General features: G+C 71.2%; 59 protein-coding genes (2 of these 59 running past the window's edge). 25 read left to right on the top strand and 34 right to left on the bottom strand.

The annotated features are described in order from the left end of the window. Positions 1-514: the 5' portion of a hydrogen peroxide-inducible genes activator gene (locus ACFYXK_RS18455; protein ID WP_389412030.1), read on the bottom strand. The gene continues 434 nt to the left of window position 1, outside the view; the window shows 514 of its 948 coding nt (coding positions 1-514); it begins with the start codon at positions 512-514; its stop codon lies off the left edge, out of view. A 136-nt stretch (positions 515-650) separates the two neighbouring features. Here ACFYXK_RS18455 and ACFYXK_RS18450 point away from each other — a divergent pair, with 136 nt between their 5' ends. Then, positions 651-1,205, top strand: coding sequence for a peroxiredoxin (locus ACFYXK_RS18450; protein ID WP_389412029.1), 555 nt, complete (start codon positions 651-653; stop codon positions 1,203-1,205). A 3-nt stretch (positions 1,206-1,208) separates the two neighbouring features. Continuing rightward, the gene (locus ACFYXK_RS18445; protein WP_389412028.1) at positions 1,209-1,748 is read left to right on the top strand and encodes an alkyl hydroperoxide reductase; all 540 of its coding nucleotides are present in this window, start codon (positions 1,209-1,211) and stop codon (positions 1,746-1,748) included. A 62-nt stretch (positions 1,749-1,810) separates the two neighbouring features. Here ACFYXK_RS18445 and ACFYXK_RS18440 read toward each other — a convergent pair whose 3' ends face one another. The 5 genes from ACFYXK_RS18440 to ACFYXK_RS18420 form a co-directional block, all read right to left on the bottom strand. Then, a complete protein-coding gene (locus ACFYXK_RS18440; protein ID WP_389412027.1) occupies positions 1,811-2,491 on the bottom strand; it encodes a hypothetical protein in 681 nt (226 codons plus the stop codon). Next, entirely contained in the window at positions 2,475-3,884 is a 1,410-nt protein-coding gene (locus ACFYXK_RS18435; protein WP_389412026.1) for an AI-2E family transporter, read from the bottom strand. Before ACFYXK_RS18435 ends, ACFYXK_RS18440 begins: the two co-directional genes overlap by 17 nt. 108 nt (positions 3,885-3,992) lie before the next feature. Continuing rightward, a complete protein-coding gene (locus tag ACFYXK_RS18430; RefSeq protein WP_383505779.1) occupies positions 3,993-4,709 on the bottom strand; it encodes a transglycosylase SLT domain-containing protein in 717 nt (238 codons plus the stop codon). A gap of 406 nt (positions 4,710-5,115) precedes the next feature. Next, positions 5,116-6,432 carry a PhoH family protein gene (locus ACFYXK_RS18425; protein ID WP_383505102.1) on the bottom strand — a complete coding sequence of 439 codons (1,317 nt, stop codon included), beginning with the start codon at positions 6,430-6,432 and terminating at the stop codon, positions 5,116-5,118. A 384-nt stretch (positions 6,433-6,816) separates the two neighbouring features. Next, entirely contained in the window at positions 6,817-7,578 is a 762-nt protein-coding gene (locus ACFYXK_RS18420) for an isoprenyl transferase (protein WP_030159549.1), read from the bottom strand. A 129-nt stretch (positions 7,579-7,707) separates the two neighbouring features. Here ACFYXK_RS18420 and mgrA point away from each other — a divergent pair, with 129 nt between their 5' ends. Continuing rightward, positions 7,708-8,745 (top strand): L-glyceraldehyde 3-phosphate reductase, encoded by a 1,038-nt coding sequence (mgrA, locus tag ACFYXK_RS18415; RefSeq protein WP_389412025.1) that lies wholly within the window; start codon positions 7,708-7,710, stop codon positions 8,743-8,745. A gap of 131 nt (positions 8,746-8,876) precedes the next feature. Here the strand turns inward: mgrA and ACFYXK_RS18410 are convergent, their stop codons facing one another. Beyond that, positions 8,877-9,647 carry a prepilin peptidase gene (locus tag ACFYXK_RS18410; protein ID WP_389412024.1) on the bottom strand — a complete coding sequence of 257 codons (771 nt, stop codon included), beginning with the start codon at positions 9,645-9,647 and terminating at the stop codon, positions 8,877-8,879. Between the two features lie 70 nt (positions 9,648-9,717). Here ACFYXK_RS18410 and ACFYXK_RS18405 point away from each other — a divergent pair, with 70 nt between their 5' ends. The 3 genes from ACFYXK_RS18405 (at position 9,718) to ACFYXK_RS18395 (ending at position 12,353) form a co-directional block, all read left to right on the top strand. Next, complete coding sequence (locus tag ACFYXK_RS18405; RefSeq protein WP_389412023.1) at positions 9,718-10,119, top strand: DUF192 domain-containing protein; 402 nt, start codon at positions 9,718-9,720, stop codon at positions 10,117-10,119. A gap of 36 nt (positions 10,120-10,155) precedes the next feature. After that, positions 10,156-10,773, top strand: coding sequence for an SMI1/KNR4 family protein (locus ACFYXK_RS18400; RefSeq protein ID WP_389412022.1), 618 nt, complete (start codon positions 10,156-10,158; stop codon positions 10,771-10,773). A 296-nt stretch (positions 10,774-11,069) separates the two neighbouring features. Further along, positions 11,070-12,353 carry an ABC transporter substrate-binding protein gene (locus tag ACFYXK_RS18395; RefSeq protein ID WP_389412021.1) on the top strand — a complete coding sequence of 428 codons (1,284 nt, stop codon included), beginning with the start codon at positions 11,070-11,072 and terminating at the stop codon, positions 12,351-12,353. Between the two features lie 174 nt (positions 12,354-12,527). On the opposite strand, the gene ACFYXK_RS18390 is transcribed toward ACFYXK_RS18395, so the two are convergent. Further along, entirely contained in the window at positions 12,528-13,148 is a 621-nt protein-coding gene (locus ACFYXK_RS18390; protein WP_389412020.1) for a hypothetical protein, read from the bottom strand. Positions 13,149-13,290: 142 nt separating this feature from the next. Here ACFYXK_RS18390 and ACFYXK_RS18385 point away from each other — a divergent pair, with 142 nt between their 5' ends. After that, complete coding sequence (locus ACFYXK_RS18385) at positions 13,291-14,457, top strand: serine hydrolase domain-containing protein (RefSeq protein ID WP_389412019.1); 1,167 nt, start codon at positions 13,291-13,293, stop codon at positions 14,455-14,457. Here the strand turns inward: ACFYXK_RS18385 and ACFYXK_RS18380 are convergent. The 3 genes from ACFYXK_RS18380 to ACFYXK_RS18370 form a co-directional block, all read right to left on the bottom strand. Next, positions 14,448-14,771 carry a nuclear transport factor 2 family protein gene (locus tag ACFYXK_RS18380; RefSeq protein WP_389412018.1) on the bottom strand — a complete coding sequence of 108 codons (324 nt, stop codon included), beginning with the start codon at positions 14,769-14,771 and terminating at the stop codon, positions 14,448-14,450. The genes ACFYXK_RS18385 and ACFYXK_RS18380 overlap by 10 nt on opposite strands. Before the next feature lie 100 nt (positions 14,772-14,871). Then, positions 14,872-15,771 carry a polysaccharide deacetylase family protein gene (locus ACFYXK_RS18375; protein WP_389412118.1) on the bottom strand — a complete coding sequence of 300 codons (900 nt, stop codon included), beginning with the start codon at positions 15,769-15,771 and terminating at the stop codon, positions 14,872-14,874. A 287-nt stretch (positions 15,772-16,058) separates the two neighbouring features. Then, complete coding sequence (locus ACFYXK_RS18370) at positions 16,059-17,642, bottom strand: MDR family MFS transporter (RefSeq protein WP_389412017.1); 1,584 nt, start codon at positions 17,640-17,642, stop codon at positions 16,059-16,061. Positions 17,643-17,761: 119 nt separating this feature from the next. On the opposite strand from ACFYXK_RS18370, the gene ACFYXK_RS18365 reads away from it, so the two are divergent. Together ACFYXK_RS18365 and ACFYXK_RS18360 are read left to right on the top strand one after the other, a co-directional pair. Next, entirely contained in the window at positions 17,762-18,340 is a 579-nt protein-coding gene (locus ACFYXK_RS18365) for a TetR/AcrR family transcriptional regulator (protein ID WP_389412016.1), read from the top strand. 185 nt (positions 18,341-18,525) lie between these two features. Beyond that, positions 18,526-19,539 (top strand): ferritin-like protein, encoded by a 1,014-nt coding sequence (locus ACFYXK_RS18360; protein ID WP_389412015.1) that lies wholly within the window; start codon positions 18,526-18,528, stop codon positions 19,537-19,539. On the opposite strand, the gene ACFYXK_RS18355 is transcribed toward ACFYXK_RS18360, so the two are convergent. Together ACFYXK_RS18355 and ACFYXK_RS18350 are read right to left on the bottom strand one after the other, a co-directional pair. Next, on the bottom strand, positions 19,512-20,369 hold the full coding sequence (locus tag ACFYXK_RS18355) for an alpha/beta fold hydrolase (protein WP_389412014.1): 858 nt from the start codon (positions 20,367-20,369) through the stop codon (positions 19,512-19,514). The two genes, ACFYXK_RS18360 and ACFYXK_RS18355, sit on opposite strands and share 28 nt — an antisense overlap. Positions 20,370-20,458: 89 nt before the next feature. Continuing rightward, positions 20,459-20,884, bottom strand: a complete 426-nt coding sequence (locus tag ACFYXK_RS18350) for a nuclear transport factor 2 family protein (RefSeq protein ID WP_383505141.1) — start codon at positions 20,882-20,884, stop codon at positions 20,459-20,461. 108 nt (positions 20,885-20,992) lie between these two features. Here ACFYXK_RS18350 and ACFYXK_RS18345 point away from each other — a divergent pair, with 108 nt between their 5' ends. Then, entirely contained in the window at positions 20,993-21,544 is a 552-nt protein-coding gene (locus ACFYXK_RS18345) for a TetR/AcrR family transcriptional regulator (RefSeq protein ID WP_389412013.1), read from the top strand. Positions 21,545-21,588: 44 nt separating this feature from the next. After that, positions 21,589-22,035 (top strand): hypothetical protein, encoded by a 447-nt coding sequence (locus ACFYXK_RS18340; protein ID WP_389412012.1) that lies wholly within the window; start codon positions 21,589-21,591, stop codon positions 22,033-22,035. Here ACFYXK_RS18340 and ACFYXK_RS18335 read toward each other — a convergent pair. The 14 genes from ACFYXK_RS18335 to ACFYXK_RS18270 form a co-directional block, all read right to left on the bottom strand. Further along, the gene (locus ACFYXK_RS18335) at positions 22,032-22,679 is read right to left on the bottom strand and encodes an OmpA family protein (RefSeq protein ID WP_383505785.1); all 648 of its coding nucleotides are present in this window, start codon (positions 22,677-22,679) and stop codon (positions 22,032-22,034) included. The two genes, ACFYXK_RS18340 and ACFYXK_RS18335, sit on opposite strands and share 4 nt — an antisense overlap. 5 nt (positions 22,680-22,684) lie before the next feature. Then, the gene (locus tag ACFYXK_RS18330) at positions 22,685-23,266 is read right to left on the bottom strand and encodes a hypothetical protein (RefSeq protein WP_389412011.1); all 582 of its coding nucleotides are present in this window, start codon (positions 23,264-23,266) and stop codon (positions 22,685-22,687) included. Between the two features lie 30 nt (positions 23,267-23,296). Continuing rightward, positions 23,297-23,932 (bottom strand): pilus assembly protein TadG-related protein, encoded by a 636-nt coding sequence (locus ACFYXK_RS18325; RefSeq protein WP_389412010.1) that lies wholly within the window; start codon positions 23,930-23,932, stop codon positions 23,297-23,299. Then, positions 23,929-24,129, bottom strand: coding sequence for a hypothetical protein (locus tag ACFYXK_RS18320; RefSeq protein ID WP_266996757.1), 201 nt, complete (start codon positions 24,127-24,129; stop codon positions 23,929-23,931). The genes ACFYXK_RS18325 and ACFYXK_RS18320 overlap by 4 nt, the downstream gene beginning before the upstream one ends. A 110-nt stretch (positions 24,130-24,239) precedes the next feature. Beyond that, positions 24,240-24,923, bottom strand: a complete 684-nt coding sequence (locus tag ACFYXK_RS18315) for a response regulator (RefSeq protein WP_383505159.1) — start codon at positions 24,921-24,923, stop codon at positions 24,240-24,242. Continuing rightward, positions 24,923-26,170, bottom strand: a complete 1,248-nt coding sequence (locus ACFYXK_RS18310; protein ID WP_389412009.1) for a sensor histidine kinase — start codon at positions 26,168-26,170, stop codon at positions 24,923-24,925. Before ACFYXK_RS18310 ends, ACFYXK_RS18315 begins: the two co-directional genes overlap by 1 nt. A 3-nt stretch (positions 26,171-26,173) precedes the next feature. Continuing rightward, complete coding sequence (locus ACFYXK_RS18305; RefSeq protein ID WP_053786263.1) at positions 26,174-27,067, bottom strand: DUF5936 domain-containing protein; 894 nt, start codon at positions 27,065-27,067, stop codon at positions 26,174-26,176. A gap of 13 nt (positions 27,068-27,080) precedes the next feature. Then, a complete protein-coding gene (locus ACFYXK_RS18300) occupies positions 27,081-28,019 on the bottom strand; it encodes a type II secretion system F family protein (RefSeq protein ID WP_389412008.1) in 939 nt (312 codons plus the stop codon). After that, positions 28,016-29,362, bottom strand: a complete 1,347-nt coding sequence (locus ACFYXK_RS18295) for a CpaF family protein (RefSeq protein WP_266996753.1) — start codon at positions 29,360-29,362, stop codon at positions 28,016-28,018. Before ACFYXK_RS18295 ends, ACFYXK_RS18300 begins: the two co-directional genes overlap by 4 nt. Beyond that, complete coding sequence (locus tag ACFYXK_RS18290; RefSeq protein WP_389412007.1) at positions 29,359-29,721, bottom strand: TadE/TadG family type IV pilus assembly protein; 363 nt, start codon at positions 29,719-29,721, stop codon at positions 29,359-29,361. The genes ACFYXK_RS18295 and ACFYXK_RS18290 overlap by 4 nt, the downstream gene beginning before the upstream one ends. 1 nt (position 29,722) lies before the next feature. Beyond that, complete coding sequence (locus ACFYXK_RS18285) at positions 29,723-30,052, bottom strand: TadE/TadG family type IV pilus assembly protein (RefSeq protein WP_389412006.1); 330 nt, start codon at positions 30,050-30,052, stop codon at positions 29,723-29,725. 60 nt (positions 30,053-30,112) lie between these two features. Then, positions 30,113-31,426 carry a CpaE family protein gene (locus ACFYXK_RS18280; RefSeq protein ID WP_389412005.1) on the bottom strand — a complete coding sequence of 438 codons (1,314 nt, stop codon included), beginning with the start codon at positions 31,424-31,426 and terminating at the stop codon, positions 30,113-30,115. A gap of 7 nt (positions 31,427-31,433) precedes the next feature. Then, positions 31,434-32,135, bottom strand: a complete 702-nt coding sequence (cpaB, locus tag ACFYXK_RS18275) for a Flp pilus assembly protein CpaB (RefSeq protein ID WP_383505183.1) — start codon at positions 32,133-32,135, stop codon at positions 31,434-31,436. Positions 32,136-32,175: 40 nt separating this feature from the next. Next, a complete protein-coding gene (locus ACFYXK_RS18270; RefSeq protein ID WP_389412004.1) occupies positions 32,176-33,159 on the bottom strand; it encodes a hypothetical protein in 984 nt (327 codons plus the stop codon). A 382-nt stretch (positions 33,160-33,541) separates the two neighbouring features. Between ACFYXK_RS18270 and ACFYXK_RS18265 the strand changes: the two genes are divergently transcribed. Together ACFYXK_RS18265 and ACFYXK_RS18260 are read left to right on the top strand one after the other, a co-directional pair. After that, the gene (locus ACFYXK_RS18265; RefSeq protein ID WP_389412003.1) at positions 33,542-35,236 is read left to right on the top strand and encodes a chitinase; all 1,695 of its coding nucleotides are present in this window, start codon (positions 33,542-33,544) and stop codon (positions 35,234-35,236) included. 126 nt (positions 35,237-35,362) lie between these two features. Next, positions 35,363-36,703 carry a M14 family metallopeptidase gene (locus ACFYXK_RS18260; protein ID WP_389412002.1) on the top strand — a complete coding sequence of 447 codons (1,341 nt, stop codon included), beginning with the start codon at positions 35,363-35,365 and terminating at the stop codon, positions 36,701-36,703. Positions 36,704-36,758: 55 nt separating this feature from the next. Here ACFYXK_RS18260 and ACFYXK_RS18255 read toward each other — a convergent pair whose 3' ends face one another. Beyond that, positions 36,759-38,363 (bottom strand): tetratricopeptide repeat protein, encoded by a 1,605-nt coding sequence (locus ACFYXK_RS18255; protein ID WP_389412001.1) that lies wholly within the window; start codon positions 38,361-38,363, stop codon positions 36,759-36,761. 173 nt (positions 38,364-38,536) lie between these two features. Here ACFYXK_RS18255 and ACFYXK_RS18250 point away from each other — a divergent pair, with 173 nt between their 5' ends. Next, positions 38,537-38,716: a hypothetical protein gene (locus tag ACFYXK_RS18250; RefSeq protein WP_389412000.1), complete on the top strand. Its 180-nt coding sequence runs from the start codon at positions 38,537-38,539 to the stop codon at positions 38,714-38,716. 9 nt (positions 38,717-38,725) lie between these two features. Here the strand turns inward: ACFYXK_RS18250 and ACFYXK_RS18245 are convergent, their stop codons facing one another. After that, positions 38,726-39,136 (bottom strand): RidA family protein, encoded by a 411-nt coding sequence (locus ACFYXK_RS18245; RefSeq protein WP_389411999.1) that lies wholly within the window; start codon positions 39,134-39,136, stop codon positions 38,726-38,728. Further along, on the bottom strand, positions 39,133-39,915 hold the full coding sequence (locus tag ACFYXK_RS18240) for an IclR family transcriptional regulator (RefSeq protein WP_389411998.1): 783 nt from the start codon (positions 39,913-39,915) through the stop codon (positions 39,133-39,135). Before ACFYXK_RS18240 ends, ACFYXK_RS18245 begins: the two co-directional genes overlap by 4 nt. 139 nt (positions 39,916-40,054) lie before the next feature. On the opposite strand from ACFYXK_RS18240, the gene ACFYXK_RS18235 reads away from it, so the two are divergent. The 4 genes from ACFYXK_RS18235 to ACFYXK_RS18220 all read left to right on the top strand — a co-directional run bounded on the left by ACFYXK_RS18235 (position 40,055) and on the right by ACFYXK_RS18220 (position 44,285). Further along, positions 40,055-41,332 (top strand): alanine racemase, encoded by a 1,278-nt coding sequence (locus tag ACFYXK_RS18235; RefSeq protein ID WP_389411997.1) that lies wholly within the window; start codon positions 40,055-40,057, stop codon positions 41,330-41,332. 13 nt (positions 41,333-41,345) lie between these two features. Then, positions 41,346-42,917, top strand: a complete 1,572-nt coding sequence (locus ACFYXK_RS18230; RefSeq protein WP_389411996.1) for an amidohydrolase family protein — start codon at positions 41,346-41,348, stop codon at positions 42,915-42,917. Positions 42,918-42,998: 81 nt separating this feature from the next. Next, positions 42,999-44,012: a YdcF family protein gene (locus ACFYXK_RS18225; RefSeq protein ID WP_389411995.1), complete on the top strand. Its 1,014-nt coding sequence runs from the start codon at positions 42,999-43,001 to the stop codon at positions 44,010-44,012. Between the two features lie 87 nt (positions 44,013-44,099). Then, positions 44,100-44,285, top strand: a complete 186-nt coding sequence (locus ACFYXK_RS18220; protein ID WP_030290913.1) for a hypothetical protein — start codon at positions 44,100-44,102, stop codon at positions 44,283-44,285. A gap of 82 nt (positions 44,286-44,367) precedes the next feature. Here ACFYXK_RS18220 and ACFYXK_RS18215 read toward each other — a convergent pair whose 3' ends face one another. Continuing rightward, entirely contained in the window at positions 44,368-44,934 is a 567-nt protein-coding gene (locus ACFYXK_RS18215) for a hypothetical protein (RefSeq protein WP_389411994.1), read from the bottom strand. 132 nt (positions 44,935-45,066) lie between these two features. Between ACFYXK_RS18215 and ACFYXK_RS18210 the strand changes: the two genes are divergently transcribed. Further along, positions 45,067-45,531 (top strand): nitroreductase/quinone reductase family protein, encoded by a 465-nt coding sequence (locus ACFYXK_RS18210; RefSeq protein WP_389411993.1) that lies wholly within the window; start codon positions 45,067-45,069, stop codon positions 45,529-45,531. A gap of 68 nt (positions 45,532-45,599) precedes the next feature. Here ACFYXK_RS18210 and ACFYXK_RS18205 read toward each other — a convergent pair whose 3' ends face one another. Then, entirely contained in the window at positions 45,600-46,076 is a 477-nt protein-coding gene (locus tag ACFYXK_RS18205) for a macro domain-containing protein (protein ID WP_389411992.1), read from the bottom strand. A 316-nt stretch (positions 46,077-46,392) separates the two neighbouring features. Here ACFYXK_RS18205 and ACFYXK_RS18200 point away from each other — a divergent pair, with 316 nt between their 5' ends. After that, positions 46,393-47,604, top strand: coding sequence for a pyridoxal phosphate-dependent aminotransferase (locus ACFYXK_RS18200; RefSeq protein WP_266626059.1), 1,212 nt, complete (start codon positions 46,393-46,395; stop codon positions 47,602-47,604). 89 nt (positions 47,605-47,693) lie between these two features. After that, positions 47,694-48,107, top strand: a complete 414-nt coding sequence (locus ACFYXK_RS18195; protein ID WP_383505227.1) for a hypothetical protein — start codon at positions 47,694-47,696, stop codon at positions 48,105-48,107. Between the two features lie 140 nt (positions 48,108-48,247). Here ACFYXK_RS18195 and ACFYXK_RS18190 read toward each other — a convergent pair whose 3' ends face one another. Beyond that, the gene (locus ACFYXK_RS18190; RefSeq protein ID WP_389411991.1) at positions 48,248-48,667 is read right to left on the bottom strand and encodes a hypothetical protein; all 420 of its coding nucleotides are present in this window, start codon (positions 48,665-48,667) and stop codon (positions 48,248-48,250) included. A 143-nt stretch (positions 48,668-48,810) separates the two neighbouring features. Between ACFYXK_RS18190 and ACFYXK_RS18185 the strand changes: the two genes are divergently transcribed. Genes ACFYXK_RS18185 through ACFYXK_RS18170 form a run of 4 tightly spaced genes read left to right on the top strand, consistent with a single transcriptional unit; the run spans position 48,811 to position 53,327 of the window. After that, positions 48,811-49,890: a hypothetical protein gene (locus ACFYXK_RS18185; RefSeq protein ID WP_389411990.1), complete on the top strand. Its 1,080-nt coding sequence runs from the start codon at positions 48,811-48,813 to the stop codon at positions 49,888-49,890. A 14-nt stretch (positions 49,891-49,904) separates the two neighbouring features. Beyond that, positions 49,905-51,092: a toxic anion resistance protein gene (locus tag ACFYXK_RS18180; protein ID WP_389411989.1), complete on the top strand. Its 1,188-nt coding sequence runs from the start codon at positions 49,905-49,907 to the stop codon at positions 51,090-51,092. Next, complete coding sequence (locus tag ACFYXK_RS18175) at positions 51,089-52,699, top strand: extracellular solute-binding protein (protein ID WP_389411988.1); 1,611 nt, start codon at positions 51,089-51,091, stop codon at positions 52,697-52,699. Before ACFYXK_RS18180 ends, ACFYXK_RS18175 begins: the two co-directional genes overlap by 4 nt. Next, positions 52,686-53,327 (top strand): hypothetical protein, encoded by a 642-nt coding sequence (locus ACFYXK_RS18170; protein WP_389411987.1) that lies wholly within the window; start codon positions 52,686-52,688, stop codon positions 53,325-53,327. Before ACFYXK_RS18175 ends, ACFYXK_RS18170 begins: the two co-directional genes overlap by 14 nt. A 121-nt stretch (positions 53,328-53,448) precedes the next feature. Here the strand turns inward: ACFYXK_RS18170 and ACFYXK_RS18165 are convergent, their stop codons facing one another. Beyond that, a protein-coding gene (locus ACFYXK_RS18165; protein ID WP_389411986.1) for a phosphoenolpyruvate carboxykinase (GTP) crosses the window boundary here: on the bottom strand, positions 53,449-55,150 show its 3' portion. It continues 125 nt past the right edge of the window; only the last 1,702 of its 1,827 coding nucleotides appear in the window; its start codon lies beyond the right edge, outside the window; its stop codon occupies positions 53,449-53,451.

Genomic DNA, 55,150 nt, shown 5'->3' with positions numbered 1-55,150 from the left:
CGAAGACGGGCAGTTCGGTCACTCCGGGGACGCCGAGCGGGACCGCGAGCAGCAGCAGGTCGAGCCGTCCGCCGGCCAGCCCGTCCAGCAGCGAGGAGGTCTGCTCCTCGTGCACCTGGAGGTCCATCCGCGGGTAGCGCCGGTGGAACAGCCCGAGCACGGTCGGCAGCAGGTACGGGGCCACCGTGGGGATCACCCCGAGCCGCAGGATCCCGGTGAAGGGGGCCCGCACCGCCTCGGCCTCCTCCAGCAGCCCGCCCATGGCGTCGAGGACCGCTCGGGCCCGGGTCGCGATCCGCTCGCCCGCCGGGGAGAGCAGCACCTTGCGGGTGGTGCGCTCCAGCAGCTGCACGCCGAGGGCCTCCTCCAGTGCGGAGACGGCGCCGGAGAGCGCCGGCTGGCTCATTCCGATGGCCGCGGCGGCGTCGCGGAAGTGCAGGTGCTCGGCGACGGCAGCGAAGGCGCGCAGCTGCGCGAGCGTCGCCTGCTTCGCTCCCCTATTACCGACAGCCACTGATAGGCACCTCCGATCACCCGACTCTAGTCTAGCTATTTCCGTAATCAATCCTGCTGTGCCAGCATGTGAGATCCGTCCAACCCCCTCGGAAAACCCCCAAAAGGGCCCTTTTCCATTTCCGCAAGGAGAGCACGTGCTCACTGTCGGTGACAAGTTCCCCACCTACGATCTGACCGCTTGCGTCTCGCTCGAGGCCGGCAGCGAGTTCGCCCAGATCGACCACAAGACCTATGAGGGCAAGTGGCGCGTGGTGTTCTTCTGGCCGAAGGACTTCACCTTCGTCTGCCCGACCGAGATCGCCGCCTTCGGCAAGCTGAACGACGAGTTCGCCGACCGCGACGCCCAGGTCCTCGGCGTCTCCGGTGACTCCGAGTTCGTCCACCACGCCTGGCGCAAGGACCACGCCGACCTGCGTGACCTGCCCTTCCCGATGCTGGCCGACTCCAAGCACGAGCTCATGCAGGCCTGTGGCGTGCAGGGCGAGGACGGCTTCGCGCAGCGCGCCGTGTTCATCGTCGACCAGAACAACGAGATCCAGTTCACGATGGTGACCGCCGGTTCCGTGGGCCGTAACCCCAAGGAGGTCCTGCGGGTCCTGGACGCCCTGCAGACCGACGAGCTGTGCCCCTGCAACTGGAACAAGGGCGAGGGCACCCTGGACGCGGGCGCCCTGCTGGCCGGTGAGTGACGGATGTCCCTCGACTCCCTCAAGTCCGCCATACCGGACTTCGCCAAGGACCTGAAGCTGAACCTCGGTTCGGTCATCGGCAACCAGGACACCCTCTCGCAGCAGCAGCTGTGGGGCACGGTCCTGTCCTGCGCGATCGCCGCCCGCTCCCCGCGCGTCCTGCGTGAGCTGGAGCCGGAGGCGAAGGCGGCCCTGTCGCCGGAGGCGTACACCGCCGCCAAGTCCGCGGCCGCCGTCATGGCGATGAACAACGTCTTCTACCGCACGCGGCACCTGCTCTCCGACCCGGAGTACGGCACGCTGCGCGCGGGTCTGCGGATGAACGTCATCGGCAACCCGGGTGTGGAGAAGGTCGACTTCGAGCTGTGGTCGCTCGCCGTCTCCGCGATCAACGGCTGCGGCCAGTGCCTGGACTCGCACGAGCAGGTCCTGCGCAAGGCCGGCGTCGACCGCGAGACGATCCAGGAGGCCTTCAAGATCGCCTCGGTGATCCAGGCCGTCGGGGTCACCCTCGACGCCGAGGCCGCCCTCGCCGCCGAGTAGTACCCCTCGTACGAGGTCCAGGGCCCCCGCAGCCGTTTCCCCGGCCGCGGGGGCCCCGTCGTCTACGTGCGCAGGGCCGTCATCAGGTTCCGCATGTCCTCGACCATCGCCGCCTTGACGGCGTCCTCGTCCGGGTCCGCCGTGTCCGGCCTCCCGTACCACTGGACGGTGATGCTGAAGACGGCTCCCCCGTCGAGCACTTCGAGCCGTGAACCCCCGACCCGGCTGATGAGCAGCGCCCGCTCGCCGAGCCCGGGGACCTGCTCCACCTCGCCGCCCGAACTCGCCATGGCTCCCCTGCCCCCGAGGCCGGTGGGGCCCGCGCCGAACTCCGCGCGCGGATCGGCCTTCTTGTGCAGCTGGACCAGTACCTCGGCCTCGTACGACAGGTGGTCGTTGGTGTACGGCCCGTTGTGCGCGCAGTACGCCCAGTCGAGCGCGGGGTGCTCCTCGTGGCGCGCGTACCCCCCGGAGAGCTGCACGGTGGACGCGGACACCGCGGTCAGCGGCACCTTGCACAGGTCCTCGGTATGCCGGTAGGCGATGCGCGGCGCATCGGCGAAACGATCCTGCGCCACCAGGACGCCGGCCCAGACGGCCGAGGCCGCCACGGCCCCGCCGAGGCCCCATAACCAGGCCGTACGAGGCCCCCGTACGCGCTCGCGCGGGGCGTCGGGCTCCTGCGCCGGCGCGGCCTGCGGGCCGGCGTCCCACTCCCCCTCGAGCTCAGGCTCGCTGATCACGCCCGGCCTCCCGTGCGGCCTGCTCGAACGCCGTCGAGCCGTGCGGGCCGGGGCCGATCGCCGCGGCGCCGTGCAGGAGCTGGTCGCGGGAGTAGGCCCGCAGGTAGACGACCACCGTGTTGGTGACGGCGACCAGCGGAACGGCGACGACCGCTCCGCCGATGCCCGCGACCATGCCGCCCGCGGCCACCGACAGCACCACCGCGAGCGGGTGCACCCGTACCGCCCGGCCCAGGATGAAGGGCTGGAGCACGTGGCCCTCGATCTGCTGCACGGCCAGCACCACGGCCAGCACCATCAGTGCGGTCCACGGCCCCTGGGTCACCAGGGCGACGACCACCGCGAGGGCGCCCGAGACCACCGCGCCGACGAGCGGGATGAAGGCGAACAGGAAGATGAAGACGGCCAGCGGCACCGCCATCGGCACCTTGAGGAAGTAGATGCCGAGGCCGATGAAGATGGCGTCGATGAGCGCGACCAGCACCGTGCCGCGGACGTACGCCGTCAGCGTGCGCCAGGCGCGCGGACCGGCGCCCGCGACACCGGGGCGGGCGGCGGCCGGGACCAGGCCCTGCACCCAGGTCCAGATGCGCTTGCCGTCGTAGAGCAGGAACAGCGTCGAGAACATCGCGAGCAGGATGCCCGTGAGCACCTCGACGAGGACGGTCACGCCCTGGAGGCCGGCGGAGGTGATCTGCTCGGTGTTGGTGCCGATGGTCTCGCTGAGGTTCTTCGCGATGTCGTTGATCTGCTTCTCGGTCACGTGGAACGGACTGTCCAGTGCCCAGAGTTTGAGCTCGTTGATGCCGTCGCGGACGCGGGCGGAGAGGTCGTCGAGGTTCTCCATGACCTGCCAGACCACGAACCAGCCGACCAGTCCGATGACCACGAACCCGAGGATCGCGGTGACGGCGGTGGCGAGCCCGCGCGGCAGGCCCAGGCGGCGCAGCCGGACCACGAAGGGCTGGAGCAGCGCGGTGACGAGCAGGGCGGCGGCGAAGGCGAGGACGACCAGGCGGACTTCGCTGATCACCTTCATCACGACCCAGAGCATCCCGGCGAGCAGCAGCAGCCGCCAGCTGACCTCGGCGGCGACGCGCATGCCCCACGGGACGACGCTCACCGGGTCGGGACGCCCGTGCAGGGCGGCCGGGTGCGGATGGCCGGGCTGCTCGGCGGCGGTGACGGGCGCATGAGTGGGCGCCGGCGCTGCCGGAACCCCCGCACCGGCCCCCGCACCCGCGCCCGCAAGGGCGGCGCCCGGAGCGGCGACCGGGACCGGAGCGGCACCGATGCTCTCCGCCTCCACCTCGGCACGCCGCTCCTGGAGCCGCGCCTCCATGCGGCTCAGCCTGTTCCCGAGCCGGCCGAGCCAGCCTGCCCTCTTCGCCATGTCTTTCCCTTCCCCCGCCCGTGGACACACCTCGAAAGACCGTACACGCGAGGAGCCCCGCACCGTAGGACGGTGCGGGGCTCCCGGAGGTTGAGCGGGTGGCCGGTACTAGTACCAGCCGTTGGCCTGGTGGAAGCTCCAGGCGCTGCAGGCGCTGCCGTAGCGCCCGTTCATGTAGTTCAGGCCCCACTGGATCTGGGTGGCCGGGTTGGTGCGCCAGTCGTCGGCGACCGAGGACATCTTCGAGCCCGGGAGCGCCTGGACCAGACCGTACGCGCCCGAAGACGAGTTCACGGCCTTGTAGTTCCAGGTGGACTCCTCGTTGATGATGTTCGAGAAGCACTGGAACTGACCGGCCGGGACGATCTGCCGGGCGATCTCCTTGACCTGGGCGACCGTGTAGGAGCTCTGGACGGCGAAGTCTCCGGCGCTGCGGGTCGCGGAGCGGCTGGCGACCTGCTCCTTCTCCTCGCGGTCCTTCTTCGCCTTCTCGTCGGCAGCCTTCTGCGCCTCGGCCTTCTTGGACTTGGCGTCCTCGGCGGCCTGGATGCGGGCGGCTTCCTCGGCGACGCGCTTGGCGTCGGTGTCGGCGCCCTGGGCGATGGCGTCGGCCTGCTGCGTCAGGGACGCGTTCTGGACCTGCGCCTGGTCGCCGACCGGGATGTCGGCGAGGAGGGTCGCCCCGGACGCGGTGGTCTCGAGATCGTTCGAGGCGGGGTCGCCAGCGGCAACGCCCACGACTGCGCCGACGGTGGTGACTGCGGTGGCCGAAGCCACTGCGAACCCCCGGACCGAGATCCGGCTCACACGGTGTCCTTCCAGCAGCGTCCGCAGTGACCGGGCGGGCGCAATAGTGCCCCTCGACACTGGCCTCCGTGGTACTGCGATCACTGGAGGCGCGGGCCCGTGGGCAACTCCCTTGCAGGGGCTGCCGCGTGGTGCTCGGGCGGCATACGGCGAACGACTGTGGAGTTGTGGTGCTGCTTGCACCTCACGTTGGGACAACGGGAGGTACAGGTGTGCCGTATGCGGGGCCTGACGGAAAACAGACTCTGCCGGACCCCGACACCGCAAGGCAATTCTCCGTTGCGTGGGAAAGGTCACACCTGGCATGTTGCCGTTGGTTTCGCCAAAGACCTGTGCAGCACGACGCCGCCCGGCTAGGCTCTCGTGCCTTTGCCGGGCGGCGCCAACTCGCTTTCCCGCTATGGGGGTTTTACCCCCTTCGCCCCTACAGGGACTCGAGCATCTCGGTGACCAGTGCGGCGATCGGGGAGCGCTCGGAGCGGGTGAGCGTGACGTGCGCGAAGAGGGGATGCCCCTTCAGCTTCTCAACGACCGCCACCACCCCGTCGTACCGGCCGACCCGCAGGTTGTCCCGCTGGGCGACGTCGTGGGTGAGAACAACCCGCGAATTTGCGCCGATTCGGGACAGAACGGTCAGCAGGACATTCCGCTCCAGCGACTGCGCCTCGTCCACGATCACGAACGCGTCGTGCAGCGAGCGCCCGCGGATGTGCGTGAGCGGCAGGACCTCCAGCATCCCCCGGTTCAGCACCTCCTCGATGACCTCGCGCCCGGCCACGGCCGAGAGGGTGTCGAAGACCGCCTGCGCCCAGGGGCTCATCTTCTCGGACGCGTCCCCGGGCAGGTAGCCGAGGTCCTGGCCGCCCACCGCGTACAGCGGCCGGAAGACCATCACCTTCTGGTGCTGCCTGCGCTCCAGCACCGCCTCCAGGCCCGCGCACAGCGCCAGCGCCGACTTTCCGGTGCCGGCCCGGCCGCCCATGGAGATGATCCCGATCTCCGGGTCGAGCAGCAGGTCCAGGGCGATGCGCTGCTCGGCGCTGCGGCCGTGCAGCCCGAAGGCCTCGCGGTCGCCCCGTACGAGCCGTACGTTGCCGTCCGGGGTGACCCGGCCCAGGGCCTTGCCGCGCTCGGACTGGAGGACCAGCCCGGTGTGCACGGGCAGTTCGGCGGCCTCCGGTACGTACAGCCGCTCCTCGGAGTAGAGCAGGTCGACCTGCTCCCCGGACAGCGCGAGCTCGCTCATGCCGGTCCAGCCGGCGTCGGTGATCGCGAGCTCCGCCCGGTACTCCTCGGCGAGCAGCCCCACGGAGGAGGCTTTGATGCGCAGCGGGAGATCCTTCGAGACGACCGTGACGTCGTAGCCCTCGGCCTGGAGATTGCGGGCGACCGCGAGGATCCGCGAGTCGTTGTCCCCCAACCGGAAGCCGGCCGGCAGGACACCGGGGTCGGAGTGGTTGAGCTCGACACGCAGGGTGCCGCCCAGATCGCCCAGCGGGATGGGGGCGTCGAGGCGACCGTAGCGAACCCGGAAGTCGTCGAGCAGGCGCAGGGCCTGACGGGCGAAGTAGCCGAGTTCGGGATGGTGCCTCTTTGCCTCCAGCTCGGTGATCACCACGATCGGGAGCACGACCTCGTGCTCGTCGAAGCGGGTGATCGCGTTGGGGTCTGCCAGCAGGACGCTGGTGTCGAGGACGTAGGTCCGCCTGTCGGGCAGGCGGCGCTTTGTGCTGGTCACCACGGAAGGACGTACCCCCTCGGAAGAGGTCGGGCCATGAAGACCGGACCGGTCATCGGCACCCATGCCGGGGCCGATTTCCGGCCCTCCCATTCGTCCGTGCGAACCGCACGTGCGTCCTGGTGCAAAGGGCCTCCCGGGCGGACGACCCCATGCCGTCCGCTGAGACTCGACACCCGTGGATCGGGCATCGACCTGAAAGGGATATTCCCCGATCAGGCCCGGCCATGCCATGGCATATGACGGACGCTCGGTGAATCCCTGGTGAAGGCCTTGCAGGGAGGACTGCCGGGACCGGGGGGACACCCGGGAGTACGGCGACGGCGCGCCGCCGGAGGTCCGGGGCGCGCCGCGAGAAGTGCCGAAAAGTGCCGTTCCGAGGGGTCGTCAGGCCCCGTAGCGCCGGTGGCGGGCCGCGTAGTCGCGCAGCGCCCGCAGGAAGTCGACCTTGCGGAAGGCCGGCCAGAACACCTCGCAGAAGTAGTACTCGGAATGCGCGCTCTGCCACAGCATGAATCCGGACAGCCGCTGCTCTCCGCTGGTGCGGATCACCAGGTCCGGGTCGGGCTGGCCGCGCGTGTAGAGGTGCTCGGCGATGTGGTCGATGTCGAGGATCTCGGCGAGCTCCTCGAAGGAGGTGCCCTTCTCCGCGTGCTCGAGCAGCAGCGAGCGGACCGCGTCGGCGATCTCCTGGCGGCCGCCGTAGCCGACGGCGACGTTGACGAGTATTCCGTCGACGTCGTGGGTGGCCTGCTCGGCCTCCTTCAGCACCGACTGCGTCTGCGCGGGCAGGATGTCGAGGTTGCCGACGTGGTGGACGCGCCAGCGGCCGTCCGCGGCGAGGCCCCGCACGGTGTTCTCGATGATGTTGAGCAGCGGGCGGAGCTCGACCTCCGGCCGGTCCAGGTTGTCCGTGGACAGCATCCACAGGGTGACGACCTCGACGTCGGTCTCGGTGCACCAGCCCAGCATCTCGGAGATCTTGTCGGCCCCCGCCTGGTGGCCCTGCTCCGTCGTGCCTCCGGACGCCTTCGCCCAGCGCCTGTTCCCGTCCAGGATCACGCCGATGTGCTTGGGCGACGCGTCATGGTCGAGGCGGCCTTCCACCCGGCGTGCGTAGAGCCTGTACACCAGGTCGCGCAGCTTCACGATCTTCCAGCCCCTCCGTGCAATGCCCCCGTGCGAAATGCGGTCCTTCCCCCGAGGCCGCCACATTACTGCGCGGCGGGATCGGGTACCCAACTCGGTCTGTCACAAGTCCGTGATAGGGAGGACAACGTGACTGATAACAATCCCTATCGGGCAGAGCCCTCGCGCTACGACTCCATGGAGTACCGGCGCACCGGCCACAGCGGCCTCAAGCTCCCCGCCATCTCCCTCGGCCTCTGGCACAACTTCGGCGACGACAAGTCCCTCGAGTCCCAGCGGGCGATCCTGCGCCGGGCCTTCGACCTCGGCGTCACCCACTTCGACCTGGCCAACAACTACGGCCCGCCCCCCGGCTCGGCCGAGCTCAACTTCGGCAAGATCTTCGCGCAGGACTTCGCCTCCTACCGCGACCAGCTGATCCTGTCCACCAAGGCCGGCTACTTCATGCACGAGGGCCCCTACGGCGAGTGGGGCAGCCGCAAGTACCTGCTCAGCTCGCTCGACGCCTCGCTGAAGCGGATGGGCGTGGACTACGTCGACATCTTCTACTCGCACCGCTTCGACCCCGAGACCCCGCTGGAGGAGACCATGGGCGCGCTCGCGTCCGCGGTGCAGCAGGGCAAGGCGCTGTACGTGGGCGTGTCCTCGTACACGGCCGAGCAGACGGCCGAGGCTGCGCGGATCCTGCGCGAGATGGGCATCCGCCCCCTCATCCACCAGCCCTCGTACTCCATGATCAACCGCTGGACGGAGGAGGACGGCCTGCTGGACACGCTGGAGGAGGCCGGCATGGGCTGCATCTCCTTCGCGCCGCTCGCGCAGGGGCTGCTGACCGGCAAGTACCTGAAGGGCATCCCGGAGGACTCCCGGGCGGCCGCGGGCAAGTCCCTGAACCCGGATCTGCTGTCGCAGGACGTGGTCCGCCGGCTGTCCGGCCTGAACGAGATCGCGGCACGCCGCGGGCAGTCGCTGGCGCAGCTGGCGCTGAACTGGGTGCTCCGGGACGAGCGGATGACCTCGGCGCTGATCGGCGCTTCGAGCGTGTCCCAGCTGGAGCAGAACGTGGCGGCGCTGGGCGGTGCGCCGCTGTCGGAGGAGGAGCTGAAGGAGATCGACTCCTTCGCCGTGTCCACCCCCGGCACCAACATCTGGGCCCAGCGCAGCTGACCTGCGATTTTGCCCGAACGGTGGTGGAAACAAAAAACGGGCCGGTCCGTGGGGGGGATACGGACCGGCCCGAGGGGGGGGTTCCACCATAACCCTTCGTAAAGCGTGATGCGTGCATCGGCGCAAGATGATTACGCTCCGAAACCACCCAGCAGCACTCCGGTGAGGGCTCCGGCCGCCATGAAGGGGCCGAACGCAAACGCCGCCCGGCGGCCTCCGGGGCCCCGCAGCACAAGGGCCAGCCCGTACAGGGCCCCGTAGAGGAACCCGAGGAAGGCCCCGACGGCCCATACCCCCCAGCCGTACCACCCAAGGATGACCCCGAGCGCGAGCGCCAGCTTGACGTCGCCGAAGCCCATGCCGGCCGGGTTGATCAGGAACAGCAGGAGGTACGCCCCTGCGAGCGCAGCCCCACCGAGCAGCGCCCCCGTCCAGGACCCCCCGGCGCCGGGTACGAGGGCTGCGCCGCCGAGCCCGGCGGCGACGGCGCCGGCGAGGGGGAGGGTCAGCACGTCGGGCAGCCGCTGCACGGCAAGATCCACGATCCCGAGCAGGAGCAGCACCGGCACCACCGCAACGAACACGACCCCTTCGGGCCGCCCTCCGACGGCTCCGCCCACCACCCCGCACAGCGCGCCGGCGATGCCGACGGTCCCCGCCGCGCACACCCCGTACCCGTGCGGCCGTCCTTCCCGCTCCGGCTCGCGCTGCGCGGGGGCTCCGGGGCGGCGCCCCCGGCAGTAGGGCAGGCCCAGCCAGCCCCGGATGGGGTGGCCCTCGGGGCAGCGGTCGCGCCATGCGGCGTCCGGCTCGACCGCCAGGCGATACGCGGCCCGCGGCAGCAGCAGCCCCGCAGCCACCCCGTAGGCCACCGCGGCGACGGTGATCACTGACAGGCCCATGCGCCGAACGTAGGCGCAGACACCCGCACCTGCATGGGCCCGGGGGCCCAACCCCCCTACCCTGGCCGCCATGACCACCAGCCACGGCCTGCTCCGCGTCGGTCCGGACCGGGAACCGGTGCCCCTGGAGATCGCGGCCTCCTACCGGGCCCGCACGCGCGGCCTCCTCGGCCGCGACGGCATACCCGGCGCCGCCCTGCTCCTCACCCCGGCCGGGAGCGTGCACACGTTCCGGATGCGGTTCGCGATCGACGTGGCGTACCTCGACCGCCGCCTGCGCGTCATCGCCCTGACCACCATGCGCCCCGGCCGGCTCGGGCTCCCCCGGCTCCGTTCCCGGCACGTCCTGGAGGCCGAGGCCGGGGCCATGGCCGCCTGGGGTCTGCGCGTCGGGACGCAGTTGCACGTCGACGGACCGGCCGGAGGGGATCCGTCTCGACTGCCGCTAGGCCCCGCGCGGCCCCGGCGGTAGGTTGGGGCGGTTGAGCTGGGGTCTCAGGGGAGCGGCATGACGGAGAACGCGCGGATCAAGGCGCTCGAGCAGATCATGCCGGCGACGCACGGCGCCGACGAGGACATCGACTGGCCGGCCGCCGAGGCCGCCTGGCGCACCCGGTTCCCGGCCGATTTCATCGCCTTCATGGGCCGCTTCGGCGCCGGCTCCATCAACGGCGAGGCCAGCATCCTGCTGCCCCTGCCCAAGCCCGGGCTGCAGTGGGATCCGGCCGAGATGGCCGAGGAGACCGACAACGCCCGCCAGCTCTGGGAGGCGGAGGGCGGCCGGGCCGCCTTCGACGTGGACCCCGAGTCGATCATCGCGTGGGGCGTCACCGGCGGCTCCGACATCCTGTGCTGGCTCACCAAGGACCCCGATCCGGACCGCTGGCCCGTCCTGGTGGTCGGCCGGCACACCGCCGACGCGTTCGCGGTCTATCCGTACGGCATGGCCGAGTTCCTCTACCGGCTCTGCTCCGACGAGTTCGACGTGAGCCCGGTCAGCATCACCTTCTGGGACGGCGGGCACCTCAGCTTCGTGCACTGGCGCAAGGCCCAGCGCCGCTGGCAGGAGGGCCGCAACCCGGAGACGGGCGAGCCCGACCCGTACGCGGGCGAGTTCGCCGACTGAGCCCCGGGCGCACCGCCCCGCTGACCTGATCCGGACCCCCGACCCGTTCCGCAGCCCCAATGCGCCGGAATCGGGCCTTTCGGCATGTCTACGCGCGTCCGATTTGTTGATCACATATCGGAAAACACCAGCCGGAAAAGCAGAACTTGGAGCATTGACCACAAGTTCCGACCCAATGGAATCAACCGCCCTTCCGCAGGAGAGAATTCCGGCCAACGGGCCACGGACGGACACCCCAGCCCGGAGCAACTCATAAGTAGTAACGGGACTCAAAAGAAATTCAGGGGAATACACCCGTGCGACGAAGAAACTTCGGCACGGGCGCGACCGCGGTCGTGCTCGGTCTGCTGATCCCGCTGGCCGGATGTGGCGGTTCAGACAACGGCGCAGGTGACAGCGGCACGCTGCGCTTGGTCGCCGCGGAATACGGCGACAACCAGGCCACCAGCTCCAAGGCCTTCTGGGACAAGGTCACGGCCGATTTCACCAATGCCAACCCCGGCATCAAGGTCGAGGTGCGGCTCCTGCCGTGGGCGGACATCGACCGCGAGGTCACCCGTATGGTCAAGTCCGGCAATGCGCCGGACATGGCTCTCATGGGCTCGTACTCGGACTTCGCGGCGCAGAACAAGCTCTATTCGGCGGACGAACTCCTCTCGGTCACCGCCGAGGCGAACTTCCTTCAGCCGCTCGCCGAGGCCGGCTCGGTCGGCAACACCCTCTACGGCCTGCCCTGGGTGGCGAGCAGCCGGCTCCTCTTCTACAACCAGGGCCTCTTCAAGCAGGCCGGCATCAGCGAGCCCAAGAACTGGTCCGACCTGGAGACCGCCGCCAAGGCGCTCAAGAGCAAGGGCGTGAAGTACCCGTACGCGCTGCCCCTGGGCCCCGAGGAGGCGCACGCCGAGGCGATGATCTGGGAGCTCAGCAACGGTGGCGGCTACGCCGACAGCGCCGGCAACTACAACCTGGCCTCCGACCAGAACATCCAGACCTTCCGCTGGCTCAAGGAGCACCTGGTCGGCCCCGGCCTGACCGGGCCCGTTCCGCCGTCGCAGCTCAACCGCGCCGACGCCTTCGCCGCCTTCGTACGCGGCGAGGTCGGCATGCTGAACGGCTACCCGCAGCTCCTGCACGAGGCGCGCGCCAAGGGCATCGACGTCCGCACCGCGACCATGCCGGTCGCGGACACGCTCGGCTCCGGGGAGACCCCGCCGACCGTGGGCGTCGCCGACTGGATGATGGCGTTCAAGCAGAACGGGAAGCGCGCGGAGATCGGCAAGTTCCTGGAGTTCGTCTACCAGGACAAGAACCTGACGGACTTCGCGGGCCGCTACCACCTGCTGCCCTCGACCGTCTCGGCCTCCCGCAACCCCTCCGGCGCCGGCCTCGACAGCAACGACCAGTTCTTCCTGACCGCCCTGCGGGGCGCTCAGCTGTACCCGGTGAACGACCCGTCCTGGGTGACGGTCAGCGACACCATCAAGCGCAACATCGGCCGTGCCGTGGAACCGAACGGCGACGCGAAGTCCGTCCTCGAGGAGATCGCCGCCAAGGCGAACGAGGCCGGAAAGAAGCACTGACGCACCGAACTTCCCGCCCGACACGGGACTTTCGTCCCTGCCGCATCCCACCCCGTGCGGCAGAATGGCTGCCACGGCTCTTGATCCAAGGCCACGGACCAGTCGCCCGCCGCGTACTCACAAGGTGCCCGGGGCGGCCGGCCCTCTCTCCCCCCGACTCCCCACGCCCTCGGCTCAGACCCTGCCGTTCTCCGACGAGAACGCCGTCCGGTACTGCTCACAGCTGGAGTCCCAGCTCAGCGTCCCCGTGAGCGTCCCGTAGCCCGAGCGCGTGAGCGACCACTCCACCGTGTACTCACCGGTGTCACAGGCGATCCGCTTGCCGCCCGGCACCTTGGCGCGCCCCGTCGCCGGCCGGTCCGCCAGCTCCTGGTGCACCTCGACCGCCTTGGCGTGGTCCGCGGAGCGCAGTACGGCGTGCAGGACGATCGGGTGCCTGCCGTCCTTGGCCGTCACGGCCTTCTTCACCAGCTTCGAGTTCGACACCGCCCAGCCGAAGTCGAACGAGGGCTGCCAGGCCAGGGTCTTGGGGTCGGCGACCTGCCGCTTGTAGTCGGGGGCGCCCGAGGGGCCGGGACGGGTGACCGTCTTGTACCGGATCCCGGGGTAGAAGCGCAGCTGCCCTTCCAGCTTGTGCATCTCGTCCTTGGTCCACTGCGACTTCATCGCCTTCTCGCCGCCGGCCGGGTCCTGCAGGTACGTACCGTCCGCGGCGGTGGCGGGCCCGCCGAGGGCGGGGGCGAGGGCCGCTGCGGCGGCGGCGAGGGCGAGAGCGGCGATGCAGGTGCGCTTCATGCCCGGCCCAACGGGGTCCCGCGGCGGGCTGCAACGAGGCCGCGCGGGCTTTCACCCGTACGGGATCAGCGCACCGGAATATCGCATGATCATCTTCCGTTCTACCGGGTGAAGCGACGACACCGAGCGGCAGGGAGTCCCGATGAGCGCGAGTGCGGGTGTGAGTACGAACGTGTACGGCACGGTGTCGGCGGGCTGGGAGCCCGTCCGGGAGGAGTTCGAGGCGTTCGTCGCGGCCGAGGCGCACTCCCCCGAGGCCCAGCTGGCGGTGTACCGGGACGGGCGCCGCGTGGTCGACCTGTGGGCCGGCGAGGACACCGGAGCCGACACCCTGACCGGCGTCTACTCGATCACCAAGGGCGCCGCGCACCTGGTGGTGGCGCTGCTCGTGCAGGACGGCGTACTGGAGCTGGAACGCCCGGTCTCGGAGTACTGGCCGCAGTTCACGGGCGGTGGCAAGCAGCGGCTGACGGTGCGCCAGCTGGTCTCGCACCAGGCCGGACTGGTCAACACCGCCGAGGGCTTCGACTACGCGGAGATCGCGGACGACGCGCTGATCGCGGCGCGGCTGGCCGCGCAGGAGCCGTACTGGGAGCCCGGGACGGCGTACGGGTACCACGCCTTCGTGATCGGCGCGCTGATCGGCGAGGTGGTGCGGCGGGCCACCGGTGCGTCCCTCCAGGAGGTGTTCGAGGAGCGGATCCGCGCACCGTACGGGCTGGACCTGTACATGGGCCTGCCGCAGGAGCTGGAGGGCCGCTGGAAGCCGGTCCTGGAGATGCTCCCCACGCCCGAACAGCAGGCGGCGATGGCCGGGGCGGCTCTGCCGGAGCTGCTGCCGGTCGCCTTCAACGTGCACCGGGAGCCTGCGATGGACCTGTTGGAGTACGGGAACCACCCGAAGGTGAAGGCGCTGGGCCCGGCGTCGGCGGGCGGCACCGGAACGGCGCGCGGCGTCGCGGGGATGTACGCGGCCGCGATCAGCGCGGTGGACGGCCGGCCTCCGCTGCTGAAGCCGCAGACGGCGGCCGAGTTCGCGCGGCCCCAGACCCCGGGCGAGGACCGGGTGACCGGCGAGGTGGACCACTTCGGGCTGGGCTTCGAGCGGCAGCACGCGGTGGGCCCGCAGGCCTTCGGGCACTGCGGGGCGTCGGGCGGGCTGGGCTGGGCGGACCCGGGGACGGGGCTCGCGTACGGGTACGTGCGCCGCCGGTTCGCGTTCCCGGGCGGGGCCGCGCCGGAGAACGAGCGTCTGACGGCGGCGGTGCTGCGGGCGGCCGCGGCACCGGGGGCGGCGGCTCAGGCCTGACCGGTCTCGAAGCGGCTGATGCGGCCGTCGCCGGTGACGGTGAACCGCCATGCGGTGCGCATCTCGCCCCACGTGTCGTTGCGGTAGTCGACGACGAGGGCGCGGCCGCCGTCGGACTCGTCCTGGACGTCCATGTACCCGTTGCAGGAGAAGATCTCCTTCTCGGCCCACTGGGTGAGGTCGCGGTCGGAGCCGTCGTCGGACATGGTCGCGCCCTCGGTGAGGACGGCGCGGAAGGCGCTCTGGTCGCCCGCGTTGACGGCGGTGACGAAGGCGCGGACGGTGGGGTCGGACAGCTGGTCCGGAGCGATCACGGGGGCCTCCTGGGCGGTCGTACGGCTGTGTGCGCGACCAGGGAACACCGCGGGCGGCGCCGGGGCTGCGACCTTCACCCGTTCGCCTCCGGACGGCGTGTCAGGGGGCGTCGGGGGCGGTGCGGACGGGGAAGCCGGTGGGGCGGCCCTGGTCCTTCAGCCAGGCCAGTACCTGGTCGAGGGCGGCGACGGTCTGGGTGCGGTTGCCGCCGCCGTCGTGGAAGAGGACGGTCGGGCCGTTGCCTATCTCGGCCTTGACCGCGTTGACGATGGCGGCGACACCGGGCTTCCCGAAGTCCTTGGTGTCGACGTTCCACCCGAGCGGGCGCATCCCGTGTGCGGCGGCGATGCGTCGGCTGTCGGGGGTGAACGCGCCGCCGGGGGCGCGGTAGTACTCCACCCGGGCGCCGCCGCCCGCGGCTTCCTCGATCATCTTCTTCGCGTCCAGGATCTGCTTCTCCTGGTAGTCGACGGGCTTCCTGTCGATGGCCGTGTCGTGGTTCATGGTGTGGTCGCAGAGCCGGTGGCCGCCCGCCACGACCCGCTTGACCAGGTCGGGGTGGGCCTTGGCCTGCGGCCCGATCATGCAGAAGGTCGCCTTCACGTCGTACTTCTTCAGCACCTCGAGGACCTTGGGGGTCCACTGGGGGTCGGGGCCGTCGTCGATGGTGATGTTGACGGCGTTGCCTCCGCTCTCGGAGGCGTGCGCTATGCCGTCGGGTATCTGCGACTGCGGTGCGTCGGCGCCTCCGGCGCCCTGGGCGCCGCCGCTCTTGCCCCCGCCGCCCTTGCCCCCGCCGCCCTTTGCCCCGTCATCCTTTGCCCCGGCGTCCGAACCGCCGCCCGTGCCAGCGGTTTCGGGCTGGCGGGCCGCGTTCTCGGGCCGGCCGGGCCCCGGTTCCACGAGGGCCGTCACCCCCCACACCGTCCCGGCCACTGCGGCGGCCGCGGCCACGACGACCGCCCCGGCCCGGACGCCCTGCCTGTTCGCGCGCGCCATGAAGCCCATGAACCGTCCCCTCCCCATCCGCTCTTGTGTGCGCCCTGCCCTCCAGGACGACCCGCGGAGCGGAGGGGTTCCCGCCAATTCCCCCATAAAGTTCGGCTAATAGGACCTTGGTCCTTGATCGCCCCGATTTGGACCCCACCCGAAACAGGACGCAACCACATCAACCTCCCCCGCATCACCGGCATTCACCGAACCCATGAGTACCCGGCTTCAGCACAGGAAAAAGCCCGGCCCCGGCGGAAATCCGCCGGGGCCGGGCTGGGGAGCGCAGGGCCTCGTCAGTGCGAGAAGGACTCCTGCGGAGCCTGCGCCGCCTTGTCGCCACCCGCGTCGGCGCCCTGGGCCGGGCCCGCGCCCCGAAGCGGGACCTCCTTGACGAACCAGGCGGCCGCGAAGCCCAGTACGGCGATGACCGCACCGAGCAGGAACGCGGAGTGCGTACCGGCGGCGACCGCGTGCTGGTAGGCGTCGCGCACCGCTTCCGGCAGCTTCGCGAGGCTCGCCGCGTCGAGCTGGGCCGAGCCGGCAGCCCGGGCGGCCTGCGGGCCGAGGCGCTCGCTCATGGTGTCCGTGACCCGGCTGGTGAACAGCGAGCCCATCAGGGCCACGCCGAACGAGCCGCCGAGCGTACGGAAGAGGGTGGCCGAAGAGGACGCGACGCCCATGTCCTTCATGTCCACGCTGTTCTGCGCGACCAGCATGGTGATCTGCATCAGGAAGCCGAGGCCGGCTCCGAGGATCGCCATGTAGACGCCCGACATCAGGCGGGTGGTCTCGGTGTCCATCTGCGCGAGCAGGAAGAGCCCCACGACCATGAGCGCGCCGCCCACGATGGGGAAGACCTTGTACTTGCCGCTGCTGGTCGTGACCCGGCCCGCGATCAGCGAGACGACCATCATCGAGAGCAGCATCGGCAGGAGCAGCAGGCCGGAGTTGGTGGCGGAGGCGCCCTGGACCGACTGCTGGAAGAGGGGCAGGTAGAGCACGCCGCCGAACATCGCGAAGCCGACGAGGAAGCCGATGACCGACATGAGCGTGAAGTTGCGGCTGCGGAAGATGTGCAGCGGCATGACGGGCTCGGCAGCCTTGGTCTCGGCGAAGAGGAAGGCGGCGATCGACACGATGCCGACGATGATCAGGCCGATGATCTCCCCGGAGCCCCAGGCGTACTCGGTGCCGCCCCAGGTCGTGACCAGCACGGTCGAGGTGATGGCGACGGTCAGCAGCGCGGCGCCCAGGTAGTCGATCTTGCCCTGGGCCTTCTTCTTGGGCAGGTGCAGGACGGCGCTGACCATGGCGAGCGCGATGGCACCGAGCGGCAGGTTGATGTAGAAGGACCAGCGCCAGCCCATGTGGTCGGTGATGGTGCCGCCCACGAGCGGCCCGCCGATCATGGCGAGGGCCATCACGCCGGCCATCATGCCCTGGTACTTGCCCCGCTCACGGGGCGGGATCAGGTCGCCGATGATCGCCATGACGCCGACCATCAGACCGCCGGCGCCGAGGCCCTGGATGGCGCGGAAGCCGATCAGCTGGCCCATGTCCTGGGCCATGCCGCTGAGCGCGGAGCCGACCAGGAAGATGACGATGGAGGTGAGGAAGGAGCCCTTGCGGCCGTACATGTCGCCGAGCTTGCCCCAGATGGGGGTGGAGGCCGCGGTGGCCAGCGTGTAGGCGGTGACCACCCAGGAGAGGTGTTCCAGGCCGCCGAGCTCGCCCACGATCGTCGGCATCGCGGTGCCGATGATCATGTTGTCGAGCATGGCCAGGAGCATTGCGATCATGAGGGCCATGAGGACGACTCGGACGCTGCGCGGCTTCACCTCCTCGGAGATCTCCGCTGCCTTCGTGTTTAGAGCCATGTCCACTCCCCGTTCACCCACACGCCCCGGACCCTTACTTGCCGCCCGGCCAGTTGACTACACTGGGGAAGGTAGACCCGCCGCTAGCCGGGCGTCAAGTAAGTAGTTTGGGGAGAGCCATGTCCAGCAGCAGTCCGCAGGCGCGCCGTGGCAACACGCGCCAGCGCATCCAGGACGTCGCACTGGAGCTCTTCGCCGAGCAGGGGTACGAGAAGACCTCGCTGCGCGAGATCGCCGAGCGGCTCGAGGTCACGAAGGCGGCGCTGTACTACCACTTCAAGACCAAGGAAGACATCATCATCAGCGTCTTCGAGGACCTGACGAGGCCGATCGACGAGCTGATCGACTGGGCCAAGCAGCAGCCGCCGACGCTGGACATGAAGCGCGAGGTGCTCCGGCGCTACAGCGAGGCGATGGTGGCGGGGGCGCCGCTGTACCGGTTCATGCAGGAGAACCAGGCGACGATGCGGGAGCTGAGCATCGGCGAGACGGTGAAGCGCCGGCTGTTCACGCTCGTCGAGCTGCTCCGCACGCAGGACGGGCCCCTGACGGACCAGGTCCGGTGCGTGAGCGCCCTGTTCACGCTGCACGCGGGGATGATGTTCCTCCAGCACGTGGAGGGCGACCCGGAGGAGACCCGCCTGGCGGCCCTGGAGGTCGCCACGGACCTCATCACACAGGCCCACCAGGCGACCTGAGCCGGAGCGCCGGGGCCGGCGGGGCGGGACCGGGGCCGGGCGGGGTGCGACCGGTCCGGGACATCGAGGCGGGCGGAGCCGATCGTCTGCTGCGCGGCGGGTTGGTGACCGAGAGCGATCCATGATTACTCTGGGTCGCCAAAACGGCATCGCTTGACCCGTCGCTGGAGTGAACGGAGTCCGCCATGGCCACCACCGTCGAACCGACGTCGATCGCCGAGCTGCTCGACGTACCGCCGGAGCACCGAGGGCTCGAGTGGATCCGGAACAGCCTCCAGACGGCCGTGGCCGTCGAGCTGTCCACCCTCCCGCCGTACCTGTGCGCCTACTGGTCCGTCAAAGACCCCGACGAGGAGGCCGCTCAGACCATCAGGAGCGTCATCTTCGACGAGATGTTCCACATGGGCCTGGTGTGCAACATGATCGTCGCGGTCGGCGGTGACCCGCAGATCCTCAAGGCCGCGAGATCGCTGAACTACCCGGGGGAACTCCCGGGGCGCGTACGCCCGGGGCTGGAGGTGTACCTCTCCCGGCTCGACCAGGACTCCGCGAAGATGTTCATGGCCATCGAGAAGCCGGAGCACCCGCTCGCCGAGTTCGACGGCGTGGCGACCATCGGGAAGTTCTACGACGGGATCCGGGACGCCTTCACGGCCGTCCCGAACGTGCCCCTGATGGACACCGCCCGGCAGATGACGTGGGACGTCGGCGGCAACAAGCTCAAGGTCCTCGAGAGCATGAAGGACATCGAGCGCGCGATCGACATCATCAAGGAGCAGGGCGAGGGCACCGACAAGATGCCCAACGACCCCCACGTCGAGGGCGAGCTGGCGCACTACTACAAGTTCGGGGAGATCGCGCACCGGGCACGCCTCAAGCTGGTCAAGCGCGACCCGGACGAGTGGAAGTTCAAGGGCGGCCACGTCAAGGAGCCGGACACCCACTTCATGGCCAAGATGCCGACGCGCTCCTGGGCCGACCCCGTTCCCGAGGCCGACGCCCTCCTCAAGAGCTTCAACAAGACGTACACGCAGATGCTCCGACTGCTCGAGAAGGCGTGGCACGACGGGGACACCGCGGCGCTCGGCAAGTCCTTCGAGGCGATGAAGAACCTTCGGGACGATGCGGTGGCCCTGATGCAGACCAAGCGGCCGAACGAGGGCATCGCCACCTACGGGCCCGAGTTCCTCGTGGTCTGATCGCCCGGCGGCTGCCCCGGGGACCGGATGAAGGCGGTGAGGTCGTCGGCGTACCGGTCGGGGTGGGTGAGGTGGGGGACGTGGCCGTCCCCCACCAGCGTCCGCATCTGCGCACGGCCGCCGAGCGCGGTGGCGAGCTTGCCGACGATCACCGGGAACCACGGCGGGCTCTCGCTGCCGAAGGTCAGCATCGAGGGGCCGGTGTAGCCGGAGAGGCGGGTGAGGTCGAGGCTCGCCCAGTCGGGGTCGCCGTGTTCGTCCGAGAACGTGGGGGCGTTCGCGGTGAACGTCTCGCGGAACGGTTCCGGCAGTTGCTCCCAGCCGCCCGGTCCGATGGCGACGTCGTCCACGAACCGCTGTGCGCCGGCCCGGTCCTCGCCCGCGCGCAGGGCCGCGAGGACTCCGTCGAGGGCGGCCTCCATGGCCTGGAGCACCTGGCGCAGCTCCCGGTCCTCGTCGCCCACGATGCCCATGAGCGGCGGCTCGTGCACGGCCAGGCTGCGCAGCAGCTCGGGGCGGCGGCAGGCGAGGCCGAGCGCGGTCGAGGCCCCGAAGGAGTTCCCGGCCACGTGGGCCGGGGCGCCGAGGGTCTCGATGAGCGACGCGAGGTCGTCCTCGTCCTGCCGCCGACTGCCCTGCCCCGGCGGGCGCTCGCTGCGGCTGTGGCCCCGCCGGTCGTAGACCAGTACGCGGAACGACTCGGCGAGGCGGGGGACGACGAGCTGCCAGTTCTCGTGGTCGACCCACGAACCGTGGACCAGGACCAGCAGTTCGCCCTCGCCCACGACCTCGTAGTAGAGGTCCACGCCGTTCACACGAGCCCGTGCCATACCCGAGTCTCCTCACCTGGGACGCCAGGGGTCCGAGCACCCGCGCAGAGACATACCGCGGTCCGGCGCACGGCACACCTCCCTGCGGGTCAGCAGGTGAGGCGGCGGTCCTCGGGGGTGATCGGGATGTCGTTGATGCTGGCCTCGCGGCGCCGCATCAGCCCGTTGCCGTCGAACTCCCACTGCTCGTTGCCGTGGCTGCGCCACCACTGGCCGGCGGCGTCGTGCCACTCGTACTCGAAGCGGACGGAGATCCGGTTGCCGGTGTACGCCCACAGCTCCTTGCGCAGCCGGTAGTCGAGCTCGCGCTCCCACTTCTCGGCGAGGAACTCCCGGATCTCGTCGCGGCCGCTGAGGAAGCGGTCGCGGTTGCGCCAGAACGAGTTCTCGGTGTAGGCGAGGGCGACGCGCTCGGGGTCGCGGCTGTTCCACGCGTCCTCGGCGGCCTGGACCTTGGCCCGGGCGGTTTCCTCGGTGAAGGGCGGCACGGGCGGGCGTACGGCGGGGTCGGTCATGGGCGCACCTCTGTCGGACGAAGGAACGGAGAACGGTCGTTCTCGACAGGGAAGGACGATAGAGAACGATCGTTCTCCGCGCAAGCGGTTCTGGGCTACGCTGCCTCCATGGACGACGAAGAGGCCCGCACCCGGCTACTGGACGCGGCGGAGGCGCTGTTCTACGCCGAGGGCATCCAGGCCGTCGGCATGGACCGCATCCGCACGGAGTCGGGAGTGCCGCTCAAGCGGCTCTACAAGGTCTTCCCGGCCAAGGAGGCCCTGGTCACGGCCTACCTCGAACGCCGCGACCGCCGCTGGACGGCGAGCCTGCGCGGCGCCGTGGCGGACTGCGCGGATCCGGTCGAGGCCGTCTTCGACTGGCTGGCGCAGTGGTTCTCGGAGCCGGACTTCCGGGGCTGCGCGTTCCTGAACGCGTACGGGGAGCTGGGCACGGGCCCCGCCGGCGTGCTGGACGTCGTACGCCGCCACAAGGCGGAGCTGCGGGAGCTGCTGGCGGAGCTGGCCGGCCCCGGCCGCGAGGACCTCGCGGACCAGCTGCTGATCCTGGTCGAGGGCGCGACGGCGGTGGCGGCCCTGACCCCCGGCCCGGAGCCGGCCCACCGCGCGCGCGAGGCCGCGTCCGCCCTGCTGCTCGCCCGGGAGGGCGGCGTGCGATAGCTTGAACGCGTTCAACTCACTACGAGCAGAGCGCGGGGGCGGCCATGACGGCAACGCGGCCGGACACGGGCGGCGGCGGATCCTGGAAGCGCCGGGTGCGGCCCGTCCACCCCTGGCAGACCAGGATCGCGCTGGCCGCCCTGATCCTCCCGGCGCCGGTCACGCTCGCCTTGCTCGTCGGGGGCGTGCCGGCGTTCCGGCTGGCCGTGACCGTCGTGTTGTTCTCGGTTCCCCTGGTCTTCCGGGCGGACCGAGCGCGGTTCATGACGTCCTGCGTGGTCCTCGGGATCGCACTCGCGGGATGGTCGATCCTCGGCGCGTGGGAAGGCACCTTGATCTTCTTCCCTTCGGCGCTGCTCCTGCTGTGCGCGGCGTTCGCGGATCCGCGCGAGCACCGGGGACCGGCCACGGTCGTGACCGCACTCGCCTGCCTGCTGGCGGTGGTCCCCGGGTTGTTCTTCGTCGGCTGCCTGGCGGGACTCGTCCTCTAGCTGCCGCCGGCGGCGGTGGTGCGGGGGAAGGTGATCTCGACGCGGCGGTTCTTCTTGCGGCCTTCCTCGGTGCCGTTGTCGGCGATCGGGTAGTCCTCGCTGTAGCCGCGGACGTCGTAGATGACGCCGGGGCTGGTGACGGTCTTGGCGAGCTCCGCCTGAACGGCGTCGGCGCGCTGCTTGGAGAGTTCCTTGCCGTGCTCGTAGCTGCCCTGGTCGTCGGTGAACCCGAAGACCCGGACGCGGGTCGCCTTCTGCGTGTTGATCTCGTTGGCGATGGCCTGTATCCGGGCGGCGGCCTGGGCGTTGAAGACGGCGCTGTTCTCGGGGAAGAGCACCTCGGACTGCAGGGCCATCATGACGGACTGGTTGGTCTCCTGCCGCCGCTGCTCACCGCCGAGGTCTTCGACGACCTCGGCGATGTCCAGGACCTTGATCGGCGCCAGGGTTCCGCCCTGGGGGATCTTCAGTCCGGGCGAGCTCGAGTCGATGGGCACGGGAGCGGAGGCCGATGGCTCGGTGCCGGGCGGCACGGACGGCTTGACGTCGTCGGCGTGGGCGCTCGTCGCGCCGATGAAATGGGCCCCGGCGATGAGGAGACCGACGACGGCGGTGGATGCGGAGACGCGGTGGCGTTTATTCATGGGGGTCACCCGGAGATTTTGATGGTGGCCGTGGCGAAGGTGGGGAGGCTGAAGTCGACCTCGGCAGTGTTCGTCGGCGGCGCGGGGAACTGGACGAAGAACGGCAACGACTTGCCGGCTCCGATCGAGTTCACGCCTGTGGTGCACAGGCACCTTCCTTCGGTGTCGCGCAGCACGTAGTAGCGCTTCTTGCCCGCCTTGTCGACCAAGGTGGCCCCGGCAACCGACTCGCCGCTGCCTGTGAGTTCGTTGCCGCGCCAAGCCGTGGTGTGGTTGAAGTCCTTGTCGCCGGTGTTCTTGAGTTGGCCGCTCACCGTGAGGAAGCCGCCTGCGTCGCGCTTTGCCTCGTTGACCTCGAGGACGACCCCGTCTTCGCCGGTTGCCGTGGCGATGACCGCCGGTGGAGCGGAACTCTGCTTCCCGGAGGAGGGTTCCTGCGCGCCCCCCGACGGTTTCGGTGCGGAGGAACTCGCGCCTGCCGGCTTGTCGTCGTTGCCGCCGCCGCATCCGGCCAATGTGAGTGCCAAGGCCGCTGCAACCGCAACGGCCGCTCCCCCGCGGACCTTCACCTTGTACCGCATGCTCATCTACGCCGCTTCCTTGTCTCTCGTTCGCTGTCAGTCGACCAGTCGTACGCTGAAGAGTGCCCTCGCCAGCTGCGACAACGGGCCAGGTTTCGCGGGATCCAACGTGAGGGTCTTCCCGCGGCACTCGAAGACGACACTCCCCACCCCAGGTGAGGGTGACGGACTCGGCGTCGTTGTGGGTGCCGGTGTTGGGGCGGGGGTCGGGGCCGAGCTCAGGGAACAGCGCGGCTCGATCAGGGCCGTGGCTGTGGCCTTGCCCTTTCTGTCGCTGGTCCCTGGTACGACCGACTTCCCGACAGTGCCGTTGGTCTCGACCTTGACGGTGAACTCGGAGGCGGCCGGTTCGCACACTGCAGTGGCATCGTTCAAGGCGGCGAAGTCGACCGCCTTCGCGCAGGCACCGGTTCCCTTGAGGAGATCGCCGTCGACGATTTTCTCCCAGTCGGCAGGTTTGAGATCCAGCAGGTCGAGGCCCAGGAAGACGTTGTCCCTCGCTTCGCGCGCAGCAGCCAGTGCCGCAGCATCTGCTGCCCCCTGGGCATCGCTGCGCGTCGCGCCGGCCATCCCGACCGCCACGAACGCCAACGCGGCGAAGAGCAGAGCGGCAATCGCCACGATGTAGATCGGGAAGGCCTGCCCCCGGTCACCGAATCGATGCGCGATCACTTGCCCGCGGTGATGGCGGTGATCTGGTCCTTGATCTTGTTGGTGATGCTCTGGCCGATGCCCGTTCCTACGATCGCGCCGATGATCACCACGACCACCAGGATGATGCCCAGGTATTCGAAGGCCGTCTGGCCTCGATCGCTCGCGCCCTTGCCCTCGTACCGCTTCCGCATCCTCGCCAGGGTGTTCTGCAACATGGGGGTTCCCTCCCGGGCCGGTGCCGCTGTTGGTTTGCGGACCGTACGGGGAGTCACCGGTGATAACCAAGGGTCCCGGGGCCCAATTACGGACCCACTGCGCACTCCGTCTACCCATGGCCGCTCACCCCTGGACGGGCCGTTCCCAGCCAGCGCGCTATCGCCTCGCTGCGGCTGGTGCTCTGGAGCTTCGCGAAGATGCGGTTGATGTGGTTCTTGACCGTCTTCTCGCTGATGAAGCAGGTGGCCGCGATCTGCTGGTTGCTCATCCCGGACGCGATCAGATCCATGATCTCCACCTCCCTCGAACTCAGGCCGAAGAGAACCGAGTTGTGCACCCGCTCAGGAGAGCGTGCCACAGTTCGTTGCGGTTGCGAAGAGGTCCGTAGGTCTGCCAGGAGTGCGCTCGCCGCCGTCGTCGTGAAGTGGGCCCGGCCCTCGCGGACGTCGCGGACCGCTCGGACCAGGTCCTCCGGTGTGAATTCGCCGTGGACCAGGTACCCGCCCGCGCCCAGGAGGAGGGCTTCCCGGACGATCTCCGACTCCTGGCTGTACGTCAGCATCAGTACGGGCGCCAGCTGTACGAGGTGCGGCAGCGCCGAGATGCCGTCGACGCCCGGCATGCGGACGTCCAGCAGGATCACGTCCGGGGCGTGCCGGCGGGTCAGGCTCAGGGCCTCGCGGCCGTCTGCCGCCTGGGCCACGACCTCCATGTCCCCGGCCGTCGCCAGCAGGGACGCCAGGCCCGCCCGTACCACCGGGTTGTCGTCGGCGATCAGGACGCGGAGCGGCATCACGGGCTCCCCTCCGGGATCAGGGCCGCGAGCGGGAGGTCCAGGCGGACGAGGGTCCCGGGGCCGGACGGCCGGGCTCCGATGTGGAGGCGGGCGCCGATCGCCGCCGCGCGTTCCGTCATGCCGAGCAGGCCGTAGCGGCCCCTGCGGTGCAGGGCGTCCGGCGGGAGGCCGCAGCCGTCGTCCTCGACGGTCAGGGTGAGGTCCCTCGCGTCCGCCGCCGCCGAGACCACCACGTGTGTGGCTCCCGCGTGGCGGCGGGCGTTCTCCAGGGCCTCCGCGGTGATGGACAGGACGTGGTGCGCCACCCCCGGGGCCGCCACCGGGAGGACTCCCGCCGTACGGAGCTCCGCGTCCGTACCGACCAGGCCCAGGAGTTCGGCCGCCAGCGGGACGCCCTCCGCGTCCCCGCGCAGGTCCGCCAGCAGCGCGCGGGATTCCGCCGCCGCCGCTCGGGCCGCGCCGGAGAGGAAGCAGGCCTGGCGGCGCAGGGCTGCCGGGTCCGTCGTGCGGGCGAGGGCGTCCGCCGCCAGGGCCAGGCCGTGCAGGGTCTTCGACACCGAGTCGTGCATCTCGCGGGCCAGGTGGTCCCGTTCGGCGCGCACCGCCTCGGCCGCCGCCAGCCGGGCCCGCGTCTCCGTCAGGGCCTGGCTGGCCGAGCCGAAGCGGAAGAGCAGGTCCCGCAGCGAGGCGCCGGCCGCGCCCGCCAGGAGGCAGAGCACCGGAAGGGTCAGGCCGCCGCCGCCCACGGCCACCACCAGGGCCGCCGCCAGGGCCGCGTGGACCGCCGAGCCGCGCCACCCGTGGACCAGCCCGGCCAGCAGCGGTGTGCACAGCAGGGCGAAGCCGAGGGGCGAGTCGGGTGTCGCCGTGACCAGCAGCAGCCCGCAGAACGCCATGTCCGGCGCCAGCAGCCAGCGGTGGCGCAGCAGCAGCGGCCCGAAGCGCTCCCAGTCGCGGAAGAGCACGTACGAGAGCATGAAGGTGAGCAGGATCGCGCCGCCCACGAGGTACGTCGGACCGCCGCGGGCCGTGCGCCCCAGTGCCAGCGGCGCGCCCAGGCCGATCACCACCATGCGGAACGCGAACACCCGGCGGCACAGGGCCTGGAGGGCGTTGGCCTGGAGGGTGAGGGAGGGCCTGGCCGTGCCCTGCGCCGCGCCCTGCGCCGTGCGCCGCGCCCCGCCCCGCGCGCCCGAGCCGGCCAGGCCGGCCGGGTCGCCCAGGGGGATGTGGAGGACCGCCATGGCTCACCCGCCCCCGAGCATCGCGCCGAAGTCGACGTCCGCGCCGTACACGAAGCCGCAGACCAGCAGGATCAGCGTGCCCGGCAGCATGAACATCGTCACCGCGAACGTGGCCTTCGGGACGGCCCGGGCGGCCCGGCGCCGGGCGTTCTGGGCGTCCGTACGGCGCATGTCCTCGGCGATCGCGATCAGCGTCTCGACGATCGGCGAGCCCAGCTCCTCGCCCTGCTGGAGCGCGGTCACGAACTGCGCCACCTGCTCGGAGTCGTTGCGCGCGCGCAACTCGTCGAAGGCCTGGCGGCGGCTGACGCCCATGTCCATCTGCTGCAGGGTGATCCGGATCTCGTCCGACCAGGGGCCCTCGTACTTGGCGGCCACCCGCTCCAGCGCCTGCCGGAAGCCGAGCCCCGCGCTCACGACGACCGCCAGCACGTCCAGGAAGTCCGGCAGCGTCCGCTCGATGTGGTCGCGGCGGACCCGGATCGCCGACCACAGGCCGACCTCGATCCAGAACAGGCCGAAGGCGACCATCAGCAGGGCCGGTACGAGCTGGCCGTTGATCAGCATCGAGAACGCGCCGAGCGCGCCGAGGAACCCGTACACCGCACGGCGCGCCGCGTACCGGTCGATCGTCAGGCCGGCCGGGTTGCCCGCCAGGTCGATCTGGCGGCGCTTGCGGGCGACCCGGTTCGGGCCCATCAGGCGCAGGACGAGCGGCGCCCAGCGGATGCCCAGCCGGTCGACGGCCGAGCCGACGGCCGTCGTACGGGTGGCGCCGACCTCCAGGGCGAGCGCGAGGTCGCTCGGCAGTTTCGTCTCGGCGCGGTAGAGGCGGATGCCGTGGAAGGCGCCGAAGACCGACACCCCCAGCAGCAGGGCCAGCAGCAGAGCCGTCATGTCCGTCGCCCCCTCACACGTCGATCTTCGAGAGGCGGCGGATCAGGACGAAGCCGAGCGTGAAGAGCCCGATCGCCACCAGCACCGCCGTCTGGCCGATGAACGCGCCGGTCATCCGGTCCAGCGCGCCCGGCATCATCACGTTCACCAGCAGCAGCGAGCCGAGTCCGATCGCCGGTACCAGGTAGGCCGTCACCGTCACCTGGGACAGCTGGGTACGGATCTCGCGCCGCGTCTCCTTGCGCTGCTCCAGCGTCACCGTGAGGTTGCGCAGGCTGCCGACGATCGCGCCGCCCGCGCGTGCGGACAGGACGAGCGTGGAGACGAGGACGACCAGTTCCCGGGAGGGAAGCCGCTGCGCGATCTCGCCGAGGGACTCCTCGATGGAGTGCCCGACGGCGAGCCGGTCGGCGACGCGCGCGAGCTCCTCGCCCGCCGGGGCCTCCAGCTCCTCCGCCGCTATGGCGATGGCCGTACGCAGGGCCAGCCCGGCCTGGGTGGCGTTGGCGAGGATGCGGGCGAGCTCGGGGAGCTGGTTGATGAACCGCTCGGTACGGCGCGCCCGCTGCCAGTTGAGGAAGGCGTCCGCCGCCCACAGGCCGATCAGACCGGCCACCGGGCCGAAGAACGGGGCCAGGAAGCTGGCCGCGACCAGCCACACCCCGGCGACGGACATCAGCACGTAGACGAAGAACTCGCCGGGGGTGAGGTCCAGGCCGGTGACGGCCAGCTTCACCTCGATCCGCTTGCCCAGCGCGGTCCTGCGCAGGCGCCGGTCCACCCCGGGGAAGCGGCGCCTGCGGCCCGCCGGCTCCGGTGCGCCGTCCGTGGCGAGGCGTTCGATGAGGGCGGCGCGCTGGGCGCGGCCGGCGGCGTAGGCGTGGACGCCCGCGACGACGAGGGCGCAGGCCAGCAGCGTGGCGCCGAGGGTGAGGAGGATGAGTGGGTTCACAGGACGGTCCGGGTGATGCGGGTGGCGAGCTGGTCGTCGGACATGGCGACCCCGAAGGCCTGCGGGATCGGCTGGTTGTTCATGTAGAGGCGGTCCGCGATCCGGCGCGGCAGCGGGTAGTACTCGAAGTAGCCGTGGACGCGGCCGTCGGCGCCCATCGGCTGGGCGGCGAACCGGCAGACGGTGGTGATGCGGAAGGGCTCGCGGCCGTGCGAGTCGAGGATGGCGATCTCCGTGACGCGGCGCGAACCGTCGCCGAAGCGGGTCAGCTGGACGACCACGTTCACCGCGCTGTTGATCTGGTCCTGGAGGGCCTCGAAGGGGACCTCCACCTCGGACATCGAGGCGAGGGTCTGCAGGCGCATCAGGGCGTCCTCGGCACTGTTGGCGTGGACGGTGGCCAGGGAGCCGTCGTGGCCGGTCGACATCGCCTGGAGCATGTCGAGCGTCTCGCCGCCGCGGACCTCGCCGACGATGATGCGGTCGGGGCGCATGCGCAGGGAGTTGCGTACGAGGTCGCGGATGGTGATCCGGCCCTTGCCCTCCACGTTCGCCGGACGGGATTCGAGGCGGATGACGTGGGCCTGCTGGAGCTGGAGCTCCGCGGAGTCCTCGATGGTGATGATCCGCTCGCCCTCGGGGATCAGGCCGGAGAGGGCGTTGAGGAGCGTGGTCTTCCCGGTGCCGGTGGCCCCCGACACGATGACGTTCATCTTCGCCTGGACCAGGCCGGACAGGAGCAGGAGCATCTGCTCGTCGAGCGAGCCGAGGCCGATCATCTCGTGCAGGGTGAACGCCCGGGGGAAGCGGCGGATCGTGAGGGTGGCCCCGGTCAGGGACAGCGGCGGGATGATGACGTTGACGCGCTCGCCGCTGGGCAGGCGGGCGTCGACCATCGGATTGGCCTCGTCCACCCGGCGGTTGACGGTGGAGACGATCCGCTCGATGGTCTGCATCAGCTGCTCGTGCGAGGCGAAGCGCAGGGGCAGCTGCTCCACCCGGCCGGCGCGCTCGACGAAGATCTGGTCCGGGCCGTTGACCATGATCTCGGAGATCGAGGCGTCCTCGAGGAGCGGTTCGAGCACGCCGAGACCGAGCGCCTCGTCCACGACCCGGCGGATCAGCTGGGCCCGCTCGACGGTGGAGAGGACGGGCCCCTCGCGGCTGATGATGTGCCCGAGTACCCGCTCCAGCCGGGCCCGGCGCTCGGCGGGCGCGAGCGCGGACATCTCGGCGAGGTCGATCTCCTCCAGCAGCTTCGCCCGGTACGCGGAGACGAGCCGGCCGTCCTCGCGCGGACTGTGCCGGTCGTCGGGGGTGTTGACCCGGGAACGCAGGCTCATGGTCCGGTCACCTTCGGGTCGTCGTTGGGCATGATGGCCGTGGCCGTGGCCGGATCGATGGACAGGCCGGGCACGATGGACTTGATCGGGATGCTGACCTTCGCGGTCACCGCGTCGCGGCTCGACACCACGTCGACCGTCGCGTCGAGGCCGGAGCTGATGGCCGCCGAGCCGGCCGCCGAGCCGGCACCCGGGTTGCGGGCCTCCACCCGCGCGGCGGTGCGGGCAGCGGTCTCGGCCTGCTGGTGGACGTAGCCGACCCAGCCGAGCTGGATCCCGCACAGTGCGACGAACAGCAGGATGGGGATGAAGCCGATGTACTCCAGGGCCACTTGGCCCCGGTCCCGGTCTCGTTCCACCTCAGTCCTCCTCTTCCTTCGCCGAGCCGCCCTCGCCCGTGATCGGGACGCCGATGTCGAGGCCCGGGAAGAAGACCGGGAGGTTGAGCTTCACGGTCGCCTTGTAGACGTTGCCCGCCTCACCGCACTCCACGCCCATGTTCCAGGCGCCCCCGACGTGCCGCCGGGCGGCGGCATCGCACGCCCCGCCGCCGTGCACCGCCCCCGCCCGGGCCGCCTCGTCCGCCGCGTTGCCCGCCAGGGAGAAGGCGTACCCGATCAGTACGCACTCCCACACCGCCGCCACGAGCAGCAGGATCAGCGGCACCATGCCGACGAACTCGACCGCCACCTGGCCACGGTCTGCGCGTCCGCCCCGGGCGGCCCGGACGGGTCTGCGCGCGGACACGCGTCAGCCCTCCCGGCCGCGGCGCAGCCAGGGGCCCGCCGCGCCCCGGTCGCCGCCCCGCAGGCGGGCCACCGGGCCGGGGGTCCGTACGGCCAGGGCCGCACCCGGGGCTCCCGGGGCGGCGGCTGCGGGCTCCGCCGTGGACGGGGGTGTCAGCAGGCCGAGTTCGCCGGCCAGCGTCCACAGCGCCTGCTTCACGCTGGAGCGGTTGTCGAGGTCCTGGACCCGTCCCGCGTCCACGACCGCCTGGAGCTCCTTGAAGGCCGCGGGCACCGGGGTCCGGGTGGCCCGGGTCTTCGTGATCTTCTCGATGAGCGCGGGCTGGATCTCGGTGTGCTTGCTCCAGCGGTTGACCACCATCGCGGTGTCCTCCGCCTTGCGGACCTGGAGCCGCTCCCACATCCGCACCAGCCGCTTCGCCGCCCGTACGGAGACCACGTCCGGGGTGGTGACCAGGACCGCCACGTCCGCCATCTCGACCGCCGCCGCGTTCGCGCCCGTCACCTGGGTGCCGCAGTCGATGACGACCAGCTCGTACCGGCTGCGCAGGGCGCCGACGATGTGCCGGGCGGCGCGTTCGTCGACCTCCTCGCCGCGCTCGCCGTCCGCCGGGGCCAGCAGCAGTGCCAGCCCGGTGCGGTCGTCGTACACCGCGTCCTGGAGCACCCGCGGCGAGATGTCCTGGATCCCGGCGAGGTCGGCGATGGAGCGCCGGAACTGCACGTCGAGGTACGAGCCGACGTCGCCGGCCTGGAGGTCCATGTCGACCAGGGCGGTACGCCGTCCCGAGGCGGCCGCGGCGAGCGCGAACTGCACGGCGGTGAAGGTGGTGCCGACGCCGCCCTTGGCCCCGGTGACGGTGACCACCTTGCCGCCGGGGCCGGTGAACACGTCGGCTCCCCGGCCCAGGTGGCGCCGTACGCCGACGGACCACTGGGCCGCGGCCTGGACGCGGGCCGCGAGTTCCTCGTACGCGAGCGGCAGCCCGATCAGGCCCCGGGCGCCGGAGTCCATGGCGGCGGAGAACAGCGCCGGGCCCGCGTCCGAGGACACCAGCACCACGCCCACCGCCGGGAAGCGGAGCGCGACCTCGCGGATGAGGTCGAGCGCGGGCACCGGGCCGATCCGCTCGTGGACGAGGACGACCTCGGGCAGTTCGTCGATGGACTCGGCGGCCAGCCGCCCCAGGGTGTCCAGCAGCGAGGTGGAGTCGGGGACCGGGGCGCCCGGCTCGGCGGCCGGGAGCTGGCTGAGGAGGGTGGAGATGGCGCGGGCGGCGTCCGGGTCGCCGGCCGCGGGGAGGATTCGGGTGGTCATCCGGGCCTCACTTGTCCCCGTCGAGGGTGTACGTACGGTCGCCCGCGCCGGGCGCGGAGTCGGTGCCGGGGGCCACCAGGGCCAGGCGTACGTGCTCCGCGAAGGACTCGGCGTACGCGACGCGCTGGGTGTCCTTGGTGTTCAGGGCGAAGGTGATCGGGACCGCCTCGGCGGGGCCCTTCTTGTCGCCGTCCTTGTCGAGGGCGGTGAGCTTGCCGACGTTCAGGACGCGCGCATTGGCCACGATGATCACCGACCGCGAGGGCTCGGTGTCCTTGGCGCCCTTGAAGGTGGCGATGATGTTGACCTTGGCCCCGGAGTAGATCTTGCCGGCCACGCCGGTCGCCGCGTCGATCATGATGGCGATCTCCTGCTCCCCGGGCTGGAGCTGCGGCTTGTCGACGAACATGCCTGCCTGGAGCAGTGAGCCCTTGCGCAGGGTGGTGAGCGTGATCTTGTCCTTGAGCTGCCCGAGGTCGGTGACGGCGGTGTCGGACAGCCAGCGCTTGGGGATCGGGACTTCCTCGAACTGGCCCGGCGACAGCGGACTGTACGGCGCGATGTCGCCCTTGGCGCGGTACGCGACGACCTCGGCCCCGACCTTGGAATTGACGTCGCCGATCACCACGAGGACCCCGCCGAACGCCGCGAGGGCGCACAGGACCGACAGGAGCAGCAGGATGACGCCGCGGCGCTGGCGTGAGTTCATGTGCCGTACTACCTCGCCGTTCTTCGTTCGTTCGGGCCGGTCAGTGTCTTGGTCTGGCGGAGCCGGGAGAGCCGGAGAACGCCGGGGGCGGCGTCCGGCCTCCGTCCTCGGCCGGAGGCGGTGCGGTCAGCGGCGCCGCGCAGAAGCCGCAGCGGTCGCCGATGAGCTCGAGGCCGCACCAGTGGCACTGCTCGCGCCGGACGGAGGCGACGAGCTGGTAGAGCACGGACGGGTCCGGGATGGCGGCGGCGAACTCCACGAGCTTCGTCGTGGCCCACCAGACGGGCGAGTCGGCGGGGAGCGGGTTCTCCATGACGCCCTGGACCTGCCAGGCGGGGGCGAGTTCGGCCGTCACCCAGTCGGAGGCGAGCTGGCCGCGGGCGAAGGTGAGGTGGGTGGCGAAGCCGGGCCCGGGCGGCAGCCCGGCGCCCGCCGCGCCCCCGGAGCGCCCGCCTCCGCCGTGTCCGCCGCGCCCCCCGTGTCCGCCGCGCCCGCCGCGGGCCTTGCCGCCGGAGCCGCTCAGCCTGGCCAGGTGCGGGGTGGGGTGGGCCAGTACGGCGAACTGCGCGTTCGGCGACCACGAGCGCGCGTGGGCCTTGAGGCCGACCGCGACCCGGTCCAGTTTGGCGACCGAGCCCAGCAGGGCCCCTGCGTGGATGTAGTGGGACAGCAGCCGGGCCGCGGAGGCGATGACCCCGGGGCTGAAGTCGCAGACGCTGAGCTGGCGCAGCTGACGGACGAGCAGGGCCGTGGCCAGCGGGGGCAGATCGAGGTCGAGGAAGGCGATCCGGTCGGTCTCCAGGATGGCCCGTACCGTGTGGAGCCGCTGGACGGTCGCCGCCGGCAGCCAGGGCGGCACGAAGACGACGAGATGGCCGTGGCGCTCCAGCAGGGCGCTCGTCTCGGCGAGCGCGCCCGCCAGATCGAGCTGCCCCGGCGGGTGCAGTACGACGGCCGGCGGTGTGTGCCGGTCAGGGGCCGGCAGCACCAGATCGGCGCTGGTGACGGCAATGGCGGTCGGCACGCGAATCCCCCTGTTCACCCCGTACGCCCCATACGTCGGCGCCGCCGTCGCGTACGCGCACCCCTGCGCGACCGCAAACGATCGGCGCCCTTCCCCCTTGCCCCAGCACCATATCCGCGTCGTCCCTGGCAGGGCAGGGCCTTGGGAATTCCCGTGCTGCAGGCACCTGTCACAGGTGGCGGGAAACCCGGACAACCAGGATCGGACGCCCGATCGATTCAAGCCACATTGCAAAGAGCCTTGACACGGAGATTGGTCTGGACCAACTTGGGGCCAACACGTTGACGGCTTCCCCCACTTACGCCCGAAGGCGTGCTTCCACCTGCCCCTCCGCCTGTTCCACCACCCCCTTCACATCCCCTTCTCCCCCCACGGAGACCACGTGAACCGCATACGCTCGCTCGCCCTCCTGGGCGCCGCCACCCTCACCGCCGGCGGCCTGACCGCCCTCGCCACCGGCACCGCGCAGGCCGCCGACGTCAACGTGGCCCGCAACGGAGGCTTCGAGTCCGGGCTCGCCGACTGGACGTGCACCTCCGGGAGCGGCGCCGTCGTGTCCTCGCCCGTGTACGCCGGGGCCGGCGCCCTCAAGGGCACCCCCTCGGGCCAGGACAACGCGCAGTGCAGTCAGACCGTCACGGTCAAGCCGAACTCGACGTACACGCTCAGCGAGCAGGTGCAGGGCTCGTACGTGTACCTCGGCGCGACCGGGACCGGTACGCAGGACGTGTCCACCTGGACCCCCGGCTCGGGCGGCGGCTGGCAGAAGCTGTCGACCACCTTCACCACGGGCCCGAACACCACCCGGGTCACCGTGTGGACGCACGGCTGGTACGGGCAGCCCGCGTACGCCGTCGACGACTTCAGCGTCTTCGGCCCGGACGGGGGCGGCGGCACCGACCCCGGCCCGTCCGTCCCCGGCGCCCCGGCCGGGACCGCCGTTTCCGGCCAGAGCGCGAACGGGCTCACCCTTTCGTGGAACGCGGTCAGCGGGGCCACCGGCTATTACGTCCATCAGGACGGGGTCCGCGTCAGGACCGTGTCCGGCTCCCCCGCCCAGATCACCGGGCTCGCCGCCGCCACCTCCTACTCCTTCCAGGTGAGCGCGTACAACGCGGCCGGAGAGGGCCCGAAGTCGGCGGCGGTGACCGGCACGACGACCGGCGGCGGGAACCCGGACCCGAACCCCTCGGTCCCCAGGCACGCGCTGACCGGCTACTGGCAGAACTTCAACAACGGCGCGACCGTCCAGAAGATCTCCGACGTCTCGTCCCAGTACGACATCATCGCGGTCTCCTTCGCCGACGCCACGACCACGCCCGGGGCCATCGCCTTCAACCTCGACTCGGCCGGTCTCGGCGGCTACACGGTCGCGCAGTTCAAGGCGGACGTCGCCGCGAAGAAGGCGGCCGGCAAGTCGGTCATCCTCTCCATCGGCGGCGAGAAGGGCACCATCTCGGTGAACGACTCCGCCTCCGCGAACAACCTGGCGAACTCGGCGTACGCGCTGATGCAGGAGTACGGCTTCAGCGGGATCGACATCGACCTGGAGAACGGCCTCAACCCGACCTACATGACGCAGGCCCTGCGCTCGCTGTCCGCCAAGGCCGGCTCCTCGCTCGTCATCACGATGGCCCCGCAGACCATCGACATGCAGTCGACGGCTGGCGGCTACTTCAAGACGGCGCTGAACATCAAGGACATCCTCACCGTCGTCAACATGCAGTACTACAACAGCGGCTCGATGAACGGCTGCGACGGCAAGGTCTACTCGCAGGGCTCGGTGGACTTCCTCACCGCGCTGGCCTGCATCCAGCTCGAGGGCGGCCTCGACCCCTCGCAGGTGGGCATCGGCGTCCCGGCCTCGCCGAGCGGCGCGGGCAGCGGGTACGTCTCCCCGACCGTCGTGAACAACGCCCTGGACTGCCTGGCCAGGGGCACGAACTGCGGATCGTTCAAGCCCTCGAAGACGTACCCGGGGCTGCGCGGCGCGATGACCTGGTCGACCAACTGGGACGCCAAGGCGGGCAGCGCTTGGTCCAACTCGGTGGGTCCGAAGGTTCACGGCCTGCCCTAGGCGGTACGTGTGGGGGTGGCCGTCCCGGCAGATTTGGCCGGAATGCAGTCCTTGACCGGGACATGCCACAAGAGCACGCTGTGCGCGTCCGCACGGCTACCCCCACACTCCCACCCAGGAGAACGCATGCGGCTCCACACCCGACGCAGGGCCGCCGTCACGGCGGCCCTGCTCGCTCTCGCGCTCGGTGCACCCGCCTACGGCATGAGCGCGACGGCGGCCCCACCGCCCACGCCGTCGACCGCCACCCAGGACGAGGCCGTCGTCCAGTACGAGATCAAGGGCCCGTCCACGGCCGCGGAGCGAACGGCCCTGCTCCGCACCGGTGTCTCGATCGACGAGGTCGACGCCCGCTCCGTCGTCGTCAGCGCCGACCCCATGCAGGCCAAGGAGCTGCGGTCACTCGGATACAGGCTGACCGCGCTGCCCGGACCGCCGGACCGCTCCGAGCGGGGCGTGGCGGCGAGCCCGATGGACTTCCCGTCCAAGGACTCGATGTACCACAACTACGCCGAGGCGAACGCGGAGATCGACCAGCGCATCGCGCAGTACCCCTCGATCATGAGCAAGAAGGTGATCGGAAAGTCGTACCAGGGCCGGGACATCGTCGCCATCAAGATCAGCGACAACGTCGCGACCGACGAGAACGAGCCCGAGGTGCTCTTCACGCACCACCAGCACGCCCGCGAGCACCTGACCGTCGAGATGGCGCTCTACCTGCTCAAGGAGTTCGGTTCCAAGTACGGCACCGACACGCGGATCACCAACATGGTCAACGGCCGCGAGATCTGGATCGTGCCGGACCTCAACCCGGACGGCGGCGAGTACGACATCGCGACCGGCTCCTACCGCTCCTGGCGCAAGAACCGGCAGCCGAACTCGGGCTCCTCGTACGTCGGCACCGACGAGAACCGGAACTGGAACTACAAGTGGGGCTGCTGCGGCGGCTCCAGCAGCAGCAAGAGCTCCGAGACCTACCGCGGCGCGGCCGCCGAGTCGGCGCCCGAGGTGAAGGTGGTCTCGGACTTCGTCCGCAGCCGCGTGGTCGGCGGCAAGCAGCAGATCACCGCCGCCATCGACTTCCACACCTACAGCGAGCTGGTGCTCTGGCCGTTCGGGTGGACGTACAACGACACGGCGCCGGGCCTGACGGCCGACGACCTCGCCGTCTACAAGACCATCGGCACGAGCATGGCCAACAGCAACGGCTACACGCCGGAGCAGTCGAGCGACCTGTACATCACGGACGGGACGATCGACGACTGGCTGTGGGGCAACCAGAAGATCTTCGCCTACACCTTCGAGATGTACCCGTCCGACACGGGCGGCGGGGGCGGCTTCTACCCGCCGGACGAGGTGATCGACCGTGAGACGGCACGCAACCGCGACGCCGTCCTGCAACTTCTGGAGAACGCGGACTGCATGTACCGCTCGATCGGCAAGCAGTCGCAGTACTGCGCCTCGTAGCCGACCGCCGGGAACACGGTTCCGGGGCGCCCCCGCCACCAGGGGGGCGCCCCTCTCAGTGCTCGGACGGGCCGCCCGGGAGGGCGGGCGCCCGCTGCGCCGCGATCCGGAGGAACTTGCTCGTGAACTCGACGTCCGGGTGCGCGGAGCCGAGCACCCGGACGCGCGCGTGGTGGACCTCTTCGAGGAGCGGCCGGGCCGCGTCCTTGCCGTCGAGTTCCAGCACCGCGACGGCGACAGCCATCCGGGTCAGCAGCGTCTGGGGGTGTTCGGCCCCCAGCACCCGGATCCGCGCCTCCTGCACGTCCTCGAACAGCGCTCTGGCCGCCTGCAGGTCCCAGCGCGTCGTCACGACCGCGAGGTTGTGGCTGATGTCCAGGGTGAGGTGGTGCTCGGGTCCCAGGGCTTCCCTGGCGCGCCGGTACACCTCGCCGAACATCTCCTCGGCGGCGAGCCCGTCGCTGCTCGCCCGGACGATGGCCAGGATATTGCCGACGGAGAGGCTGTCGGGATGGTCCGCACCGAGGACGCGTACGGCTTCGGCGTACGCGTCCTCGGCCAGTTCGAGCGCGCGGTTCGCGTCTTTGTCGGCCAGGACGAGCCGGGCGTGCAGACCCTGCGCGTACAGGGTCAGCGGGTGCGCCCGGCCGAGGTGTTCGGTCGCGTCGCCCACGAGACCGTCCAGCAGCCTGCCGCTGTGCGCGCGCCTCGTGCCGGCCCAGAGCGCCTGAGCCTCGTAGAGCCGGGCGGCGATCACCACGGGGTGGTGCTCCGCATACTCCGCCACGAGGGCGGGCAGCAGGCGCAGGAGCCGGTCCCCGGCCTCCTCGGCCTCGCCGGCCAGCAGGGCCGTCCGGACCCCGCCGAGCCGGGCGAGCAGGGTGATCCGGTCGTCCGAGCCGCCGCGGGCGAGCTCGCGGAAGAGCCTGCGCCCCTGCGCCGGGTCGCCCGCTGCCGTCGTCCAGACGGCCAGCCGGAGGGCGGCGAGCCGGCTGAGCACGTGCTCCTCGCCGAGGACCTCTCGGCAGTCGGCCAGCAGGGCGGCGGTCAAGTCCCTCGCCGTGCGCGGGTTTCCCGCCTCCCCGGTCCAGTACGCGGCCACGTGCCGGGCGGCCAGCACTCCCGGATCCCGCGGGCCGCGCGTCCCTTCGGTGCAGCGCAGGAGTTCGCACGCGACGTCGTGGGCCTGGCAGTACATGCCCAGGGCGGCGAGTTCACTGATGACGGCGGCCATCCGGGAGGGACGCCGGTCTTTCAGCCAGGCGATCTCGGTTCCGGCGCCCAGGCCGAGTTTCTCCAGGGCGCCGTCCCAGCCGAAGGCCCCCTCGGTTCCCGTGACCGGCGGCGGCGAGGCGGCGCCGCGGTCCTTGTCGTCGAGCGCCCACCAGCGGCGCTGCCAGGACGCCCTGTCCCGCCAGGGGGCGGCGGCCGGTTCGCCGGGGGCGGTGTTCGCGATCAGGATCTCGACCAGGCGCGCGAGCTGCCCGGTGCATTCCCTCCCGACCTTCGTCTCCGCCCTGCCCAGCAGGTCCGACACGGTCGACGTGGGCAGGAACGCATCCGCTGCCTCGGCCGCCGCCTTGATCTGCTTGAAGCTCATCCCGGCGGCTTCCTTCAAGGACCGCAGATCCGAGCGGAACCGGCCCCATGAGTCGTTCATGGCGCCGATTTTCGCGGACGTCCGGACGGTGCGGACCGTTTCCGGGACACCCGCGCAGCCGTCCGGGACGCAGCCGTACCCTCCCGGAACGCGCAGGGCCCGATCCGGACGTGATGGCCTGTGGTTCCACAGGCCGGGCAGTGGACCCGGCCGTGATGCGAAGGAGCCCCGCCATGCCCGCGTCCCCGTCCCGGTCCGGGACCACGCCCCCGCGCCCCCGCCCGTACTTCGAACTGCGCGTCGGCACCTTCGAGATGAGTCTCGCACGGCGCCCCGCCCGGCTGATCGGATGGATGGGCTCCGCGCTCGTTTCGGGGGGCGGGGTATGGCTGGGCGTCAACTGGCCCTTCTGAGAGCTGCGGTCAGCCGAGGACGGCGAGGGCGTCGATCTCGATGAGGAGGCCCGCGGGCAGGCCGACGTACACGGTGGTGCGGGCGGCCGGCGCCTCCTTGAGGCCCTGCTCCTCGAAGTAGGCGTTGTAGAGGGCGTTCATCTCGGCGAAGTGCCCGGTGTCGGTGAGGTACACCCGGATCATCATCACGTCGTCCCAGCCCGCGCCGCCGGCCTCCAGTACGGAGCGGACGTTCTCCAGCGTCTGGAGCGTCTGTTCGCGCAGCGTCGGCCCGGCGGGGGTGGGCGCCCGGCCGTCCACGTGGGGCAGGAAGCCGACCTGGCCGGCGACCTGGAGGATGTTCCCCTTGCGCACGCCGTGCGAGAACTTCGCGGGCGGGGTGGTGTGGGTGCCGGGCGTGATGGCGGTCTTCTCGGTCACGGGGTGTCCTCGCTGTTCTCTGGGGAGCCGGGGTTCTGCGGGGAGCCGGAGTACTCCCGGCTGACGGTGTCGGCGGTGCGCAGGACCAGGGGCAGCAGTTCGAGCAGCCCCTCGGCGGGGACGACGACGCCGGGCGCGGAGAGGGACAGCGCGGCGACGACCCGCCCGTCCGGCCCGCGCACCGGGGCGCCGACGCAGTTGATCGACTCCTCGTGGCCGCCCAGGTCGCTGGCCCAGCCCTGTTCCCGTACGAGCTCCAGCTCGCGCAGGAAGGCCCGCGCGTCGGGGGTGGAGCGGGCGGTGTAGCGGGGGTAGTCGATGCGCTCGGCGAGGCTGCGCCGCTCCGCCTCGGGGAGGTCGGCGAGCAGCAGCTTCGCGACGGCGGCGACGGTGAGCGGGACGGGCTTGCCGATGCGGGAGTACATCCGGACGGGGTAGCGGCTGTCGACCTTGTCGACGTAGACCACCTCGTCGTCCTGGTGGAGGGCGAGGTGCACGGTGTGCCCGGTGAGCCGGTTCAGCTCGACGAGGTGCGGGTGGGCGACGGCGCGGACGTCCAGGTTCTCCAGGGCCTGCCCGGCCAGCGCGAAGAGCTGCGCGCCGAGGCGGTAGCGGCCGTCGGGCCGGCGGTAGACGAAGCCGTGCTCGTGCAGGGTGCGCAGCAGGCGCAGGGCCGTGCTCTTGTGCACGCCGAGCTCCTCGGCCACCTCGCCGAGCCCCGCCGCCCCCTTCGCGAGCAGCGGCAGGATCCGCAGCGCCCGCTCCACCGACTGACTCACGCCATGCCCTTCCGGCCGTCCGCTGCGGAACCCAGGACACGCGGCGGGACGTTGACCCTTTACCACCAGGGATGTTAGACACCCATAGGCACAGCACGCAACGAGCGTTGCAGTTGATGCAACGCGAGGAGGAATCCGCATGGGCACCGAAGCAGTCCGACGGCTCGCCGACGAACCGGTCGACCACCGGTTCAAGGGGCTGCCGCCCGACGCCGAGCGGGCGAACCTCACCGTCGGGCAGCTGGCCTCCGAGAAGCGGGACCTCTACACCGGCGGGTTCACCACCCCCGTCCTCACGCTCGACGCCGACGCGCTGGAGCACAACCTCACCGTCCTCGGCACGTACGCCGCCCGGCACGGCCTCGCCTTCGCCCCGCACGGCAAGACCTGCATGGCGCCGCAGCTCTTCCGGCGCCAGCTCGAACACGGCGCCTGGGGCATCACCGCCGCCGTCCCCCACCAGGCGCGCGTCTACCGCGCGTTCGGCATCCAGCGGATCTTCCTGGCCAACGAGCTCGTCGACCCGGCCGCCCTGCGCTGGGTGGCCGCCGAGCTCGCCGCCGATCCCGGGTTCCGCTTCGTCTGCTACGTCGACTCCGTGCGCGGGGTCCAGCTCATGGACCGGGCGCTGCAGGGGCAGGACCAGGTCGTCGACGTCGTCGTCGAGCTCGGCGCCGGCGAGGGCGCCCGTACCGGCGCGCGGACCGACGAGGACTGCCGGGCCGTCGCCGACGCCGTGGCCGGGGCCGCCACCCTGCGCCTGGTCGGCATCGCCGGGTACGAGGCCGAGGTCCCCGGCGCCGACCCGGACTCCGTGCACGCGTACCTGCGCCGGCTCACCGCGCTCGCCGTCGAGTTCGACCGGGCCGGGCGGTTCGCGGGGACCGACGAGATCGTCGTCAGCGCGGGCGGCTCCGCCTGGTTCGACGCCGTCGCCGACGTGTTCGGCGAGCTCCCGGAGCTGTCCCGGCCGACGCTGCGGCTGCTGCGCTCCGGCGCGTACGTCTCCCACGACCACGGCTGGTACACCCGCCTGACCCCCTTCAACCGCGTTCCGGAGGAGGGCGGGCTGCGCCCCGCCTTCCGGCTCTGGACCCAGGTCGTCTCCCGCCCCTCCCCCACGCAGGCCTTCGTCAACGCCGGCAAGCGCGACATCGCCTACGACCTGGGCCTGCCCGAGGCCGAGGTGGTCCGCGACGCGCTGACCGGCGAGGAGCGGGCGGCCACCGGTGTCCGCGTGGTCAAACTGTCCGACCAGCACGCCTGGCTGGAGACCGACTCCGCGGACGGGGTGAACGTCGGCGACTGGGTGGCGCTCGGCATGTCCCACCCCTGCACGATCTTCGAGAAGTGGCCGCTGATCCCCGTCGTCGCGGCCGACGGCACGGTCACCGACTACGTCCGCACCTTCTTCTAGCGGAGCCGCGCCGGTGGACCTGGTCATCCGCGGGGCCCGCGTCGTCGACGGAACGGGCGGGCCCTCGTACACCGCCGACGTGGGCGTGCACGAGGGCCGGATCGCCGAGATCGGCCGGATCCGCTCCGGCGGCCGCCACACCGTCGACGCGCACGGCCTCGCGCTGGCCCCCGGCTTCGTCGACATGCACGCCCACAGCGACCTCGCCCTGCTCCGCGACCCGGACCACAGCGCCAAGGCCGCCCAGGGCGTGACCCTCGAGGTCCTGGGCCAGGACGGGCTCTCGTACGCGCCCGTCGACGACCGCACCCTGGCGCAGGTGCGGGCCGCCATCACCGGCTGGAACGGCCCGGGCGAGGACGTCGAGTTCGACTGGCGGGACGTGGGCGGGTACCTGGACCGGCTCGACCGCACCGGCATCGCCGTCAACGCCGCCTACCTCGTCCCGCAGGGCACCGTCCGCGCGTACGCCCTGGGCTGGGACGACCGCCCGGCCACCCCCGTCGAGCTCGACCGGATGCGCGCACTCGTCGCCGAGGGCCTCGCGCAGGGCGCCGTCGGCCTGTCCTCCGGGCTCACCTACACCCCCGGCATGTACGCGTCCGACGCCGAACTGACCGAGCTGTGCCGGGTGGTGGCCGCGTACGGCGGCTACTACTGCCCGCACCACCGCTCGTACGGGCGCGGTGCGCGCGGCGCGTACGCCGAGATGGTCGAGCTGACCCGCCGGGCCGGCTGTGCGCTCCATCTCGCGCACGCCACCATGAACTTCGCGGAGAACGAGGGCCGGGCGGGCGCACTCCTCACCCTCCTCGACGACGCCCTCGCCGCCGGGGCCGACATCACCCTCGACTCGTACCCGTACACCCCGGGCTGCACCACCCTCGTCGCGCTCCTGCCCGGCTGGGCGAACGAGGGCGGGCCGGACGCGGTCCTCGCCCGCCTGCGCGACGACGCCGAGGCCGAACGGATCCGGTACGCGCTGGAGGTGACCGGGTCCGACGGCTGCCACGGCGTCCCCGTCGACTGGGCGACGATCGAGATCTCGGGGACGGCGGACCCCGCGCACGGGGCGTACGTCGGCACCCGCCTGCGGGACTGGAACGCCGCCCGGCGGCTGCTGGTGGAGGACCGGCTGGGGCCGACGATCCTCCAGCACGTCGGCCACGAGGAGAACGTGCGGGCGATCATGCGCCACCGGGTCCACACCGGCGGCTCCGACGGCATCCTCCAGGGCGCGAAACCGCATCCGCGGGCGTACGGCACCTTCCCGCACTACCTCGGGCGCTATGTGCGCGAGCTCGGCGTGCTCTCCCTGGAGGAGTGCGTGGCCCACCTGGCCGGCCGCCCGGCGGCCCGACTGCGGCTGCCCGACCGGGGGTTGGTGCACACCGGCCACCGCGCCGATCTCGTCCTGTTCGACCCGGACACGGTCGCGGCCGGGTCGACGTACGAGAACCCGCGCGCGCTGCCGGCCGGCATCCCGCACGTGCTGATCGACGGCCGGTTCGTGATGCGGGACGGGCGCAGGACGGACGTCCTGGCCGGCCGGTCGGTCCGCCGGACGCCGTACCGCGGGCGCTGAGGCCTCGAGGCCGCCGGCCCTTGCGGCGGTTGGGTCGTCGAGCCCGCCGGGGGTCCAGGCAGGCCGCCTACGATGGGCGGCATGCTCGCCTTCGTCCCCGCCGCGCTGTTCTTCGTCCTCTTCTGCGTGAGCGTGCGGGAGGACCGCCGGCGCTTTCGGAACGCGGTCCTGCTGGGCCTCACCCTGATGTTCGGGTCGATCGGCCTGCTGTTCCAGATACCTGAACTGCCGTCACCGCTGGACGCGATCGCGATCCTGCTGGTGCTGCTCGTGCCGACGGTCGGCACGCTCGTGCTCGGCGGCTATCTGATCCGCAACGGGCTGACGATGATCCGCAAGGAGGGCCGCAGTCCGACCAACATGCTGTCCATGGCGGCGGGGGTCGGGATCTTCGCGCTGATCGCGCTGGTCCTCGGGGTGGCCGGCCGGGGCTCGCGCGTCCTGGACACGATGGTGGCGGGCCTGGTCATGCTCGTCGGCTACGTCTCCTTCCTCTTCCTCTGCTTCCTCGCGTACGCCTTCCTCTACGGGCGGATCTCGGTGCGCGGCGACGTCGACTACGTGGTGATGCTGGGCTCCGGTCTCATCTGCGGCGAGCGGGTGCCGCCGCTGCTGGCGTCCCGGCTGGAGAGGGGCCGGCAGATCCACGCCGCCCAGGTGGCCCGGGGCGGCCGGGTGCCGCTGCTGCTGGTCTCGGGCGGGCAGGGCACGGACGAGAGGCTGTCGGAGGCGCGGGCGATGGCCGACTGGCTGATCGCGCAGGGCGTCCCGGAGGAGCAGATACGGCTCGAGGACCGCTCCCGCACGACGAAGGAGAACCTCGCCTTCAGCCGCACGATCATGCTCGATGCGGACCCCGGCTACCGCTGCGTGGTCGTCACCAACAACTTCCACGCCTTCCGGGCCGCGATGACGGCCCGCAGGGCGGGGGTCAACGGGCAGGTGCTGGGTTCCCCGACGGCCACGTACTTCTGGCCGAGCGCCACCCTGCGCGAGTTCGTCGCGGTGTTCTGGGAGCACCGGGCGGTGAACCTGAGCATCTGCGCCTCGATAGTCGCCCTGACGGCCCTGGCGGCGGCGGTCGCCTCGGCGTGACGGCGCGGGCCCGGGTCCCTGCAGGTGCGTTCATGGAGATGTCGCCGGAGGATGAGGGGATCGGGGGACATTCCGAGGAGGTAACCGATGGACAGTGAATCGGACCAGCAGCCCAAGCGGCCGGCCAAGCTCTTCAGCGGCGGGGAACGGCCGTACGACCCCGAGGACCTCGTGATGGTGCAAGGCATGGAGCCGACTCCGGAGCGGCTCGAGAAGGCGCGCCAGCTGATCGAGAAGGAGGGACCGGCGGTCATCGAGCGCTACCTCCCGTAGTGCGGGCGGCAGCGCGGCACGAAAGCTGCTGGTGGCCCCGGACCGGGGGCCGCACCCCCGGACCGGGGCCACACGTCGGCCGTTACGAAGCGCTGCCGGTGGCGGCGGGAGCGCCGGCTGCGGCGGCCGCGCGCAGGCTCCACCAGACCGAGCCGAGCAGCAGCGCTCCCGGAACGATCCCCGCGACCACGGCGATGGCCGCCCGGGAGGACCCGGAGGCGGCCAGCACCAGGCCCGCGGCGCCGCACGCGGACATCGCGGCGGCCAGCAGGTTCAGCGAGGCCGTCCGCCAGACGACCGCGAGCCCGAAGAAGTGCACTCCGACCACGAGCGCGATCCAGGCGATCACGGCGTTCGGGGCGTCCAGCGGGCCGTTGACGACGAAGATGCCGACCGCGCCGGCGATCACCTCGGCGGCCACCACGTATCCGTAGCGCCGGCCGAAGTACGAGCGGGTCGCGGTGCCCGCGGCCGCCTCGGGCAGGGGCGCGGGGCTGCGGCGCACCGCACGGAACACGGCCAGGAAGGCGACCAGTGCGAGCACCCGCAACGGGATGGCGGCGGCTGTCGGCAGGGCGGCCGCGTTCACCTGGATGAAGGCGAGCCCGAATGTCGCGCCGATGATCCGGCCCGTCTTTTCCCTTGTCATGGCCACAGTCTCACCGATGGTGATCATGAGGCCCAAAGCGCGCTCCCGGCCGACCGCATCCAGAGCCGACCGCATCCAGAAGCGGTGAAGGATCGTTAAGCCTCGCGGGGGCCCTGACTCGGAGGCACCGCCATGCAGACGATCACCATCGACTGGGATCACCCCACCGACCCGCGGCCCGGCCGCGAGCGGGACCACGTGCAGGACTACGTGACCACCGGCGGACGCGACGGCCATCTCTGGCACGGGGTCCCCACGCTCCTGCTCACCACGTTCGACCGCACCACGGGCCGGACCGCCCGGACCCCGCTGATCTACGTCGAGGACGCGGGCCGCCACATCGTGCTGGCGGCCGACTGGGGCGCCCCGGAGCACCCGGCCTGGTACCGGAACCTGGCCGCCCACCCGGAGGTCCGCCTCCAGGTCGGCCCGGCCGTCTTCCAGGCCGCGGCGCGTACGGCCTGCCCGATCGAGCGGGACGTGTACTGGCCCGCCATGACGGCCCTGTGGCCCCTCTTCGACGACTACCGGACGGCGGCGGCTCCGCGCGAGATCCCGCTGGTCATCCTGGAGCCGGCCCCAGGCCGCTCCGCCTGACGCCGGCCGTCCGGATCGCGCCCCGCACCGGACCGGCCCGGAAGACGGACAGCCGGCCGGTCCGGCGCTCACCCGTGGTCGTAGACCGTCACGGGCACGTCCCGGGCGGACAGGGCCCGGGTGATCAGCGGCTCGACGAGGGGCCACCGGCCACCGGCCAGGCCGCAGCCGATGCGGGGCATGTGGACCGAGGCGCCCCGTTCGAGCGCGTGCCCGGCGAGCGCGGCCAGGCAGCGCTCCACCGCGTCGTAGCGGATCGGCGGGCCGCCGCTGCCCGTGCGTATGCCCCGCTGGCCGACCATGTTGGCCACCCAGACGTCCGGCGCCACCCGGACCAGCTGGACCGCGCCCAGTCCGAAGTCGTTCCCGCTGCGGCCCCGGTGCCAGGCCCGGTACGCCTTCTCGGGCTCGGGCCAGCGCTTCGAGAGCGCCACGACGAAGCCCTTGCCCCATCCGCCGATGTCGTTGCAGACATGCGCGATGATCTTCGGCCCCTTGGCCTGCGGGCTGGTCGCGTCCCCCGCGATGATGCGCAGCTGTTCCATGTTCCGCCCCTTTCCCCCACCCACGACCGTACGGGCGAGCACTGACATCGGTGCCCCGGCGGCGCCCGGGGGTTTTCGGCCCTGCTCGGGACCCGTACGCGCCCGCCTCGAAACGACGAGCGTGACGAGCGCAACACCGCGGTTCGCCTCGCCCCCCGGCCCCCACCGATTCCGCAGGCCGCAGCGCCGCGGCGCCGCCGTTTCCAAGGGGGGATCGGGCCGCCACCGTCCCATCATGCGAAACGGGACATATCCCTCCCCCGTTCCTGTCCCGAATACCTCGGCGGACCGCCCGCAGGGCCCGTAAGCTCCCGTCATGCAGGTGATCCAGTCAACGAAACTCGCCAATGTCTGCTACGAGATCCGCGGCCCCGTCCTCGAAGAGGCCATGCGGCTCGAAGCGGCAGGTCATCGCATCCTCAAGCTCAACACCGGCAACCCCGCGGCCTTCGGCTTCGAGTGCCCGCCGGAGATCCTTGAGGACATGCTCCGCAACCTGGGCAACGCCCACGGGTACGGGGACGCGAAGGGGCTGCTCTCCGCGCGCCGCGCGGTCATGCAGCACTACCAGACCAAGGGCATCGAGCTGGACGTCGAGGACATCTACCTCGGCAACGGCGTCTCCGAGCTGATCCAGATGTCGATGCAGGCGCTGCTCGACGACGGCGACGAGGTGCTCGTCCCCGCGCCGGACTACCCGCTGTGGACCGCCTCCGTGTCGCTGGCCGGCGGCACCGCCGTGCACTACCGCTGCGACGAGCAGTCCGACTGGATGCCGGACCTCGCCGACATCGAGCGCAAGATCACCGACCGCACCCGCGCAATGGTGATCATCAACCCGAACAACCCGACCGGCGCCGTCTACGACGACGAGATGCTGCGCGGCCTCACGGACATCGCGCGCCGCCACAACCTGATCGTCTGCTCCGACGAGATCTACGACCGGATCCTCTACGACGGCGCCACGCACACGAACACCGCCGCGATCGCCCCGGACCTGCTGACCCTCACCTTCAACGGGCTCTCCAAGAACTACCGCGTCGCCGGCTACCGGTCCGGCTGGATGGCGGTCTGCGGCCCCAAGAAGCACGCAGCGTCGTACATCGAGGGCCTGACGATCCTGGCCAACATGCGACTGTGCGCGAACATGCCCTCGCAGCACGCCGTCGCGACCGCGCTCGGCGGCCGGCAGTCGATCACGGACCTCGTCCTGCCGGGCGGGCGGCTGCTGGAGCAGCGCGACACGGCGTACGAGCTGCTGACCCAGATCCCCGGCATCACCTGCGTGAAGCCCAAGGGTGCGCTGTACCTCTTCCCGAAGCTCGACCCGGCCGTCTACAAGATCAAGGACGACCGCCAGCTGGTCCTCGACCTGCTGCGGGCCGAGAAGATCATGGTGGTGCACGGTACGGGCTTCAACTGGCCCGAGCCCGACCACTTCCGGATCGTGACGCTGCCGAACCCCAAGGACCTGGCGGACGCCGTGACCCGGATCGGCAAGTTCCTCGACGGATACGGCCAGCCCTAGCAGGCACGGGGCACTAGATGCCGGATCGAGCACAACTTTAGAACGGATCCAATGTAGGATGGCCTCCTGACCACGCAGGAGGCCCCCTCATGTACGAGCCGATCCGCACGAAGCCGGTCGTCCACCGTCTGGGCGGCCGCCACTCCGACGGCCACGCCGGCTATCCGCACAGCAGCCGCGCCGAAGCGCTGGACACCCAGCTCGCCGGGCACCTGGCGGCCCTGCTGACCGTCACCGACGAGCTCGGGCTCGACGGCGCCGCCGCCCGCATCGCCACCCAGGTGGCCCGGCTGCGCGGCGCCGAGCCCGCCCGTGCACCGCGTGCCGACATCGCCGGCGCCGCCGAGCTCACCGCCCTGCACCAGCGGGCCCATGACCTCGCCGGCCGCGCGCTGGTCGTCGCCGCGTCCCGCGCCGACACCACCGTCGCGATCCTCGCCGCCGAGCGCATGGACGCGCACGCCGCCGCCCTGGCCTCGCAGAACCTGGCCGGCAGCCTCTGATCGGCCCCGGTCCGGGGCCGCGGAGGCTCCGGACCGGGCGCCACCGCCCTGCCCCGGACCCGGGGAATACTCCGGGGCTCCGCCCCCGGACCCCCGCGCCCCAAACGCCGGCGAGGCTGGATGCGGACGCAGGGGCCGGGCTACCCGGACGGCGTGAAGTCCGCTCCCGCGACCCCGCACCAGGGGGTGGTGGCCGGGGGCCAGAGGGGGCCCAGGGCCTCGGCGCGTTCCGTGGCGGACGGGGCCACGCCGGGCAGTCTCACCAGGGCCTGGGCCGCGCGGGCGGCCGGGTCCGGGTCCGCGGTTTCGCGGAACTCGACCGTGACCACGTACGCGCCGGTGCCCTCGGGGCGGCCCGTCACCTCCACCGTCGCCACCACGCGGCGGCTGCCGGGGTCGATCCGGCAGCCGGTGACCCGTACGTCCTCCACCGCCGGCCGCGGCGGCGCCGCGCCCGGCTCGCCGCTGGCCCAGACGTACAGGCCCAGCGGGGCGAACACCAGCAGGCCGGCCACGACCGTCAGGCCGACCGCCCAGCCCTGCCACTTCAACGCGCTCACGCCCATGGGACGATCCTCCCGGCCTGCCGCCCGGCCTGCCAGCACCGGCCGATCCACACAGCATTTCGAAGTGGGACCGCCTGGACACCTGACGTTCATTCAACTTCACGCGGAATGTGGGTTTCCGCGAGCACGCTGCACCCGTGAGACGCATCCTAGGAATCGCCCTGGCGGTCCTCCTCCTCGGCGGCGTGGCCGCCGTCGCGCTCGCCGGAGGAGAGAAGAAGCCACCCACGGCACCGAAGACCGTGGTGAAAGGCGTCATCGGATCCGAGAAGTCCGAATACTTCCGCGACCCCGATGTCGTCAAAGCCCTCGCAGACAAGGGCTACGAGGTGAAGACCGAAACGTCCGGCTCCTGGGCGATGGACCAACTCGCCCTCAAGGAGTTCGACTTCGCCTTCCCCAGCAGCAGCGAACCCGCCACGGAGATCGAGGCAGCGGCCGGCGTCAAGGGCGCCCAGACCACCAAGCCCTTCTTCTCCCCGCTCGTGGTCATCGCCCGCCCCAACGCCGCCAAGGTGCTCGCCGACAACAATCTCGCCAAGATGACCGGCAAGAACTCCGGGACCCTCCTCATGGGCCCCTACCTCAAGGCGGCCGGCGAGGACCGCAAGTGGCAGCAGCTGTCCGGCTCCGCCGCCTTCGCCGAGCTGACCGGCACCGTGTTCATCAAGACCACCGATCCCGCCACCTCCAACTCCGGCGCGCTCTTCCTGGCCGCCACCTCGAACGTCGCCAACGGCAACAGCGTGGTCTCCGACCAGGCCGCGATCGACCGCACCGCACCCCTGATGCAGAAGCTGATCTCCGTCCAGGGCGCCCTGGAGCCGAGCACCGACGACCCCTTCCGGGCCTTCATCTCCGGCAGCGGCGAACCGCTCATCCTGGCCTACGAGTCCCAGGTGGCCTCGCTGCTCCAGCAGAAGCAGCCTCCGGGTGACATGGTCGTGCTCTACCCGGACACCACGGTCAACTCCCCGCACACCTTCGTGCCGATCAGCGAGAAGGCCAAGGAGCTCGGCTCCCTCCTCGCCACCGACCCGAAGCTGCGCCAGCTGGCCGTCCGGCACGGGTTCCGGCCGCAGAACGGCGTGCCGGAGTTCACCGCGGCCACCGCCGCACACACCGCGTACCTCAACGCGGAGCTGACCGGCATCCGCCAGGTCAGCGCACCGACCGTCAAGATCCTCATGGCGCTGGCCGCGCGCGCCAAGGGCTAGGGGGGCCAACGCACATGACTCTGACACCGCCTGAGGAGAGCCCGCTCGTCCTCACCGCCCCCGAGCCCGTCGCCCCCGTCAAGCGGGAGCAGGCCTCGGGCCTCGTACCGCTCCAGGACGGGGTGCGCGAGGAGATGGCCCGCCGGGCCGGGGAGTACGTCGGCTCGCTCGCCGGGATCGACGCCCGCTCCCCCGAGTTCGCGAGCCGCCTCGGCGAGATCTCCGGGCTCGGCGCCGCAGACATCCGCAGCGCCGCCCAGCAGTCCAACCGGATGCTCGAGCGGGCCGTACGCTCCCTCGGCTCCGCCGGGGGCGGCGACGCCCAGGCCCGCGTCGCGGGCTCCCTGGTCGAGCTGCGCCGCACCGTCGAGGACCTCGACCCGCGGGAGTCGCCCGCCAAGGGCGTCAAGGCGCTCCTCGCGAAGCTGCCCGGCGGCAACAGGTTCCGCGACCACGTGGCCAAGTACGCCTCGTCGCAGGCCACCCTCAACAAGATCGTGGGAGCGCTGCGCGGCGGCCAGGACGAGCTGCGCCGCGACAACGCGGCCCTGCACACCGAGCGGGCGCGCCTGTGGGAGACCATGGGCAAGCTCCAGGAGTACGCCGTCCTCACCGAGGCCCTCGACGCGGCCGTCGGGCAGCGGATCGCCGAGGCCGAGCACAGCGACCCGCCGGCGGCCGACGCGATGCGCGCCGACCTCCTCTTCCCGGTCCGGCAGAAGCACCAGGACCTGCTGACCCAGCTGGCGGTGTGCGCGCAGGGCTACCTGGCGATGGACGTGGTCCGGCGCAACAACGACGAGCTGATCAAGGGTGTCGACCGGGCCGCCACCACCACGGTCTCCGCGCTGCGGATCGCCGTGATGCTGGCGTCTGCCCTCGACAACCAGCGCGCGGTGATCGAGCAGGTCAACACGTTGCGTACGACCACCGAGGACCTGATCCGCGGCAATGCGGAGATGCTGTCCACCCAGAGCGGGGAGATCCAGCGCATCGCCGCCGACCCGGCGGTCGGCGCGGAGACGCTCCGTACGGCCTTCGCGCAGATCTACCGGACGCTGGACGCGATCGACACGTTCAAGGTGCAGGCCACCGAGAACATGGCCGCCACCGTCGAGGCCCTGACCGGGGAACTGCAGACCGCGTCGGCCCACCTGGCCCGGACGCGTACCTCCGGCGCACTGGAAGGCGGCGAGCGATGAGCGTGCGCAGCGCCTCGGTGCGCAGACGGCTCGCGGCGGCGGTCGCGCTGGCCGCGACCCTGCTGGGGGCCTCGGCCTGCACCTCCGACGGGCCCGCGAAGCCCGCCGGGTCGAAGTACCAGGAGGGCAGGCTGCGGGTGCTGGCCTCCAGCGAACTGGCCGACATGGAGCCGGTGCTGAAGGCCGCGAAGGCCGCCACCGGGGTCGGCGTCGAGCTCACCTGGTCCGGCACCCTGGACGCGGCCGAGCAGGTCGCCTCCGGCAAGGCCGACGGCAGGTACGACGCGATCTGGCTGTCCTCCAACGACTATCTGCGGCTGCGCCCCGAGGCCGCCGGGAAGCTCAGCAGCGAGACCCCGGTGATGTCCTCGCCGGTCGCGCTCGGCATACGGGCGGACGCGCTGGCCCGGCTCGGCTGGAAGCCGGAGGAGGTCACCTGGTCGGCGGTGCACGAGGCCGTCGCCGCCGGGAAGCTGTCGTACGGGATGACCGACCCGGTGCGCTCCAACTCCGGTTTCTCCGCGCTGATCTCGGTGGCCTCCGGGCTGTCGGGCGCGCAGGCGGCGCTGACCGACGCGGACGTGAGGACGGCCCAGCCCAAGCTGAAGGAGTTCTTCGCCGGGCAGAAGCTGACCTCGGGCTCCTCCGGCTGGCTGGCCACCGCGTACTCCAAGCGCGGGGACGTGGACGCGCTCGTGAACTACGAGTCCGTGCTGCTGTCCATGAACCGGGACGCGAAGACGGACCTGACGGTGATCCGCCCGCGCGACGGGGTGGTCACCGCCCACTACCCGCTGACCCTGCTGACCTCGGCCCCGGCCGGGGCCCGCGAGTCGGGGCGGGCGCTGACCGACTACCTGAGCGGCGCCGAGGCGCAGAAGGCGATCACCGAGAAGACCTTCCGCCGGCCGGTCACGGCCGGGGTGGCGCCCGCGGCCCCCCTGAGCGCGGACCGGCGCCGGGAGCTGCCGTTCCCGGGCACCCGGTCGGTCGCCGACGGGCTGCTGGCCTCGTACGAGAACGAGCTGCGCCGGCCCTCGCGCACGGTGTACGTGCTGGACACCTCGGGCTCGATGGAGGAGGGGGACCGGATCGGGCGGCTGCGGTCGGCGCTCACCGAGCTGACGGGGACCGGCGGTTCGGGTCCCGGGCAGCGGTTCAGGGACCGCGAGGAGGTGACCCTGCTGCCGTTCGGCGACAAGGTGAAGGAGGTGCTGACGCACGTGGTCGAGCCGGGCAATCCCGGGCCGGCGCTGGATGCGATCCGGGGCGATGTGAAATCGCTGAGGCCGGAGGGGGGCACGGCCGTGTACGGCAGTCTGAAGGCGGCGTACGAGCACCTGGGGAAGGGCAACGCGGACGCGTTCACCTCGATCGTGCTGATGACGGACGGGCAGAGCGGCGACAAGGCCAAGGACTTCGACTCCTTCTACGCCCGGCTGCCGGACGCGCAGAAGCACACACCGGTCTTCGCGGTGCTGTTCGGGGACTCGGACCGCAAGGAGCTCACCCACATCACCGAACTGACCGGCGGGCGCCTCTTCGACGCCACCGACGGCAACGGTTCGCTGGACGGAGCCTTCGAGGAGATCCGTGGCTACCAATAGACCCGCCGCTGCCGGGAGGACGTTCGGCGCGCGGCTCCTCGCCTACCTGGAGTCGAAGAAGAACCTGGCCGGCAGCGCCTGCGGGCTGGCCGGGCTGGGCCTGACCCTCACCGGGGCCGCGGGCACGTACTGGCCGGTGGTCGTGGCCGGGCTGTACGGCGCGGGCGCGCTGATCGCCCCGCCGCAGCGGCCGGCGCCGCCCGAGCCGGCGGGGCCCACCGAGCAGCTGAACGGCGTACGGGAGCAGTTCGGCCGGCTGCGGGAGTACGTGGCCGAGGTGGAGCTGCCGGCTCCGGCCGAGGGCCGGCTCGAAGAGCTGATGGAGCTGTACGGGGCGCTGCTGGAGCCGGGCTGGGTGGCCGATGTCCTGGCCACCGATCCGGAGTCGGTGCACGCGCTGTCGCGGGCGATCGAGCTGGACGTCCCGGAGTGCGTGGACACGTACAACCGGACGCGCTGGTGGACCCGGCTCACCCCGGGCGGGGAGTCGCCGGAACGCCACCTGGAGCGGCAGCTGTCGCTGCTGCACGAGGAGGCGGAACGCGTGACGGCGGACCTCCGCGAAGCAGAGGCCCGCCGTCAACAGACGCACACGACCTACCTGGAGGAGCGCGGACAACGCTCCTGACGGGTATGACTTCCGGCCGGTGCTGCGGTGGGAACCGCTTGGTCGGGGGCTCCCACAGCGGTGGGCGCCGCTTGGTCGGGGGCTCCCACGTTCATTGGCCCTCTTCAGGGCGCGGCCTGGCTCAGCCCAGGCGCTCGACGAGCGCGTGGTACTGGTCCCACAGCTCCTTGGGAGTGTGGTCGCCGTAGGTGTTCAGGTGCTCGGGGACCAGGGAGGCCTCGTCCCGCCACACCTCCTTGTCGACGGTGAGGAGGAAGTCCAGGTCCTCGGCCGGGATGTCGAGGCCGTCGGTGTCGAGGGAGGCCACGGTCGGCAGGATGCCGATGGGGGTCTCGACGCCCTCGGCCTTGCCGTCGAGGCGCTCGACGATCCACTTCAGGACGCGGCTGTTCTCGCCGAAGCCGGGCCACACGAACTTGCCCGCGTCGTTCTTGCGGAACCAGTTCACGTAGTAGATCTTCGGGAGCTTGGACTGGTCCTTGTCCTTGGCGACGTCGACCCAGTGACCCATGTAGTCGCCCATGTTGTAGCCGCAGAACGGCAGCATGGCGAACGGGTCGCGGCGCAGCTCGCCGACCTTGCCCTCGGCGGCGGCGGTCTTCTCGGAGGCGATGTTCGAGCCGATGAAGACGCCGTGGTTCCAGTCGAAGGACTCGGTGACCAGCGGCACGGCGGAAGCGCGGCGGCCGCCGAAGAGGATCGCGGAGACCGGGACGCCCTTGGGGTCCTCCCACTCGGGGGCGATCGTCGGGCACTGCGAGGCCGGGACGGCGAAGCGGGCGTTGGGGTGGGCCGCCGGGGTCTCGGACTCCGGGGTCCAGGCGTTGCCCTTCCAGTCGATGAGGTGGGCCGGAGCCTCCTCGGTCATGCCCTCCCACCAGACGTCGGAGCCGTCCGGGGTGAGCGCGACGTTGGTGAAGACGGTGTTCGCGTACATCGTCTTCATGGCGTTGGCGTTGGTGTGCTCGCCGGTGCCGGGCGCGACGCCGAAGAAGCCGGCCTCGGGGTTGATCGCGTACAGGCGACCGTCCTCGCCGAAGCGCATCCAGGCGATGTCGTCGCCGATGGTCTCGACCGTCCAGCCGGGGATCGTGGGCTCCAGCATGGCCAGGTTCGTCTTGCCGCAGGCGCTCGGGAACGCGGCGGCGACGTACTTCGCCTCACCCTGCGGCGGGGTGAGCTTGAGGATCAGCATGTGCTCGGCGAGCCAGCCCTCGTCGCGCGCCATGACGGAGGCGATGCGCAGCGCGTAGCACTTCTTGCCGAGCAGGGCGTTGCCGCCGTAGCCCGAGCCGTACGACCAGATCTCGCGGGTCTCCGGGAAGTGCGAGATGTACTTGGTGGTGTTGCAGGGCCACGGCACGTCCTCCTGGCCCTCGGCGAGCGGAGCGCCGAGGGTGTGGACGGCCTTGACGAAGAACCCGTCGGTGCCGAGCTCGTCGAGGACGGGCTTGCCCATGCGGGTCATGGTGCGCATGGCGACGGCGACGTAGGCGGAGTCGGTGATCTCGACGCCGATCGCGGAGAGCTCGGAGCCGAGGGGGCCCATGCAGAAGGGGACGACGTACATCGTCCGGCCCTTCATGGAGCCGCGGAAGATACCTTCCTGCCCGGCGAAGATCTCTTTCATCTCCGCGGGGGCCTTCCAGTGGTTGGTCGGGCCCGCGTCCTCCTCCTTCTCGGAGCAGATGAAGGTCCGGTCCTCGACGCGCGCGACGTCGGTCGGGTCGGAGGCGGCGTAGTACGAGTTGGGGCGCTTGCCCTCGTCGAGCTTCTTGAACGTGCCCTTGGCGACGAGCTCCGCGCACAGGCGCTCGTACTCG

It is taken from the genome of Streptomyces sp. NPDC002209 (genome assembly GCF_042890265.1).
Classification (GTDB): Bacteria; Actinomycetota; Actinomycetes; order Streptomycetales; family Streptomycetaceae; genus Streptomyces.
This window is presented reverse-complemented; position numbering and strand designations above follow the sequence as displayed.

Bases quoted from the DNA above. Each gene is read 5' to 3' on its own strand.
- ACFYXK_RS18260 (WP_389412002.1), top strand. From the start codon at position 35,363: ATGCGGCTCCACACCCGACGCAGGGCCGCCGTCACGGCGGCCCTGCTC.
- ACFYXK_RS18255 (WP_389412001.1), bottom strand. From the start codon at position 38,363: ATGAACGACTCATGGGGCCGGTTCCGCTCGGATCTGCGGTCCTTGAAG.
- ACFYXK_RS18220 (WP_030290913.1), top strand. From the start codon at position 44,100: ATGGACAGTGAATCGGACCAGCAGCCCAAGCGGCCGGCCAAGCTCTTC.
- ACFYXK_RS18235 (WP_389411997.1), top strand. From the start codon at position 40,055: ATGGGCACCGAAGCAGTCCGACGGCTCGCCGACGAACCGGTCGACCAC.
- cpaB (WP_383505183.1), bottom strand. From the start codon at position 32,135: ATGAACTCACGCCAGCGCCGCGGCGTCATCCTGCTGCTCCTGTCGGTC.
- ACFYXK_RS18340 (WP_389412012.1), top strand. From the start codon at position 21,589: ATGACGGCAACGCGGCCGGACACGGGCGGCGGCGGATCCTGGAAGCGC.
- ACFYXK_RS18365 (WP_389412016.1), top strand. From the start codon at position 17,762: ATGTCCAGCAGCAGTCCGCAGGCGCGCCGTGGCAACACGCGCCAGCGC.
- ACFYXK_RS18405 (WP_389412023.1), top strand. From the start codon at position 9,718: ATGACCACCAGCCACGGCCTGCTCCGCGTCGGTCCGGACCGGGAACCG.
- ACFYXK_RS18360 (WP_389412015.1), top strand. From the start codon at position 18,526: ATGGCCACCACCGTCGAACCGACGTCGATCGCCGAGCTGCTCGACGTA.
- ACFYXK_RS18375 (WP_389412118.1), bottom strand. From the start codon at position 15,771: ATGGCGCGCGCGAACAGGCAGGGCGTCCGGGCCGGGGCGGTCGTCGTG.
- ACFYXK_RS18345 (WP_389412013.1), top strand. From the start codon at position 20,993: ATGGACGACGAAGAGGCCCGCACCCGGCTACTGGACGCGGCGGAGGCG.
- ACFYXK_RS18225 (WP_389411995.1), top strand. From the start codon at position 42,999: ATGCTCGCCTTCGTCCCCGCCGCGCTGTTCTTCGTCCTCTTCTGCGTG.
- ACFYXK_RS18390 (WP_389412020.1), bottom strand. From the start codon at position 13,148: ATGAAGCGCACCTGCATCGCCGCTCTCGCCCTCGCCGCCGCCGCAGCG.
- ACFYXK_RS18310 (WP_389412009.1), bottom strand. From the start codon at position 26,170: ATGGCGGTCCTCCACATCCCCCTGGGCGACCCGGCCGGCCTGGCCGGC.
- ACFYXK_RS18215 (WP_389411994.1), bottom strand. From the start codon at position 44,934: ATGACAAGGGAAAAGACGGGCCGGATCATCGGCGCGACATTCGGGCTC.
- ACFYXK_RS18410 (WP_389412024.1), bottom strand. From the start codon at position 9,647: ATGGGCCTGTCAGTGATCACCGTCGCCGCGGTGGCCTACGGGGTGGCT.
- ACFYXK_RS18370 (WP_389412017.1), bottom strand. From the start codon at position 17,642: ATGGCTCTAAACACGAAGGCAGCGGAGATCTCCGAGGAGGTGAAGCCG.
- ACFYXK_RS18175 (WP_389411988.1), top strand. From the start codon at position 51,089: ATGAGCGTGCGCAGCGCCTCGGTGCGCAGACGGCTCGCGGCGGCGGTC.
- ACFYXK_RS18305 (WP_053786263.1), bottom strand. From the start codon at position 27,067: ATGACGGCTCTGCTGCTGGCCCTGCTGCTGGGGGTGTCGGTCTTCGGC.
- ACFYXK_RS18435 (WP_389412026.1), bottom strand. From the start codon at position 3,884: ATGGCGAAGAGGGCAGGCTGGCTCGGCCGGCTCGGGAACAGGCTGAGC.
- ACFYXK_RS18295 (WP_266996753.1), bottom strand. From the start codon at position 29,362: ATGAGCCTGCGTTCCCGGGTCAACACCCCCGACGACCGGCACAGTCCG.
- ACFYXK_RS18355 (WP_389412014.1), bottom strand. From the start codon at position 20,369: ATGGCACGGGCTCGTGTGAACGGCGTGGACCTCTACTACGAGGTCGTG.
- ACFYXK_RS18350 (WP_383505141.1), bottom strand. From the start codon at position 20,884: ATGACCGACCCCGCCGTACGCCCGCCCGTGCCGCCCTTCACCGAGGAA.
- ACFYXK_RS18330 (WP_389412011.1), bottom strand. From the start codon at position 23,266: ATGAGCATGCGGTACAAGGTGAAGGTCCGCGGGGGAGCGGCCGTTGCG.
- ACFYXK_RS18250 (WP_389412000.1), top strand. From the start codon at position 38,537: ATGCCCGCGTCCCCGTCCCGGTCCGGGACCACGCCCCCGCGCCCCCGC.
- ACFYXK_RS18280 (WP_389412005.1), bottom strand. From the start codon at position 31,426: ATGACCACCCGAATCCTCCCCGCGGCCGGCGACCCGGACGCCGCCCGC.
- ACFYXK_RS18210 (WP_389411993.1), top strand. From the start codon at position 45,067: ATGCAGACGATCACCATCGACTGGGATCACCCCACCGACCCGCGGCCC.
- ACFYXK_RS18315 (WP_383505159.1), bottom strand. From the start codon at position 24,923: ATGCCGCTCCGCGTCCTGATCGCCGACGACAACCCGGTGGTACGGGCG.
- ACFYXK_RS18200 (WP_266626059.1), top strand. From the start codon at position 46,393: ATGCAGGTGATCCAGTCAACGAAACTCGCCAATGTCTGCTACGAGATC.
- ACFYXK_RS18335 (WP_383505785.1), bottom strand. From the start codon at position 22,679: ATGAATAAACGCCACCGCGTCTCCGCATCCACCGCCGTCGTCGGTCTC.
- ACFYXK_RS18320 (WP_266996757.1), bottom strand. From the start codon at position 24,129: ATGTTGCAGAACACCCTGGCGAGGATGCGGAAGCGGTACGAGGGCAAG.
- ACFYXK_RS18180 (WP_389411989.1), top strand. From the start codon at position 49,905: ATGACTCTGACACCGCCTGAGGAGAGCCCGCTCGTCCTCACCGCCCCC.
- ACFYXK_RS18385 (WP_389412019.1), top strand. From the start codon at position 13,291: ATGAGCGCGAGTGCGGGTGTGAGTACGAACGTGTACGGCACGGTGTCG.
- ACFYXK_RS18400 (WP_389412022.1), top strand. From the start codon at position 10,156: ATGACGGAGAACGCGCGGATCAAGGCGCTCGAGCAGATCATGCCGGCG.
- ACFYXK_RS18205 (WP_389411992.1), bottom strand. From the start codon at position 46,076: ATGGAACAGCTGCGCATCATCGCGGGGGACGCGACCAGCCCGCAGGCC.
- ACFYXK_RS18445 (WP_389412028.1), top strand. From the start codon at position 1,209: ATGTCCCTCGACTCCCTCAAGTCCGCCATACCGGACTTCGCCAAGGAC.
- ACFYXK_RS18195 (WP_383505227.1), top strand. From the start codon at position 47,694: ATGTACGAGCCGATCCGCACGAAGCCGGTCGTCCACCGTCTGGGCGGC.